Source organism: uncultured Methanobrevibacter sp. (assembly GCF_900314615.1).
Lineage (GTDB): Archaea > Methanobacteriota > Methanobacteria > Methanobacteriales > Methanobacteriaceae > Methanocatella.
This window is the reverse complement of the sequence record NZ_OMWA01000011.1, coordinates 1-57671: the sequence shown is the minus strand read 5'-3', so window position 1 is coordinate 57671 and position 57671 is coordinate 1. Positions and strand designations below refer to the sequence as shown.

General features: G+C 30.0%; 49 protein-coding genes and 2 pseudogenes (1 of these 51 running past the window's edge). 7 read left to right on the top strand and 44 right to left on the bottom strand.

Annotated features, from left to right (window positions below; all coding sequences use genetic code 11):
• The 8 genes and pseudogenes from QZN33_RS04815 to QZN33_RS04780 all read right to left on the bottom strand — a co-directional run.
• Window positions 1-495: the 5' portion of a restriction endonuclease subunit S gene (locus QZN33_RS04815; RefSeq protein WP_296789820.1), read on the bottom strand. The gene continues 72 nt to the left of window position 1, outside the view; 495 of the gene's 567 nt are visible here — the first part of the coding sequence; its start codon is at window positions 493-495; the stop codon falls past the left edge of the window.
• A gap of 75 nt (window positions 496-570) precedes the next feature.
• Window positions 571-918 carry a hypothetical protein gene (locus QZN33_RS04810; RefSeq protein WP_296789819.1) on the bottom strand — a complete coding sequence of 116 codons (348 nt, stop codon included), beginning with the start codon at window positions 916-918 and terminating at the stop codon, window positions 571-573.
• 412 nt (window positions 919-1330) lie between these two features.
• Window positions 1331-1846, bottom strand: a pseudogene (mtrA, locus tag QZN33_RS04805) (tetrahydromethanopterin S-methyltransferase subunit A); the annotation flags it as partial.
• A 108-nt stretch (window positions 1847-1954) separates the two neighbouring features.
• Complete coding sequence (locus QZN33_RS04800) at window positions 1955-2245, bottom strand: hypothetical protein (RefSeq protein ID WP_296789817.1); 291 nt, start codon at window positions 2243-2245, stop codon at window positions 1955-1957.
• Window positions 2246-2329: 84 nt separating this feature from the next.
• Entirely contained in the window at window positions 2330-2848 is a 519-nt protein-coding gene (locus QZN33_RS04795) for a nitroreductase family protein (protein ID WP_296789816.1), read from the bottom strand.
• Window positions 2849-2873: 25 nt separating this feature from the next.
• Window positions 2874-5519: a CDP-glycerol glycerophosphotransferase family protein gene (locus QZN33_RS04790; RefSeq protein WP_296789815.1), complete on the bottom strand. Its 2646-nt coding sequence runs from the start codon at window positions 5517-5519 to the stop codon at window positions 2874-2876.
• Between the two features lie 53 nt (window positions 5520-5572).
• Window positions 5573-6277, bottom strand: coding sequence for an IspD/TarI family cytidylyltransferase (locus QZN33_RS04785; protein ID WP_296789814.1), 705 nt, complete (start codon window positions 6275-6277; stop codon window positions 5573-5575).
• On the bottom strand, window positions 6274-7872 hold the full coding sequence (locus QZN33_RS04780) for a phosphotransferase (RefSeq protein ID WP_296789813.1): 1599 nt from the start codon (window positions 7870-7872) through the stop codon (window positions 6274-6276). The genes QZN33_RS04785 and QZN33_RS04780 overlap by 4 nt, the downstream gene beginning before the upstream one ends.
• A gap of 165 nt (window positions 7873-8037) precedes the next feature.
• Between QZN33_RS04780 and QZN33_RS04775 the strand changes: the two genes are divergently transcribed.
• Together QZN33_RS04775 and QZN33_RS04770 are read left to right on the top strand one after the other, a co-directional pair.
• Window positions 8038-9222: a coenzyme F420-0:L-glutamate ligase gene (locus QZN33_RS04775; protein WP_296789812.1), complete on the top strand. Its 1185-nt coding sequence runs from the start codon at window positions 8038-8040 to the stop codon at window positions 9220-9222.
• 207 nt (window positions 9223-9429) lie between these two features.
• Window positions 9430-10845, top strand: a complete 1416-nt coding sequence (locus QZN33_RS04770) for a sodium:alanine symporter family protein (protein ID WP_296789811.1) — start codon at window positions 9430-9432, stop codon at window positions 10843-10845.
• A 231-nt stretch (window positions 10846-11076) separates the two neighbouring features.
• Here the strand turns inward: QZN33_RS04770 and metK are convergent, their stop codons facing one another.
• Window positions 11077-12249, bottom strand: a complete 1173-nt coding sequence (gene metK / locus QZN33_RS04765) for a methionine adenosyltransferase (protein ID WP_296789810.1) — start codon at window positions 12247-12249, stop codon at window positions 11077-11079.
• Window positions 12250-12572: 323 nt separating this feature from the next.
• On the opposite strand from metK, the gene QZN33_RS04760 reads away from it, so the two are divergent.
• The 3 genes from QZN33_RS04760 (at window position 12573) to QZN33_RS04750 (ending at window position 14023) form a co-directional block, all read left to right on the top strand.
• Complete coding sequence (locus QZN33_RS04760; RefSeq protein WP_296789809.1) at window positions 12573-13397, top strand: hypothetical protein; 825 nt, start codon at window positions 12573-12575, stop codon at window positions 13395-13397.
• Window positions 13398-13550: 153 nt separating this feature from the next.
• Window positions 13551-13805, top strand: coding sequence for a hypothetical protein (locus QZN33_RS04755; protein WP_296789808.1), 255 nt, complete (start codon window positions 13551-13553; stop codon window positions 13803-13805).
• Between the two features lie 53 nt (window positions 13806-13858).
• On the top strand, window positions 13859-14023 hold the full coding sequence (locus tag QZN33_RS04750; protein WP_296789807.1) for a hypothetical protein: 165 nt from the start codon (window positions 13859-13861) through the stop codon (window positions 14021-14023).
• Between the two features lie 62 nt (window positions 14024-14085).
• Here QZN33_RS04750 and QZN33_RS04745 read toward each other — a convergent pair whose 3' ends face one another.
• Entirely contained in the window at window positions 14086-14796 is a 711-nt protein-coding gene (locus QZN33_RS04745; protein ID WP_296789806.1) for a hypothetical protein, read from the bottom strand.
• A 303-nt stretch (window positions 14797-15099) separates the two neighbouring features.
• On the opposite strand from QZN33_RS04745, the gene QZN33_RS04740 reads away from it, so the two are divergent.
• Window positions 15100-16119 (top strand): Fic family protein, encoded by a 1020-nt coding sequence (locus QZN33_RS04740; protein WP_296789805.1) that lies wholly within the window; start codon window positions 15100-15102, stop codon window positions 16117-16119.
• Between the two features lie 359 nt (window positions 16120-16478).
• Here QZN33_RS04740 and QZN33_RS04735 read toward each other — a convergent pair whose 3' ends face one another.
• The 5 genes from QZN33_RS04735 to QZN33_RS04715 all read right to left on the bottom strand — a co-directional run bounded on the left by QZN33_RS04735 (window position 16479) and on the right by QZN33_RS04715 (window position 23506).
• Window positions 16479-16757: a hypothetical protein gene (locus QZN33_RS04735; protein ID WP_296789804.1), complete on the bottom strand. Its 279-nt coding sequence runs from the start codon at window positions 16755-16757 to the stop codon at window positions 16479-16481.
• 974 nt (window positions 16758-17731) lie between these two features.
• The gene (locus QZN33_RS04730) at window positions 17732-18067 is read right to left on the bottom strand and encodes a hypothetical protein (protein ID WP_296789803.1); all 336 of its coding nucleotides are present in this window, start codon (window positions 18065-18067) and stop codon (window positions 17732-17734) included.
• A gap of 402 nt (window positions 18068-18469) precedes the next feature.
• Window positions 18470-19327, bottom strand: coding sequence for a hypothetical protein (locus QZN33_RS04725; RefSeq protein ID WP_296789802.1), 858 nt, complete (start codon window positions 19325-19327; stop codon window positions 18470-18472).
• A gap of 15 nt (window positions 19328-19342) precedes the next feature.
• Entirely contained in the window at window positions 19343-21217 is a 1875-nt protein-coding gene (locus QZN33_RS04720; RefSeq protein ID WP_296789801.1) for an AAA family ATPase, read from the bottom strand.
• A 120-nt stretch (window positions 21218-21337) separates the two neighbouring features.
• Entirely contained in the window at window positions 21338-23506 is a 2169-nt protein-coding gene (locus QZN33_RS04715; protein WP_296789800.1) for a P-loop NTPase fold protein, read from the bottom strand.
• 285 nt (window positions 23507-23791) lie between these two features.
• Between QZN33_RS04715 and QZN33_RS04710 the strand changes: the two genes are divergently transcribed.
• Entirely contained in the window at window positions 23792-24751 is a 960-nt protein-coding gene (locus QZN33_RS04710; protein ID WP_296789799.1) for a transposase, read from the top strand.
• 155 nt (window positions 24752-24906) lie between these two features.
• Here the strand turns inward: QZN33_RS04710 and QZN33_RS04705 are convergent, their stop codons facing one another.
• The 29 genes and pseudogenes from QZN33_RS04705 to QZN33_RS04570 all read right to left on the bottom strand — a co-directional run bounded on the left by QZN33_RS04705 (window position 24907) and on the right by QZN33_RS04570 (window position 57481).
• Window positions 24907-26286 (bottom strand): DUF6056 family protein, encoded by a 1380-nt coding sequence (locus QZN33_RS04705; RefSeq protein ID WP_296789798.1) that lies wholly within the window; start codon window positions 26284-26286, stop codon window positions 24907-24909.
• Window positions 26287-26472: 186 nt separating this feature from the next.
• Window positions 26473-26631 carry a methionine adenosyltransferase domain-containing protein gene (locus tag QZN33_RS11745; protein WP_369333251.1) on the bottom strand — a complete coding sequence of 53 codons (159 nt, stop codon included), beginning with the start codon at window positions 26629-26631 and terminating at the stop codon, window positions 26473-26475.
• Between the two features lie 203 nt (window positions 26632-26834).
• Window positions 26835-27677 (bottom strand): UTP--glucose-1-phosphate uridylyltransferase GalU, encoded by an 843-nt coding sequence (gene galU / locus QZN33_RS04700; RefSeq protein WP_296789797.1) that lies wholly within the window; start codon window positions 27675-27677, stop codon window positions 26835-26837.
• Window positions 27678-27698: 21 nt separating this feature from the next.
• Entirely contained in the window at window positions 27699-28496 is a 798-nt protein-coding gene (locus QZN33_RS04695; RefSeq protein ID WP_296789796.1) for a hypothetical protein, read from the bottom strand.
• Between the two features lie 232 nt (window positions 28497-28728).
• Window positions 28729-30219: a hypothetical protein gene (locus QZN33_RS04690; RefSeq protein WP_296789795.1), complete on the bottom strand. Its 1491-nt coding sequence runs from the start codon at window positions 30217-30219 to the stop codon at window positions 28729-28731.
• 53 nt (window positions 30220-30272) lie between these two features.
• The gene (locus QZN33_RS04685) at window positions 30273-31739 is read right to left on the bottom strand and encodes an LA2681 family HEPN domain-containing protein (protein ID WP_296789794.1); all 1467 of its coding nucleotides are present in this window, start codon (window positions 31737-31739) and stop codon (window positions 30273-30275) included.
• Window positions 31740-31791: 52 nt separating this feature from the next.
• A complete protein-coding gene (locus QZN33_RS04680; protein ID WP_296789793.1) occupies window positions 31792-33798 on the bottom strand; it encodes a P-loop NTPase fold protein in 2007 nt (668 codons plus the stop codon).
• 393 nt (window positions 33799-34191) lie between these two features.
• Window positions 34192-34344: a hypothetical protein gene (locus QZN33_RS04675; protein WP_296789792.1), complete on the bottom strand. Its 153-nt coding sequence runs from the start codon at window positions 34342-34344 to the stop codon at window positions 34192-34194.
• Between the two features lie 5 nt (window positions 34345-34349).
• Window positions 34350-34562: a hypothetical protein gene (locus QZN33_RS04670; RefSeq protein ID WP_296789791.1), complete on the bottom strand. Its 213-nt coding sequence runs from the start codon at window positions 34560-34562 to the stop codon at window positions 34350-34352.
• Between the two features lie 888 nt (window positions 34563-35450).
• Entirely contained in the window at window positions 35451-37463 is a 2013-nt protein-coding gene (locus QZN33_RS04665) for a hypothetical protein (protein ID WP_296789790.1), read from the bottom strand.
• Between the two features lie 19 nt (window positions 37464-37482).
• Window positions 37483-38091 carry a hypothetical protein gene (locus tag QZN33_RS04660; protein ID WP_296789789.1) on the bottom strand — a complete coding sequence of 203 codons (609 nt, stop codon included), beginning with the start codon at window positions 38089-38091 and terminating at the stop codon, window positions 37483-37485.
• A gap of 220 nt (window positions 38092-38311) precedes the next feature.
• On the bottom strand, window positions 38312-39166 hold the full coding sequence (locus QZN33_RS04655) for a DUF4238 domain-containing protein (RefSeq protein ID WP_296789788.1): 855 nt from the start codon (window positions 39164-39166) through the stop codon (window positions 38312-38314).
• The gene (locus QZN33_RS04650) at window positions 39163-40434 is read right to left on the bottom strand and encodes a HEPN domain-containing protein (RefSeq protein WP_296789787.1); all 1272 of its coding nucleotides are present in this window, start codon (window positions 40432-40434) and stop codon (window positions 39163-39165) included. Before QZN33_RS04650 ends, QZN33_RS04655 begins: the two co-directional genes overlap by 4 nt.
• Window positions 40435-40607: 173 nt before the next feature.
• Entirely contained in the window at window positions 40608-41318 is a 711-nt protein-coding gene (locus QZN33_RS04645; RefSeq protein ID WP_296789786.1) for a hypothetical protein, read from the bottom strand.
• A 1-nt stretch (window position 41319) separates the two neighbouring features.
• Entirely contained in the window at window positions 41320-42207 is an 888-nt protein-coding gene (locus QZN33_RS04640; protein WP_296789785.1) for a hypothetical protein, read from the bottom strand.
• A 283-nt stretch (window positions 42208-42490) separates the two neighbouring features.
• A complete protein-coding gene (locus QZN33_RS04635; protein ID WP_296789784.1) occupies window positions 42491-42763 on the bottom strand; it encodes a hypothetical protein in 273 nt (90 codons plus the stop codon).
• Window positions 42744-42908 carry a hypothetical protein gene (locus QZN33_RS04630; RefSeq protein ID WP_296789783.1) on the bottom strand — a complete coding sequence of 55 codons (165 nt, stop codon included), beginning with the start codon at window positions 42906-42908 and terminating at the stop codon, window positions 42744-42746. The genes QZN33_RS04635 and QZN33_RS04630 overlap by 20 nt, the downstream gene beginning before the upstream one ends.
• Window positions 42909-43099: 191 nt before the next feature.
• Entirely contained in the window at window positions 43100-44707 is a 1608-nt protein-coding gene (locus tag QZN33_RS04625; RefSeq protein ID WP_296789782.1) for a DUF6119 family protein, read from the bottom strand.
• A gap of 64 nt (window positions 44708-44771) precedes the next feature.
• Window positions 44772-44978, bottom strand: a complete 207-nt coding sequence (locus tag QZN33_RS04620; RefSeq protein WP_296789781.1) for a KTSC domain-containing protein — start codon at window positions 44976-44978, stop codon at window positions 44772-44774.
• A gap of 1280 nt (window positions 44979-46258) precedes the next feature.
• Window positions 46259-46447, bottom strand: coding sequence for a hypothetical protein (locus tag QZN33_RS04615; protein ID WP_296789780.1), 189 nt, complete (start codon window positions 46445-46447; stop codon window positions 46259-46261).
• Between the two features lie 469 nt (window positions 46448-46916).
• Window positions 46917-47843 (bottom strand): glycosyltransferase family 2 protein, encoded by a 927-nt coding sequence (locus QZN33_RS04610; protein WP_296789779.1) that lies wholly within the window; start codon window positions 47841-47843, stop codon window positions 46917-46919.
• Window positions 47844-48147: 304 nt separating this feature from the next.
• A pseudogene (locus QZN33_RS04605) lies at window positions 48148-48560 on the bottom strand (methionine adenosyltransferase domain-containing protein).
• Window positions 48560-48727 carry a hypothetical protein gene (locus tag QZN33_RS04600; protein ID WP_296789777.1) on the bottom strand — a complete coding sequence of 56 codons (168 nt, stop codon included), beginning with the start codon at window positions 48725-48727 and terminating at the stop codon, window positions 48560-48562. The pseudogene QZN33_RS04605 and the gene QZN33_RS04600 overlap by 1 nt, the downstream one beginning before the upstream one ends.
• 135 nt (window positions 48728-48862) lie before the next feature.
• Window positions 48863-48943, bottom strand: a complete 81-nt coding sequence (locus QZN33_RS11740) for a hypothetical protein (protein WP_369333250.1) — start codon at window positions 48941-48943, stop codon at window positions 48863-48865.
• A gap of 76 nt (window positions 48944-49019) precedes the next feature.
• Window positions 49020-49184, bottom strand: coding sequence for a hypothetical protein (locus QZN33_RS04590; RefSeq protein WP_296789775.1), 165 nt, complete (start codon window positions 49182-49184; stop codon window positions 49020-49022).
• 810 nt (window positions 49185-49994) lie between these two features.
• Complete coding sequence (locus QZN33_RS04585; RefSeq protein ID WP_296789774.1) at window positions 49995-50243, bottom strand: hypothetical protein; 249 nt, start codon at window positions 50241-50243, stop codon at window positions 49995-49997.
• 25 nt (window positions 50244-50268) lie between these two features.
• Window positions 50269-54969 carry a glycosyltransferase gene (locus tag QZN33_RS04580; protein WP_296789869.1) on the bottom strand — a complete coding sequence of 1567 codons (4701 nt, stop codon included), beginning with the start codon at window positions 54967-54969 and terminating at the stop codon, window positions 50269-50271.
• Between the two features lie 672 nt (window positions 54970-55641).
• Window positions 55642-56517 (bottom strand): glucose-1-phosphate thymidylyltransferase RfbA, encoded by an 876-nt coding sequence (rfbA, locus tag QZN33_RS04575; RefSeq protein ID WP_296789773.1) that lies wholly within the window; start codon window positions 56515-56517, stop codon window positions 55642-55644.
• Window positions 56518-57031: 514 nt separating this feature from the next.
• Entirely contained in the window at window positions 57032-57481 is a 450-nt protein-coding gene (locus QZN33_RS04570) for a hypothetical protein (protein WP_296789772.1), read from the bottom strand.
• Between the last annotated feature and the right edge of the window lie 190 nt (window positions 57482-57671).

The window sequence follows — 57671 nt, the reverse complement described above, 5'->3', positions numbered from 1 at the left end:
ATCCTCGATGATCTTTTCGTTTATAGTATCAAGGAGTTCTGCATACTTTTTCTGTGTTATTAGGTCTGGAAGGACAAGCTCAAGCTCTTTGATTTGTGTGAGAGATGCATGAGCAATCCTTTCGGCACTTGCAAGCTCATAAAGCTGCTTTTGAACATGGGCGTTGGTGAGCAGGTGAGCTATGAATGGTGGATGGTTAAACTTGTCGAGGCGTATGATAGCTATCCTGTCACTTACAACCAGTCCTTTTTCCTTTACGCAGACTACATCATAGGGATATGGCATTTTCATCAGAATGTCTCCAGGTCTGGTGATATGGTGTGGTTTAATGTATTTGGGATTCATTCTGACTTTTTCGAAATCTTCAATTATTCCGTCTTTTTTTATTGATCTCTGAAGTATTACATCAAATTCCTTACCTTCATCATCCAGATATCTTCTGTATGAAAGGCCTGTTGAGATTTCAGCAATTTGTGCTAATTTGACTTTTTTCATGATTTTTCGCCTCAGTTGGTTTAGTGTGGGAAGTGGTGAGCTTCCCTAAACAATGCGGTGGCTGAAATAAGCATTCTATTGGTATAATCCATCAACATCATCGAGAAGGCTGCTTTCAGGTATTTCAGCAGGGTCAACCTTTTCTGCTGACACCCCTCCTATGACTCCGACACTTTGAATGTTGTCCTTGAGCACTGCAGTTGAAGTTATTCCGTGTCCCTGGGCGGACAGTACAAAGAGGTCGAGAAATGTTTCATCCTCTCCAACAATGAATGCAGGTTCAATCGCCTCGGCGGATTTTGTCTGCACTCTAATCAGGATGTGCTTGGCTTCGTTTTCACCTTCGATGCCTATTTCATCTCTGATATTTTTATCAAGGCTTTTTACCTTGTCACTCCAGTTAATTGAATGGTTATGGTTCATATTATCACCCCTATTTTTTTATAAAAATCCACATTATGTGGTGTTGTTCAACAATCTTTTTTAGAAAAAAACTTTCTAAAAGTTCTTGCATTTTTCTACAAAATACAAGGTGCAATATTACATTATTCATAATAGTATATAAACTTAACTATTTTAACATGATTTTCCTAAAAAATTCAAAGTATCATCATGTTGGTTAAATTTATGCATAAACTAGTATATAAAGTTTTGTGTTATTTCTGCATTTTGTAGGAAAAAACACAAAAGTGATTATGTGCACAGGCACAAATACTGCGAAGTGAGAAAATATTTTAGTGAAAAATATATTACATCATCCTGTAAAAAAATAGTAAAAAGCCAAAGCCTAAGCTTCAGCCTTCTTTTCTTTTTTCTTTTTATCGACAATTACCATTTTCTCGTTTTCTTCATCAACTTCCATGACAATCGGTTCGGCTTCAAGTGCGCCGGGATCCTTTTCAACGCATTCGTTGATTTTGGACTGGATTGCACCGATGTCTTCAGTATCAATCAAATCAACAATTTCGAGCTGCTGCTGGAATCTTTCAACACCTTCGAGAGGAACGTTTTCAACAAAAGGAATTGCTCCGGTTGCTCCGATGATTTTCTTTTTATCAGGATCTGCACCGTTTTCATGAAGCGCCTTGAAACTCTGACCGGTAATGTGTCCCTGCACTTCCGCACCCGCCAGAATCAGAAAGCGGATGTTCGGATTTGAAATGATGTTTGCAACTACTTTTTCGATACCTAAGTTTTCTGTTTTACATGGTCCTGCAATAGCTGCTCCGGAAAGTTCTGCTTCGATGTGTGAAGCAAGAGTTGTTACTGCAACTGGACTTTCTGGGTCCCCAACAATGTAATCGCCACTGATTACAGGCCAGCCATCTGCAGGAGCTTTTTTATCAGCCATAGTATTATCCTCCTAATTGTATTGTTTTTAAGTATATTTTATAAATATTTAAATATTATGTAATTTAATTTCGCCAGCCACACAAATTATAAATTTAATTTTAAAAAATCAGTAATAAAGCTCAGATGGCTTTCCGATGTATTCAAAATCATCCTTGTTGTTCAAGTATTTAACGCCAATGACTTTACCGTCGGGAAATACTGTTACAACGCTCATTCCATCATTAACGTCAATGACAATAACTTTTCTGTTGTCTTTTCCATGAGCTTCGATTTTGATTATTTCATCGTTCTGGACAAGTTCCCCTTCTTCAAAATCGTTGCTTATGTCTGTTGAAAACCAGTGCTGAGGCAATTTTAATCTTAATCCTAAATCATCAAGTAAATCTTTTACGTGCATATTAAAAACTCCTTTAATAGTTAAATTAAAGTTTATCAAAATCCATATTTAAAGATTATGTCACTTTTCACGGGGTAAAAGTGACTAAACTAAAAAATGAATCTTGTTTTTATCAATGTCATCCGGACTGTGAGGTTGCGGAATATCATCTGAATGGCCAAGAGCCATAATTCCTGCAATCCTGTAATGATCATCAATTTTTAAAATATCCCTTACAACTTCCTCCGCATATACACCATCTTTCTTTCTCATGTGTATCTGCACCCAGCAGCTTGCCAGATTCAAATCGGTTGCCATTAAATGCAGGTATGTCAGAACAATTGATGAATCCTCACACCAGGTATCGCTTATCATTGTATCTGCAAGAACCACAATTGCCTTATCGGCATCTGCAAGAAGTTCAGCCCCATGGTCTTTTGCCTGGGAAAGTTCTTTTAAAGTTTCTTTCCTTTCAACAACCATAAGATTAATCGGTTTTCTGTTCATGCTTGACGGCGCCAGCAGTCCTGCGCGCAAAACTGAATCAAGTTCTTCTTTGGTGATTTTTTCATCATTGAATTTTCTGGTTGACCTTCTTTTTAGTAATACATCCATAAATTCCATGATTAAAATTAGTATTTTGAAATATTTAATAATAGTTGTCAAGTCTGAGAATCTCTTCATAAACCCTTCTGGAATTGTTTTTGTCAATGTATTTAAAGAATTCATCTACCCGTTTAAGATAAACCCCATCCATCTCACATCCCCTGTCAATTATCTCAAAGATATGACGTTTAAGCTCATCGTGGCTTTTGGCGACAGGTCCGAATCCGTCATCTTCATAGCTGAAATATGCTTTTTCAACATCAAAGTGGTAGTTGTTGTCGAACTGGTAGTATATGAGAGGCTTTTTGAGATATGCAAAGTCAAAAGCGATTGAGGAGTAGTCCGTTACGATAAGTGAAGAATTGCTGAAGGTATCGCTGTAGTTTGAAAGGTCCAAATCGAATTTGACGTCAGGATGATTTGTAAATGCAGTTATGAATTTATGAAGATTCCTGTGAGGCTTGAAAACCAGTTTATATCCGTGCTCTTCAACATAATTTATAAGCTCTTCATCAGTGATAAGCTGATTGAAAAGCTTGTAGAAGTTTGTTTTAACAAAATCGGATGCTGAAAGCTGGTCAAGCTGGCGCCTCCATGAAGGCATTATTACTATTTCCCTTTTGTTATTGTCCTCGAGCCTGTCAAATCTTGGAAAACCCAGTGTCTTTACGATATCCTGCGAATACCCGTAGGTCGGATCTTTGAAAGATTCTTTTTCCCTGTCTGAAACAGTTACAAGCATTGCAAGAGGCTTGTCAAATTGATTGAGCCATTCTGAAACTGTATCCTTTGTAACCCCGTGCTGTAGAAATACAGTCTTTGATTTCATAAGCCCTGAAAGGTGAGGATAGTTTCCCCAGAACGGATAGATAATGGTATTGTCAGGGTGAGATGTGATTATAAACTCGCTGAAAAGTGCAAAGAGCCTGTGCTTTATTGACCTGTAGGCTAGGACATTGCCTATTTTTTCAATTTCAAGAAACTGCTCTGATTTTTTATTGAAACCGAAAAGCCTTCTGATTTTATGCATTCTAGATCCTACATAATAATCATAGTCCTCTTCGGGAGCGCTGTCCAGGACGAAATATGATTTGACTTTGGAGTCTGTGGAGTTTACGTATCTGAAAAGCTCCAGTCCGTTATCCCCTGCGGCATTCGGCAAATCCATAAAAAGCCATATGCGCCTGTTTCTTAAAAACGGATATGCGGCTATATTGAGAAATCTTAAAAATACTCCTGTAACCCAACCCTGAGAACGTGTTGAAAACATTCTCCTGATTGTCTTAAGCTCCAGTACAAATGCGGATGCAAGTGATTTGGCCTTAACAATGATTTTATCTTCTGAAGCGATTGCAATACTGTTTTTTGAAAGCTTATATCCTGACACATCATTAAGCCTTGATGTCTGATTATAGCTTATGCTTAAGTCAGTATTCTGTGATTTGAATGATATTTCAGTACCCTCCTTATATGGAACAGTGACTTTAAAGCAGTGATTGAATCCGTAATTGAAGTTCAGGGAATAATTGTCACGCTGAGGATACAATATCTCAGTTACTGGAATTTCCTCTCCGTCAACAACTGCTGTAATTTCAGTGCCTTGAGTAAAATCTGTTAAAATCCCCTGTATTTCGATTTCATTTTCATTTAAAAAGAAAAAGTTGTCTATAAATACTGAATTCAGCTTGAAATTGTCAACTGCATTTCTCTTATCATTTAAATAGTCCCATCCGTGACGTTTCATTGAAATTACATGAGCCTTTAAAGCTGCCGGAATTGAACGCTGATTGAATATAACGTCCTCATCGATATATGAGAGAATCTCCAAAATCTTTTCAAAAAGCGTTTTCATCTCCTCATCTGAAAGCAGTGTGTCGATTTTTCTTATCTCCACAATCCACTGCAGGTCATACATGAGCACATACTGGATGAACTTCGGAACATTTCCGAGCTTCTCTTTGGCGCAATCTATAAGATTGAGAAAATATTCATCAATACGTGTTGTAAAATAGGACCTGGTACTTGCTGATGAGGTTATAAGAGAATTCTGGGTTCCGTCCTTTCTGTAGTAATATGTAGGCTTTGAGAGAAATCCTAAAAGTGGATTTTCCATAAGCATCTGATTTATCATTAGGGCGTCTTCTGAAACTCTTAAATTCTCGTTGAAATGGTAATTCTTAAGTTTGTCAAAGCGGAAAAAGGCTGAAGCTCCTGAAAGCTGTATATAGGCAGGGTCAGTTATTACGTTTACAATCTGGTCCTTTTGGTATTTGAAGTTAAGGTTATGGTCTCCTCTTTTGACTCCAACATAGACAATCGGAATGGATGCGATGTTTACTTCATGATATTTGTCCAGAAACTCACATGCAGTCTTGAATGCGTCCTTTGACATGTAATCGTCACTGTCAAGGAAGTTGACATATTTTCCTTCAACGTATTTAAGGCCACGGTTTCTGGAATAGGCCGAACCCATGTTCTTTTCATTGTTTATGAGAATGATGTTTTGAGGATACTTCGCCTGGTATTTTTCTAAAACATCCCTGGTGTTGTCGCTGCTTTTATCGTTTACTAAAATCAGCTGGATGTTTTTTTCAAAATCCAAAGTTTGGCTGATGATTGATTCTATTGCCTGAGCTACATACTTCTCTTTGTTGTAAACAGCCATGACAACAGAAATTTTAAAATCCAAGTTTCAGTCCTCCAAAGTAACTATATATCCACTATCCTATATACAATTTGTGACTACTGCGACTTTTTCGCCATCACATAACCTCTGAATAAATCAATGTCTTCAGCAGTTGTAATCTTGATATTGGTCTGATTGGTTTTTGAAGGATAGATTTCCCTTCCCATCTCATACATCAGAGTTGTTGTGTGAGGCTCCACCTTATCAATTAAATCTTTCTCTATTGCCTCTTCATAAAGCTGGCAGACATATGCAAAGTTAAAGCACTGCGGTGAGGTAAGCATAAGCACCTTATCCCTGTCAACCCATTTTGTGGATTTATCACCGTCATTGGTTCCCATCAAAATCGGTGAAGGCATTGCAGGAACAGAATTTCCCTTCTCTTTGCATACCCTGATTGCATCTGAGATAATTTCATCTGAAATGAACGGAGATGCACCGTAGTGGACCAGCACGATATCATCATCATTGATTTTTCCTTTGAGGTTGTTGACTCCGTTGATTACAGAGTGCTGGAAGTCCTCTCCTCCCTCGCAAATCCACTTTACCTTAGTAAGTGAGTACTCATCTATCAGTTCCTTCAAATAATCAATATGGCTTTTTATGCAGACCACTTCAATTGCATCAATTTCAGGATGATTCTGAAACGCTTCAATTGTATATACAAGTATCGGTTTTTCAAAAACCTCGATAAACTGTTTTGGCCTGTCTGCTCCGACTCTTGAGCCCACCCCTCCTGCAAGTATTATTGGAATGTTCATTTTATCACCTCATAGCTTTCAAGGGCTTCGTCAATGTGTGTTGAGAGATATCTGTAGGACGGCATGAAGAAAAATCCGTCATCGTCCCCTACGCTTCCCTTGTAAAGTCCCCAGCAGAACCAGTAGAATGCACACAGAACTGCCTGGGCTCTTGCATGGCGATGTTCGGCTTCAGTGAGTTCACGGCCGAAATATGCCTCTAAAAACATCTCCCTTATCTCTTCCGAGTAGTCATATCTTGCGATAATGCATGCAATGTCATTTAACGGATCGTTTATGCCAGCATATTCCCAGTCGATTAGGTATAATTGCTTATCTTCATTTGCAATGTAGTTAGGCTCATAAACGTCATTATGTGAAATTACAGGTTCAATTCCGTATTTTTCCTGTTCTGCCTTGACGAGTCCGTCAAGGACATTGACTTTTTCGATGATATCTTCAAATTCCCTGAAGAGATTTCCTTTTGTTGCTGATGCTATTTTCATGAGCTTTTTACCTTCAGCCACATCGTCAAAAACTTTAACATCATCAGTTATCGGAATTTCATGGGTTTTGTGAATGTATTCCATTGCTTTTTCAAGCTGATCTGAGTTTTTTATAAAATCGCACTCGACAATGCCCTGAACGTAGTATGAAAGCTTCCAGCCTGACTCATCCATATATATTACTGACTCATCAATTCCAATTTCTTTTGCCATTCTCTGAACATAAAGCTCCGAGGTCCTGTCAATGAGATTGTCAGCGGTTCCTCCAGGGTGTCTGTAGATGTATGGAGTGTCCTTTATTGAGAACTTGAAAGATACGTTTGTAAGGCCCGCCTGTACGATTTCAATATCTTTTATTTCATTCGGATGGGCATCTAAAGTATCGCAGATGTTAGTGATGATTTCAGAGTCCACATTCAAAAGAAAATCGGAGTCAAACTGCCTTAAATCGTCAATATCATCAAACTCCAGAAGCTTTGAGGGATCAACCTGCTTTAAAGTCAGTGTCAGATCCCTGATGTGTGAGGCATAGAACTCCTCCCAGTACATGTTTGCAACGCCGAAGTTGTTTATCTCATCCTCCATCAGCTTTCTAAATTCTTCAGAAAAGCTTTTGTTAAAGTATGCCGGTCCGATCATCGCCATCTTGTCCCGGCCTCCGATGTAGCATCCGGTGATAATGTCTGAATTTGAATAGTCTACTGAAAACTCCCTGAAATTTCCTTCAAGATATGCGCAGGTACGGTATGATATGTTGTCATCGTTGCCGTCAAGAAAGGGGTTTTCCAAAAAGTAGTGATCAGCACAGCATATGAAAGTGTCTGAAAGGTACTGGCGTGCGGAGAAAAGTGAGTAGAGATTTCCGTATCTTCCGAATGTGTTGTTTACAATAAGGCTGACCTGAGGATATTTCTGCTCAAGGTAGAAGAACTTTTCCTTCATGTATCCTACAATGATATAGATATCTTTAATTCCCGCTTCAATGAGCTGTTCGATTTGTCTTTCGATTAAAACCTCGTTTCTGACTATAAAAAGTCCTTTGGGCTTTTCATAGGTAAATGGGGCAAACTTGTTTGATTTGCCTGCCGCAAGTATAATAGCATTTTTCATCAAATATCACCAAAAAATAAGATAAAGATTAATTTGTCTTAAAAAATATTTAAAATTTTAGATGAATCAAATCATTAAATCATACTTTAACTATAAATATATGGAATGATATAAAGTTATTGGGTTACTTATTTTAATCCGACCTATGAGTTAGGAGCAAGAAAAATGAGATGTGTTGGTACTGTAGTACGTGGAATAAGAACACCAATTATTAAAAAAGACGATGATTTAGCAACCATAGTTGTAGATTCACTTATGGCTGCAAAGGAAAGCGAAGGATTTGAATTCAGAGACAAGGACGTTGTTGCAATAACCGAAGCTGTTGTTGGAATTTCAGAAGGAAATTACGTAACTGTAGACGATGTCGCTGCAGATTTAGTGAAAAAATTCCCATCCAAAAAAATCGGTGTAGTCAATCCGATTTTAAGCAGGAACAGATTTTCTATTGTACTTAAAGGTATTGCAAGAGGAATGGACAAGATTACTCTTTTAACCTCATTTCCATCAGATGAAGTTGGAAACGGTATTTTAGATGAAGAGATTTTAGAAGAAAGTAAATACAATCTTGCAAGCGTTATTTCCGAAAGCGAATACGAAGAAACTTTCGGTTCATGGATACATCCGTTTACCGGAATCAACATGATTGATTTTTACCGTGAACTTATTGAAAGCGAAGACTGTGAAGTTGAATTCGTATTTTCAAACGATGTCAAAACAATTCTCGATTACACCAATGATGTTTTAAGCTGTGACATTCACACAAGAGAAAAAACCACAAAACTGCTCAAAAGCCTTGGAGCAAACGTATACGGAATGCACCAGGTCTTAACTGAACCTGTTGGAGATTCAGGATTCAACCCTGAATACGGACTTCTCGGTTCAAACAAGGCAACCGAAGAAAAACTCAAACTCTTCCCGAAAACAGGCGATGAGCTCGTAAACGAAGTTCAAAAAAGACTGATTGAGCTTACCGGCAAACAGATTGAAGTTATGGTTTACGGTGACGGAGCATTCAAGGACCCTGTCGGAAAAATCTGGGAACTGGCAGATCCGGTAGTATCCCCTGCACACACATCAGGACTAATCGGAACACCTAATGAAATCAAACTCAAATATGTTTCAGACAACAAATTTGCTGATTTGAAAGGCGATGAGCTTAAAGAAGCAATCAAAGAGGAAATCAGAACCAAAGACAAGGACCTTACCGGCCAGATGATTACAGAAGGAACTACACCTAGAAGACTGACTGATTTAATCGGTTCACTTTGTGATCTTACAAGCGGTTCCGGTGATAAGGGAACACCTGTCGTATTCATTCAGGGATACTTTGATAATTTAGCAAATGACTAAATTATCTCTTTTTTTTACTTTTTTTAAAAAATCACTACATTAATGAAAGTCAATCAGATTTATTGCTTAAATTTTTTATCCGTGTTTAATTTTAAAAGCTTTTTTTGCTTTACTCATGTTTTGAAGGATAATGTATAGTTTATTATACTATCAACTCCAATATAAACAATATATAGAGAGAGAAAATTCAAGACAAAGTGATAAATTATGCTGGATATTGTTTTTATTTTAAATACGATTGATGACTTTATGTACTTTCCGCTACTGATTATTGTAATGGCTGCAGCAGGCCTTTATTTTACCGCACGTACAAGAGGCGTGCAGATTCGAATGCTTTTTGAGTCAATAAGACTTCTTTTAGAACCTTCAGGCGACAGCGATTCCGTATCTTCCCTGCAGGCAATGCTTGTATCAACCGCTTCACGGGTAGGTACCGGAAATATCATCGGTGTTTCAACAGCAATATGTCTCGGAGGACCAGGGGCGTGCTTCTGGATGTGGCTTATGTGTATCATAGGAGCGTCCTCAGCGTTCATTGAAAGTACTTTAGCACAAATTTACAAAAGAAAAGATGAAAACGGACAGTTCTACGGAGGTCCGGCATACTATATCGAACATGGTTTGAACAAACCTAAAATTGCTGCTCTTTTTTGTATTTTCCTGATTGCAACCTACGCAGTCGGATTCAACCTGTTATGTTCATACAATCTTCAGTCAACATTTATGGACTATGCATTTTACAATGCCAACACCACCCCAATCATTATCGGCGCAATACTTGCAATACTGACCGGATACTGCCTTTTAGGCGGCGGCAAAAGAATCGTTAAGGTTACAGGTACAATCGTTCCTGTAATGGGAATAATCTATGTTGCAATCGCTGCTATAATCATTCTAATCAATTATGCAAACATTCCTTCAATGATTATGATCATATTCCAGGATGCCTTTGATTTCCAGTCAATCGCCGGAGGATTTGTAGGGTCATGTCTCGTATACGGAATTAAAAGAGGACTCTTTTCAAATGAAGCTGGCGTAGGTTCAGCTCCAAACGCATCAGCATCAGCAAGCGTTTCACACCCTGCAAAACAGGGACTTGTACAGACTTTATCAGTTTATATTGATACACTTCTCATATGTTCAGCTACCGCACTAATGTGTCTTTCAACAGGAGTTGCAAGAGATGCCGCAGTTTCAGGTGCACCGTATGTGCAGAATGCGCTTTCAACAGTTATGGGAACTGCAGGACCGGTTTACATTACCGTTGCAATGGTTCTTTTTGCATTCACAACACTTCTTGGAAACCTTTTCTATGTGGACAACGCCCTGGCATTTCTCAACAAAAAACAAAAACCATCAAAAAGATTCATGAGAATATTTTACCTGGCGGCTACCGTAATCATATTTGTGGGAGCGATAATCCCAATGGATGCTGCATGGGCGATGGCAGACATTACAATGGGCCTTATGACACTTATCAACCTTCCAACATGTGCGATTATGGGTAAAACCGCAATTGACTGTCTGAAGGATTATGAAATTCAAAAGAAATCTGGAAAAAATCCCGTGTTTAAGGCAAGCTCAATAGGGCTTGACGAGGAAAAACTTGACTGGTGGAAATGACATTTCCCCCAATTTTTTATTTTTGTCACATGATTTTTAGTGTGCAAATAGTTAAAGAAACGATTAATAATTATACTATTTTTTTGACCAACTGTTAATATAATAAAAGTAAATGTAAATTTAAGTTGACTATAATTTAAAAATGAGATTTTTTAACTGTAATATGTAGATTAAAATTTAGCAATTCATTAGAATTTTAAAAAAAAAGAAATAAGAAATTAGCTCAAAGAGCTATTCTTTAATATATTTTTTCAAATCGTCAACCTTGTCGGTTTTCTCCCATGGAAGACCTTCAATACCGAAGTGACCGTATTTTGCAGTCTGTTTGTATCCTGTATGTCTGAGGTCAAGGGTTTCAATAATTCCGTCAGGAGTCAATTTGAAGTTTTCACGTACGATTTCTTCCATTTTCTTGGTGGTTTCAACACCTGTTCCAAAGGTATCTACCATTACAGAAGTAGGTTCTGCTACACCGATTGCATATGAAAGCTGGATTTCACATTTCTCAGCAAGCCCTGAAGCTACAATGTTTTTAGCAATATATCTTGCCATGTAACATGCGCTTCTGTCCACTTTGGTACAGTCTTTTCCTGAAAATGCTCCTCCACCGTGTCTTGCATAACCTCCGTAGGTATCTACAATAATCTTACGTCCGGTAAGACCTGCGTCACCATGAGGTCCTCCGATTTCGAATTTACCTGTCGGATTGATGTGCTCTTTGGTGTTTTCAGTCATGAGTCCTTCAGGAATAACTGCCTTGAAGAGTTTTTCTCTGATGTCCTCTTTGAGTTTTTCCTGGTCGTCTGAAACGCTTTCGTCATGCTGGGTTGAAAGAACTACTGCATCAAGTGATAAAACGTTTCCGTTCTCATCATAGTTGACTGATACCTGTGCTTTACCGTCAGGTCTGAGGTATGGGATTTCACCGGATTCCCTTAACTCGGTAAGTTTGTTTGTAAGTTTTCTTGCAAGATCAATCGGGAACGGCATGAGAGATTCTGTTTCGTTTGTTGCAAAACCGAACATCATACCCTGGTCTCCTGCACCGGTTTCTTCATCTCCCCTGTCAACACCCTGGTTGATGTCCTGAGACTGTGCGTGGAGCCTGTTTACAACTTCACATTTGTGGCCGTCGAATTCCAAATCAGGATTATCGTAACCTATTTCAATAATAGTGTCTCTTATGATTTTTTCAATATCATCCTTATCAAGGTCTGCATCTGATGTTATCTCACCGAATACCATACAGAAATCGGTAGTTACACAGGTTTCACATGCTACGTGTGAATTAGGGTCCTGTGCCATGTATGCATCCAAAATTGCATCTGAAACGATGTCTGCTACTTTATCCGGGTGTCCTTGTGTTACGGATTCAGATGTAAAAGTTCTATATACTTCACTCATTTTTTCACCGAAATTGTTTTAACTGGAAATATTTATGTAAATCATTTAATAAAAGAATTTCGGAAATGACTAATTTAACCTCAAATTTTCTCACACATTTGTGAAACACTTACTTGAAAATGCAATTCAATCCCCCGACAGACCAACACCTCTGAAAAATCAATATTGATTCTGATGAATATTATTTATAATTACATATAAATATTTATTTGTTCTTGTTTTATTATATTAACCTAATAATATTGATTTATACTTAAATCAAAAGGTTTATAACCTTTAAAAATCAAATTAAAGAATAATAAATTTAAAAGAGGTGAAAACATATGAAATTTCACGAGGACACCATTTTTAAGATTGAAGGCCAGAAATATGGGCAGGAACTGATAGAAATCATGAATATCAAAGGAAAAATAGTGGAAGTGCATCAGACAGAATACGGAATTGTAGATCCCAAAATGTACAAGCCGGACCTTGTTTTTGAGCTGGAAGAAAAAATAATAATTCTAGAATTTCAAAGCAGCTATGTGGATGTTAACGACAAACGAAGATTTCGCTTCTACAGCGCAATAATCGACCAGGTCAAAATCAAATCCAAAAAGCCGATTGAAGTGCATGTTTTAAGTACTGTTGAACTTGAAAAGACAAAATGGTACAATATCAATCCGGATTCATGCTTTCCGATATATATCCATTCCTTAAAAAGTATTGACAAAGACAAGCTTATAAATAAGATGACCACCAAAATAAAACATGATGAACACTTCACTGAAAAGGAATTACTCATGATAAGCTTATTTTGCTTCATGAAAAGTGAAAAAGATATAGAAACCAGCATTCTTGATTCAGCGGAACTTATTACCAATATATCAGGATTGAAAAATGACATTGCACAATTTGCCAAAGGAATCGTCCTGATGCTATGCGACAAATTCGTCAAAGACAAAAAGCTGAGAAAAAGAATAACCAACATAGTAGGTGGAAACATGAAAAATGTAGAAGAATACGCACAAGACTATGCAAAAGACAAAGTTAATGAAAACAATGAAAAAATAATAATCAACCTTAAAAACCACGGCCACACAATAGAAGAAATATTAAAAATAACCGGAAGAAGCAGAGATTTCGTCGAAAAAACACTTGCGAAATAAGATCACAAAAAAACCCCTTGCCCTTGACTCCCAAAAAAAACCAACATCAAAATCCACAAAGAACAATACACAATTCACCAAAAACAAATACTACCAATAATATCAACAAAATTCATGCTGAGAAAAAGAATAACCAACATAGTAGGTGGAAACATGAAAAATGTAGAAGAATACGCACAAGACTATGCACAAGACTATGCAGAAGACAAACTAAATAAATACACTGAAAAAATAATAATCAACCTTAAAAACAAAGGATTCACAATAAACGAAATAATTGAAACACTAAATGTCAGCAAGGATTTCGTCGAAAAAACACTTGCGAAATCCCTTGACTCCCAAAAAAAACCAACATCAAAATCCACAAAGAACAATACACAATTCACCAAAAACAAATACTACCAATAATATCAACAAAATTCATGCTAAGAAAAAGAATAACCAACATAGTAGGTGGAAACATGAAAAATGTAGAAGAATACGCACAAGAATACGCACAAGACAAAATAAATGAAAACAATGAAAAAATAATAATCAACCTTAAAAACCACGGATGCACAATTAACGAAATAATTGAAACACTAAATGTCAGCAAGGATTTCGTCGAAAAAACCCTTGCAAAATAACCTCATTTGACATTAACGACCAATAGTTCTGCTTTTAACACTGAATTTCATCACATTACGGTTCAATAGACTGTCAGACGGTCAATGGCCCTGACCAATTCGATAGCAGTGAGAGTCTTGTTGTACTGTGTGTCGCTTTGTGCGGTTTCAAAGAGAATTGTATTGTGATGCTTTTGGGAAACCGGTATTGTAACCCATTCAGGTGAAGTTCCACCTCTGATTGGATACACAGGATAGTTTATGTTACTTCCGATTTCTTTTGCATACTCCCTTTCCACATCGGACTTGTTGTCAAGGACTCCCACATATCTCTGGAGGTCCCAGTAGCTTTCCATCTCATGAACGTCAACTACAACGTAAGGATTATAGTTTTCAATGTCCGGAACGATATAGTCATGTGCCAGAAGCTCACCCATATGTCTGTTGGTATCATAGTCGCTTGTGTTCATTCCGCTGTCCTTGAAGTTTAGCTGGATAAAGTAAACAATGTATTTTCTATTTAGGGAATTGTCATGGGTGAAATTCAATAATGCCTCATAGGTAGCGTTGTGAATTCCGCTTTCAAGGCTGTGAACTCCCAGTATCACGATAGCAGTATCTGAAGACGAATTGTTTCCGCACACCATCTTGTAGACTGTACCGTTGGAGTTGCTTCCAAGAATTGTTGTATTTTCATTTAAAAACGGGTCCTTATCTTGTGTTAAAGTTATTATTGCTGCAAAAGCAACAAGCAAAATAAGCATTACAAGTAAAATTTTAACAGATCGATTCATTGTATGTAATGTTTATCAAACCTAGCATATAAAAGTTTAAGCTTATTTCATATCGGGCAGTGAAATTTTAGGTGTTTTGCAATCCTGAAAATTGCATATGCAATTGCCGAGTTTAACTGTGAATTCAAAACACTAATCATCAACCTTAATCATCAACCAACACCAATTTTTTATTTTGAATTAAAATGCTTAAAATTAAAAAACAAGCAGTTTAAAGAATTTAAAAAAATTAATCATCAACCAAAAAATAACTTAATCATCAACCATATACATAGTAACAATTAAGAAAAATAAGCTGATATTATGTATGAACCAAAATTTACCTTTACAAACAAAATCGTTAATTATATTGCAAAAATCGCTTCAGCTAAAGAAGTCATTAGCCATACAAAAATAATCCCATCATACGATACTCAATTAAAACAGGACGCCCTCATTAAGTCTTCACACTATTCAACATCAATTGAAGGAAATCCATTAAATTTAGATGAAGTAAAAACATTAATTAATAACAATCAAAAACCAACTACAAAAGCAGAACAGGAAGTATTGAATTATTTCAATGTATTGAATCATTTAAATGACTATTCCGATGAAATCATTACAAAAGACACAATTTTGTCTGTGCATAAGGATTTGACAAAAGACTTGTTAAGAGATTGCAAATATGAAGGCAAATTCAGAGATACTCCAGTAGTCATTGGCAATCCCCATACCGGAGAGGTAAATTATGTGCCCCCGGACTCATACAAAGTACCCTACCTAATTGACGAATTATTGGACTGGCTGAACAATTCAACAGCTGAACTGTATCCCGTCATCATCGCAGGAATTCTCCATTATGAATTAGTGCGCATCCACCCGTTCATTGATGGGAACGGCCGTACCAGCAGACTAATGGCAACATTAATCTTATCCATCCACAGATTTAACATCAATAACTATTTCACTTTAGATGAATATTACAATCAGGACAGACAGGCATACACTGCTGCGCTGAACAGTGCAGACAAAAACAACGATTTAACAAACTGGTTAGAATATTTTTGTCAGGGAGTATTATATTCAATTGATCAAGTCAAATCAGAAGTATTAAATCTGTCCAAAATCACATCAAGATATGACAGAACCATCGAATTGACTCCAAATGAAATTTCAGTATTAAACCTTCTTGAAGAAAAAGAAATTATTCAGAACAAAGATATCCAAAAGATGTTGAATATCTCTCCGCAGGCCAGTTATAAGATTATTCAAAAATTAAAAAATAAAAAGTTAATAAAAAGTACTGGAAGAGGCAGAACTACAAAATATACATTAGCATGAATTTTTCAAAACACTAATCATCAACCTTAATCATCAACCAACACCAATTTTTTATTTTGAATTAAAATGCTTATAATTAAAAAACAAGCAGTTTAAGGAATTTAAAAAAATTAATCATCAACCAAAAAATAGCTTAATCATCAACCACATTCACTTCATTAATGCAGATGGAGATAATTTCCTCTTTTAGATTATGTATGAAAAAAATTAACCTGAGGGTTGGAAATGTTACAACCTTAAATCAAATAATCGTATTTTTTAAACAACATTGGTTCAAAGATTGTTTTATCTTCTGATTTTAATTTTTGAAGTGACCGGACAACATTATTTGATTTGATCTTTTCAATCATGATGCAATATTAAGAGATATCTGCAAATCTCAAGTTATCCCATTTCAATCCTTTTGATCCCCTCTTTTTAATTTCAACACAGTTGTATGGCAATTCACTTTTTATTAATCCAATTATGTCATCTTCAGTGACTTTCTTTTCAATTTTCAATAGTATCCCCCCCCATTCTGTGTTTGTCCATGAAATTTCATCACCTGCAACAATACCATAATGTTTACTAAAATATAGGGGAACTTCAATCTGGTTTGAAGAACTTACTTTGGTTATTGTATATATTATATACCTCATTACCACATAAGATTTTCCACAAGTATTTTCATTATTCCCCTTTTTTTAGATTATAATATTGAAATAACTATCAAGCAGATGCCAATGAATATGCTGAGCCCATCTCGGTTCTTGTATCCCATATATATTATAGCTAGACTCAATATAATTTGGATAATTATTAACAGTATTTTGAACATGACCCTACCTTTTTAAAAGAGATTATAGGAAGTATTATATACTATTGGATTAGAAAAATATGAGTAAGTATTATGGGGAATTAACCCCATAATAGGCATTTCAGCAGTTGAATTAATGCTGTCACAAACATTAGGACTGCTGCAATGCATCTCAATTTTTCATCACCCATAGCATTATCACCTCCTATGAACCATACTCAGTTTTCAAACCATTCATACTTTTTAAACATTTTTAAGTTTTCATAACTTTTGTTTATTAGTATTATGATTGATTAAGCCATTATTTTTAAAATAAATAATCCCAGCACATTTATAGTACATATCCCCATCACAGGTTCATCAACAACAGTTATAAGGTTTATTCGCTTAATCGATACACCCCATTGAACATAGCGAGTTTATAACTATTAAAACTCAATATTATGAATAACACATTAGAAAAACTTATTCTTTGATTTAAGAACAATATTACTTAGTGAAAACAATTTTACGAACTCAGAACAATTTTCATGAAATTTTATATATAAAAGAAACGTATATTACAGACAATAATATGCAAAAGATACGCTTTTGATGATGATTTTTCATGAAAAATTGCAGAAAAAAACACTGGTGATGGTGTTGAAGATTTTTTGGCTAATTTCGCCTAACCAAAATATAGATTCCGTTGATTAAAACAATCAGCCCTACAACTGCAGTGAAAAAATTTAAAGGGCTTTGCTGAAAGCTTGCAACAACAAAAAAACATATGCCGAAAAAGATCTCCAAAATTGCTCTGATATTCATAGGACATCATTAATTATTTGATTCGAGATCTGCTGTGAGTTGTTCAAGGATTGCTTTTACATTCTTTTTGTTTCTGTTCCACAAATCTATAATCTGGCCGGGAGATGCAGATTTTAAAAAGAATTTTACGGTTGATTTATCATCAGACAGCGGAACTACAGTTATCTTGGTTTTATAGCCTGGAGTCATACAGTCAATCACCATATCAGCATCATTGATTTCAACTATTCTGGGATAAGCCCTTACGATTTTAGTTTTGGGCAGAGATTCTTTTAAACATTCAAAGACAGTCTTTGAAGAGTAATTTAATTGATATTCTTCATTTAATTTAGATTTACAAACCACTTTAATCACCTTTTATTGGGTGGTTAAAGGTATGGATGTCAGTTTATATAAATCGGCTAAAGCCATTGCTTTAGTAGAGATGATTTTTAACATTGAAATTATTGAGATGTGAAGTATTCTGATTGTAGTCTACGAGATTCATACAAAAATTCCTTGTTTGAAGAAAGTCGGCCAATGTATTAAAATTTTAATATTTTTTATTCATGTTAATATTGGGCTTTGTTAGTCTGGTTATATAGTCATTAAAGCAGAAACAATAAGATTCATTAAAATTAATGATAAAACGAAGTTTATTTTCTGTAAATGAACAAAACATTAACTTTGTTTGATGGTGGAAGTATCGTAGATTACAATCAGTAACCTACCACTTTTTTAAAATTGCAACCATTATTTTATACTTTGTTAAAACTTAAAATCCCTTAGAATTAATTCTTCAGTAGTATGAAATTTTAAGTCATTATAAATATCTACATAAAAATTATAAAAATCTTCAACAGTAATTTTCTTAAAACCATAGTAATATCTAAAAACAGATTCTTGCAGTTCATAATCTTTTTCAGCGTTAAATTCATTGATACAACTTTGATAAGAAATATAATTTTGAATTACCTTAGTAGGCGGGTTTTTAGAAGTGATAATAGAAAAATATTTATGATAATCATCGACAAACCCGTATTTTTTCAATAATTCATTGAAATTTGAGTAATCATAGATTCTAGTTAATATAGATTCATCATTAAAATTTATAAATCCGGATTCAATATTTGTTTTCAAAGAATCCGGCAATTCGAATAACAGTTCCTCATTAGAAATTATATTTACATATTGCAATACTAAAAAAGCTCTAGGCGATAAATATTTATCCTTTTCAGGATTATCTGAATTATATAAATTAACTAACTGATTATAAACACCAAATGTAGATTCTAAATACTTAATTAATTTATCAACACCCCTTTTTGTCCCATCAAACCTTAATTGTATGAATAAATCCTTTTTATTCTCTTCGATTAATTCATTGGTTTGATTTAAAGAATCCCTTGCATATTTGGTGGTTATAGATATGCTAATGATAGAAACTAAAACTACAATCAAACTTGAATAGATACTTACCGTGTCTAGTTTTGATTGAATAGTCAATGTTTCATTATGATAAATTTCGATGAACAAAAAACCAGCATTCATCGAAAAATAAATTATCAGAATAACACATAAAACTATTACAATATAAATTAAATTGAAATATTCTTTAAATTCCATTTAATCACCTCTGAATCAATAGTTTTTTGGATTATTCTTTTTAATAAATTTGTAAATTTCTATTGCAACATTTTTAGCTTCTCCAGTCAAATCATCAAAACTTTTCGTATAATTCGATTCATATCTGCTAAGTTTATCTTTTAGTTTAGATCTATTTTCGGGAAACTTATCTGGTTTATTGCCTTTTAAAACCGTCTTGACAATGAAATCATAGAAATCATTGGTAGCATAATACTCATTTTCATCGAAATTCTTATTCATATTTCTATCTGGAATATTATAAACCCTCTGAAGAATATTAATCACAGCATCCTTATTGATTAAATTTTCAACTTCTTTGACATTCAAAATATAATAATTTTGATAACCAATATCTGAAAATAAATTTTCTTTCTTAATTGTTTCATCTTTTGAATCATTATCTAAAATTAAAAATATTCTTTCCTTTTCTATATCTTTAAATTCTTTTACATTTTCAATTGCTTCTGACCCTCCACCTCTAAAAAATGAAAAATGTATGCCCTCCACAAAACGTTCAAAGTTAGGTTTTTTATTTTCAAGGTGTTGCTGAAATAACTCAAAATATAAACTATAATGTTCCTTATCTGTTGAGCCCTCAACTAAAATAGTGGAATTATGGGATAAAATAGATGATGGAAGCGCACCTAATCGTTTTAAAGTAGGTAAATGGTCAAAACCCACTTTTTCAATAGTAAACTCGACAGAAGAACCTTCGGCATAATTTATTTTTTTATCAAATGAATAAATAGAGATATTCTGGTCTTCAAATAACCTGTCAATAAAATGGTTTGAGTGTGTCGTGATGAAAAACTGATAATCTTCAAATAATGGCCCCAATAAAGTATTTAACAGGATCCTCTGCAACATTGGATGAAGATTAACTTCCGGCTCTTCAATGAATACTAAAACAGTAGTATTTTCTTCTTTAGATTTTTCCAAATATAAAAATAACGGCAAAGTTATTAAAATTATCGATTGAATGCCCTCCCCCAAATCATAAATTCTATGTTCTTCCTCACCAATTTTAACTGTTAAAACATCATCATTTACTTTTGGAATTAACACTACATTTTCATTTTCAAAAAACGTTTCGGACAAATAGGATTCATATTTGCGAATCATTTCCCTTTGCTCAAAATCTCCCAGTAAATAATTTTTCACATATTCATAAAACTGCAAACCACTTATAATTGCGTTTCTAGTTTTAACATCTCCACTTAATAAGAAATCATTTACATTAACTAAAATATCTGATTTTTCGCCAAAATAATCTCGTTTAATCCTTTCAGCATAAAAATCATTATAGAAATCATCATTTTGAATGAAATCTTTGGGAATTAATGGAATTAAACCTCTTAAGGAAGGAATATAAATTTTATAAAAATTATAGTTAAATAAATTATCATCAAAGTTAATTTTTCCAAAGTATTCTTTGAGAATTTCCTTACAATAATACAATTGAGAGCCATGCCCCACTCCATGCCTATTCGCATTTTTGCTAATTTGAATTAACGATGAACAAGGAGTTTCTGATTCAGTAAAATATCCTATTTCGCCCAAGTTAGTATTGACAATTGAATACGCTTGATGTTCAGTATTATAAAAACGCTTTTCACCAGGATTTTTGATAAAATCCTTGAAAATCTTAGATTGATTCATAAAATAATCATAGCATTTATCATTAGGTAAAAAATTCAATTTGGCATTTTTATCAATATAAAATAAAGATCTCATGAACCTGCTTTTTCCAGAATTATTTGCACCTACAAATACGTTTACTCTTGATAAGTCATTCAATCTGTCTTCAAATTCAGACTCTATTATTGTATACAACTCATTTTGTATTTTCAAATGCTTAATATTAAACATTGTAATCCTCTTTAAAAATTTATATAATCAGATTAACTAATAAAAGTTCTTCTTTGATAAAATCTTAAATCTTGCTCTGTCACATAGTTAAAAATATTATTTTAGCCAATCGATTCACAGTTATTGCTTACCAATTCTTTTAAGACGGTCATTTAACTCATATAAATCAAAATAATTTTCCAAAGATTTGAAATTGAGTTTGAACTCCACATCACTTGGAGAATTTCTATGCATAGTAGTTGTTGCAACACTTTTAAAACCATTTAAAAATTTTAATAAATTCTCATCATCAGCAGTATATTCCCCAACACGTTTAATCACATAACCTTCTTTATCCCATGATTTCCAACTGTATAAAATTCCTTCTAGATTAGGATTTTCCCATAATCTGCCATCTTCATCCCATTCCCTAATTTTATTTTTCATGATTTCTTCAAGAACCTCCAAATGTTCTTCTGAAATAAGAACATCTGGACTTGGTTTATCATTTTTATAGTCGAACTTATTATAATCAAAATCAAAACCGGCTAATAAATCCACTGCAACATATAAACTCATCTTAGAATTTGAAATTGCATTTTTCAACACTTCAAATCTTTCATCTTTAGTATCATATTTTTTCAATAAATCATGAAGAATTCTGGATAAATAAATTCTTTTATCAAAAAACATATTATATGGTATTTCAAGTAAATCCCCAATATCAATCAATGATGAAATGAAATACTGGGCATTTTCTTTGGGAATGTCTTCCATACGATTAATCATCAAATCAAATAAATCTTTTGTTTTATGATTATTATTAAATTCCAAAATAGTATCCGAAATACTATTGGAATCTGACGCACTTAATAAATTTTGTATTGAAACAATACTTATTTCATCTGTTTCCAATGTCAAAGTGAAATATTTCTCAAAAAATTTTTTTGAACAAATTCTGCGTTCATATTTCCATGAATCATCCCATTCAGAACCATACTCAATATTCCTATAATAACTTTCAATTTTAGGAAATAATTTAAATAAAATATCTCTAACAATATTTTTAGATAAATTATTACTCTTAAGTTTAATAATATCCTCAATGTAACCTTTATTCTCTTCTTTTTCCAATTTAGTTAAATTTACATAATTTACAATGAATAAATCCTTATTATTTTTTATTTCATGATAAATATTTGGTTCGAATAATTGGATTGCAAGAATTAGTATAAAATCTTTCCTATTAACTTCATCTTTAAAAACTGAAAAATTAAAATTTAAAATATTAATAAATCTGTATAAATCTCTTGGACTTTTAAAAAACATTTTAAGATAAGAATAAATATCTAAAAATTCTTTTTGAATTGATTGTGGCAATTCCCTATTATTTTCCACATTTTCATCATTACTTTCATCAATGACAAAATTTTTATAAAAATCCTCTAATCTATCAGAAATCAATCCATTTAAATGAGATTCACTGAATTTAGGAACAGTGAGATAAACTTGAATAATTTTTTCCAAAAAAAGTTTTTGAAATTTTTCAGGAACATTCGACAAGGATTCCGATACTATTTCATCATCAAAAGCTAACAAATAAATAAAATCATCAAAATCTGCTAAAGATTTAACTAAAATTAATGTTTGTTCAATTTCGAATTTAGTCATCCTATCAAGATCATCGATGATAATTAGAAATTTATAATCTAAACTTTTAAAATATTCATTACATTTAGTTTTAAGATAAGAAATAGAATTATACTCTTTTTTAGAATCAGTGAAATTATATGTATAACCAAGGCCAGGAGCATTTAAATTGATTGCCGAATTAGATTTTACTTGATTGTAATATTTATTTATAATATCTGAATGTTGTAACTCCCGTAACGTTAAAACAATTTCTTTACCATATTGCATTATTGACTTATTTCCTTTTTCAATTCGTGACGCATAATCCCATTGTGTTTTTAGTTGAAACCATTTCTTTTGAACCCAAAATTTATCTCCAAATTCTCTTTTTTCAATTTCAGTTACAATTAAATTAAAAAATTGCTGATATAAATTATCCTGTGTTGAAAAATACCATGGATTAAAATTTATAATAATTAAATTTTCTGATTGAATACTATCTACTGCCATATTAATTATTGAACTTTTTCCAGACCCCCATTTCCCAATTAACCCAATTATTAAACAGTCTTCCCCATCATAATGTAAAATAGATTCTGCGAGAATTTCCGCAAATAAAGATCTGTTTAATTTATCATCATCCTTATTGAGAATAGGCCGTTCACTATAAAAATTCATTTTATCAACATAGATTTTACAGAATTTCCGAATTAAAAATTTTCACTAGTTTTTAGATATAAAAATAATTTGTTTTATGCATTTAAATAAATTTGGGCTTTGTAGAAATCCTATTTGATTTTTTCAATAAATTTTTTAAAATCTATTTTTATTCTTATTTTTGATTTAAATTTGATAAAATAATCGTATTATTGAGTAATAAGGTTTACACTTGAAATTTCACATCGATTAGAAAAAATAAGCAATATATAATTATATATACTAAAATGGAGAATAAATATTAATATGAAACCCGAAAATACTCATTCTCCAGTTAATAGTTTGTTTTCAAAGCAATTAAATCTTTCGGATTTTGGTTTTGAAAAACCAGCACTCAAAAAAATTAAAGAAATAAACAATGACATTAGACCAAATAAACTGTTAAAATTCATTAAATATGCATTTAAATACTCAAAAATCGTGTTAAATAAATATTCAAGCAATTTTTCAAAGCATGACTTCACACAACCTGCATTATTCACACTTTTGGCAGTTAAAATCTACACCAGGAGCACATACAGACAAATAATTGATTTATTGGAGTTATCTGATAAAATACAACAATATTTGCACTTAAAAAAGGTCCCACATTACACAACACTCCAGAAATTCTTCCAAAGACTACCAACAGCAATATTGAAAGAATTAAACAAACAAATATTAATGAATCACCAAATAAATGGCGATATAATTGCTTTAGATGGAAGCGGATTCACCAATGACTACGCAGACAAATATTACGCAATAATAAGACGAAAAGAAAGAAAAAGCTACGTAAAAAACCATATTTCAATCGACGTAGACTCAAGATTAATTCTTCATTTTGCAGCCCAAAGAGGCCCAAGATTCGACACACGATTCGCAATAGCAGCAATAAGAAACATAAAAAAATATAATCCAAAATACATCCTAGCAGACAGAGCATACGACACAGAACCCATCAGAAAATGCATAAACGAAGAAGCAAAAGCACAAGATCAAATACTACTAAAAACACGAGCAAAAACAGGACATTATCGACTAGAAAGTAAAAATACATTCAACAAAGACATATATTCAAGAAGAAATAATGTAGAATCAATATTTAGTGTAATAAAAAGAATATTCAACGGAACAAACAGAAGCAGAAGCCTACAATTATCAAACAAAGAAACAAAACTCAAAAACACAATTTACAACATCTATAGATCCGCTCAAATTCAATAAAAATGAAGATTTCTACAAAGCCTAAAAATTAAAAAAATTCTATAGACCAATCATGGTTTCATGAGAGTTTGGTCTAATGAATAAAATATAACCAAAAAAAAACAGAATTATTGACAACCCTAAAAAAATAAAAAAATAGAGAATAAATCTCTATCTTACACATTTTTCGACGTCTCGTTTATTTTTGTGAAATACAAAAAGACATCCTGGTTAATAACTTCATATGATGAGTTTATTTTAGGTTCCTTCCAGCTGATAAGATAAATGTTTTTATCCGGATGATCCGTTATAAAATCATCGATTTTACTTGCATTCACATTTTTAAAATCAAAGGTTTGATGAATCCGCTCCATATCAAGACCAAAGACATCCGAAACGTTTAAAATATATAAATCTACACTATCTGAATATGATAAAAAGTACGTTGAGTCATTGGTTGTGGAAATGATTAAAACAGAATTATTGTCACTGGTAATATTGTTGAAATAGTTTTCCTGAATTATTGCTTTTTGATAATTTTCATCATACGTGTTTACCGTATTTGCAACACCTGAAATTAAAAGTATTGCCACCAATGCAAGTGAAAGATAAAACATTTTTTTATTTTCAAGTTTGCTTAAAATTATGGCAATTGTTAACCACAATACCGATGAAGCGGCCATAAGATATCTTCCGTCCAAAATAGGCTTAAATAAAAATGATATTGCAACACCCAGAGTGATTGTTCCAAGATAAACGGCAATACCGCTTAAAATCAGATTCTGATCTGATTTTTCAAAAGATGACTTTTCTTTTATATACATGAATATTATTGCCGCTAAAATCACCAGTGAAAGTATTGCAATGAGTACATTTTCGTTATATCCGTAATATCCGTAAAACAAAAGTGCACTTTCCCAGGTAATTTCCGGAATCCAGTAACCGTTGTGAACATGGGCCATCTGACTTAAAAGATGAGGCACCCACGGCAGATATGATACAACAATCACGGCAACTGAAATCAGCCAGTATTTAATATGCTCCTTATTGTTTTTTATAAGATAAACCAGCAATACCAGATAAATGCATGCCGCAGTCATTGCTGCAAAATAATGAGTATATGCCGCCACAATTGTAAAGACTGCCATTATAATCCATGATTTTATATCCGATTTGTCATTTATAGTATTTCTGAAAGCCAAAAATATAATCAGAACAAATAAAACTACCCAGCAGTACATTCTTCCAATCAGAACGTATTTGGAAAATTCATTCATTATCGCAATTGCAAAAGGAAACAATCCTGCAGTGAACAATCCGTAATCTTTTCTTATTTTAGTTACAGAAATTCCTAAAATCAGCACGTAAGCTGCAATTGACAATAATTTTAAGCTGTATAATAAATCAACGCCCAGAACTGCGCTGAGTTCAGCCACCGCTTTTCCCATCAGATAATATAAAGGCGGGTGAACATCACCAGCAGTTACAGTAATGATATCTGAAACGGGAAGAAGCAGAATAGTTCTTGTAAAATATTCATCAATTTGACAAACCAAATGATTAAGAGGAGTTACTAATAAATAAACTAAAAATAGAACAGACAATACAAGAAAAAATATTCCCAATAAATCTTTATTATTTTTGTAAAGCATGTTTAGATTTTTTATTTTTAAGATTAATATTTATTTCTAAATTGAACTTTTATGTATTTGAAACGGAGGGATTTGGAAACGTCGATGTTTTTAGGACATTTTAGTGAACAAACATCCGAGTTTTCGTTGAAAAGCTATGTTGGCACAGCTACATTCATAAGATAACTGTATTTCACATTTCACGGCAAGTCCACTAGCGGTGATTGTTTTGGCAATGCATTTAACCCAATAACATGGGCTTTTGTGCAGCCTTTAATCCGAACGTTCAAAAGGACATTAGAAATTCCCGCTCAAAAATAAATCCCACATACTTCAAAAACCAGTTAATAATTTAACAACTTTTTAACTCACTTGTAAAAATTATTAAGTACAAAATTAATTTAATATAAGTACAAAATTAAAATAATGAAATGTGAAGAGTACATGTAGATTAACTAAAAACAAAATTGAAATTATATGAAAGTTTTCATATAATCAATCAAATCATCTTTAAACTCATCATCATACATTGCAAAATCAATTGATGATTTAAGCCATTCAAGACGGGTTTCAATGTTGAAGACTTTACCGTCAAATTTGACACCGTAAACTTCATCAAGTTTTGATAAAGCATCAGTCAGCTGAATTTCACCATTAAATCCAGATTCAGTTTGTGAAATCTTATCAAAAATATCTGGTGTTAGAACATATCTTCCGACAATTGCAAGATTTGACGGAGCTTTGCTGATTTCAGGCTTTTCAACCAGATTGTTAATTTTATAAACGTTATCACTGATTTTAGGCCCATCCACAATTCCGTGCCTGTTTAGTCTGTCCTGTGAAACTTCTCGGATTGCAATTGCAGATTTTTCGTATTTGTTGAAAACATCAATCAGCTGTTTTGTTAAAGGAGTTTTAGACCGTGTAATGGAATCTCCCAAAAGAACTGCGAACGGTTCACCTCCAATGTGTCGCTCAGCGCATGAAACTGCATCACCCAGACCTTTAAGGTTTTTCTGTCTGACATAACATATATCTGCCAGATCTGTGATTTTTCTAACCTTTTTAAGGTCACGGTCTTTTCCTGCCTTTTGCAGAGTATATTCAAGTTCGTATGATTTGTCAAAATAATCTTCAATTGACCGTTTATTTCTACCAGTTATGATTAAAATATCATCAATTCCAGAATTTACTGCCTCTTCAACAGCATAATGGATTGTGGGTTTGTAATAAACCGGCAACATTTCCTTTGGTTGTGCTTTGGTGGCAGGCAGTAATCTTGTACCTAAACCTGCCGCTGGGATAACTGCTTTCATAATTAAAACTTCCTATAAATATTATTTTAGACAAAAACGATTTTTGCCCGCAAATAAAAACATTGACACATATTCAACTGCGTCGTCTTGATTAGAACTATTTAAGATACTTTCAATTTCATCAAAATCCAATGTGTTTTCATCAGGAGAATAGCTGAACAAATCTGAATCGGACTCAGACATTTTTTCGATTTCCTCATTATTCCACCCATGAACAGAATGCGGAGTCCAGAAGGTATTTTCATGAATTAATCTTAAAGGCGCACCGGCGTAAGTTGTATTTGAAGGAATCCTTTTGTTTGAAACAACTGAATTGGCACCTATTATAGAACCTGAGCCTATTTTGGATCCTTTAAAAATCATTGCGTTTTGACCAAACCAGACATGATCTCCAACATAAATGCTTTTAGGCCAGTTCATCCTCTTTTTTGACATGTCATTGTAAATCGGATGTCCGTCAGAGGTTCTAAAAACAACATTATATGAAATGAAACATTCATCACCTAAAATGATGTTTTTGGATTCAGATAAAACAAAGCTGGTTCTGCCGTTGAAGAAATTGTTCTTTCCGATAAAACAGACATTGTTGTTGTGAAGTGAAATATTAACTGAATAATCATGGATATTGCTTGAAAGGTATAAAACGGAATTGTCAAGGTTGAAATCAATTCTGGAGTTCCACAGATGAACATCATCTTCACAAACTAAAATGTTATTTTTACCATTGAAATTAATTTGGGAGTTTGTCATTATTGGAACTTCACCTATGAATTCATTTTCATTTAATTCCAGAAGTTGATTTGCATCAGTTATTTGCACGATTATTCACCTAAAAATAAGTATTATAATTATTATTTTGTTTTTGGGATTATATAATTATTATCGTGACCCTTTTTAAACAAAAATTAATCATGTATAACCTATTTTTTATTTTTAATTAAACTACTTTAAATTGAAAAATTAGAAATTTAAGAGTATCCACTATTAACCATCAAGATAAATGTATGTTTGTATCAGAAAAATTCAGACCTCCTAAAATAATTTATAGATTTTACTCACCATTCTTTTTAAGATCATCATAAAACTTTTTAATCTCCGTATAATTCTTTTTAAAAATATTGTTAGGTAAATGGTCTCCAATTTGAATATTCATATAATTAGTCAAATCAAAATAAACTTCAAAACCTAATATTTTTAAAATAATCCTATTTAAAAAAGTTCTATAAACATCAGTTAAATAAATCATTTTCAATCTAGTTTCATCAGACATCTCATGACCATGAGCAGAAATATTTCTATATCCCCTTGCCTTTTTTTCAGCGTTACCTTGAGATATTCCTACTTCATCCAAAAATTTTTTAACCTTTTGATAACCAGTAATTTTATAACCCTCATGAATATTTTTAAAAACATCAGGATGATTTACTAATTTTTCATTAATAATAGGAAGACACTCTTTTAATAAAATATCAAATTCATCTTTTTTAATTAATTCCCCAACAGAATCCGATTTAGATGAATTAAACCAAATATCTGCTAATTCATCTAAACAACCCCCAATAACAATTATTTCGTGTTCAGTTGGAATTGTAGTGGAAAATGTCATGTATTCTAAAACATATGACAAATCTATTTCATTTTCTGATAAATATGCGTCAATTAATCTGCTTAAATCTTTTTCTAAAGGATTAAACATTGGGAAATTATTAGGTGAAATAGCTGGAACTTCAATTCGTTTACATGCCTCTTTTAAATTAATTCTTGGAGAAAAAGAAGGCAACATTGCGATTTCTTTAATAATTCTGTTTTGATTATCGAAATAAGTTTCACCAACCTTTATCAAATGTTTTCCCAATAAAAAAGAAAGAATTTCCCTATTTTTTTGACGAATTTCTTCTGAAGGGATGTTAAATTGTCTTTGATATTCAATACATAGTTTATTTGACCATTTTGGACCAAATTCACGAATATCCTGTAAAATAAAACTAAATTCATCCAAATCCAATAAAAGATGATCCCCCGCAGACATTTTTGGAGAGATACCTTTTAATTCATTTAACTTATCTTCTTCCCACTCCCTTACTTTAAGAAATTTTTCATCTTTATAATAATTTGTAACTCTAGAAAATATATCCTTATATCTCACACTATTCAAATAGAACTCTTTAATACAATCAACCGTATTTAAATTGTTTTTATATGTTCTTTCAACATGTTTAACTTTAAATTCAGTTACTTCTTTATAACCAGTATCTTTATTAAATGAAATTAACCTATTATGCAATATACAAAAATTAAGTATAATACATTCCTCATCATTTTCAAATAAAAAATGAACCACATTTGCATTTTCTTGTAATTTATCATAGGATTCCCTATTTATATTACCAATAATCTCAAAAATTAAATTATAATCCCCATCCCTTTTTAAATAACAAGATTCGAAAGACGATATCTCAAGATTGCTTTTTAACACATAATTTGTTGATAAATCCAAATCTTCTTGAAGAAATTCCCATTCAAATTTTGAAAAATATTCCATATAATCACCACATTTATTCAATTTAAGCATTTCATCAGATGCACAAATTTCACTTATATAAAATCCATGTCCAAGTCTTGTTCTTTTTGATTTTCATTAATTTTAACTAATCTCAACAAATAGATTATAGCATTTTTAACAAGGATTGCAACTTCAATAGTTTCATTATGTAATTCTTCAACTGTTTTACTGTTTTCAAAGGGATTTTCAGTAATTCTTAAGTATTTATGAGTTAATAAATTCCTTGTGTCCCTTAAATAAAATTTTTCATTACCTTTCTTTAATTCTAAATAAATATCATATAATGCAGTTAATCCATAGTTATCCATTTTAAGTAATTTTTCATTAATTCCTTGATTATACTTTCCTTTTTTAAACCATACATTTTGAAACCCAATATAATTCTGGTCAACTCCTAAATCCAAATAATCATTCATAAAATAAGCAATTTTATCAAGAATATTGAAAAAATTCTTAAATGCATCTTTCAATAATTGTATTCTAATATTATTTTCTTCACTAAATTGAGTATCAACAATAAAAACATGTTTTGTTATAACATCTAAATCAAAACCATCATATTGAGATAATATTAACAAAAATCTTGCAGAAACATAATCCATTTTAAGCTGGTTTAAATATGACGATAAAACTAAGAATGAATCATTTTCAACACTTTCTGAAATTTCATTAATCATCTTTTCTATAACAATAGCATCCCCAATAGAATTACTACATTTTTGGCAGAAATTACATAAATTTAAATATAAACGATTTTCCCAACAATAATTTACCATAAACCATTCAAAATCATCTTCTACTTCTATTTTAATTTCCTCCTCGGAGTCACTTTCAAGAAATTCTTTTTCAAATAATATTAATATTTCATCAACATACTCTTTTGATTTCACTTTCATTTCTTGTGAAAAATTATCATCTTCCAAAACAATCTTGAAACAATTATATGCATCACGAATAATCAAAGAATGATTGATTGAAAAGAAAGAATATGTATATAATGCATAAGCTTTATTATAAAGTGCATAGGTACTATTATGATATTTTAATACATTATCAAAACAGTCCAAAGACTCGATTGTTCTCCCCAAACCATTATAAACAATACCTAAATGAACACTAGCCTCACGAAATGTTTCAGGACAATTAATTAACAATTCTTGTTTTAGATATAGTTTAGAATTAAAAAGAAGGTCATCTGGATCAGACAAATAGTTAGGTTTAAGCTTATAATATTTCACTAAATTCAATGTTCCCAGATAATAGTTAACAAAATCAAAATCTTGTTCTTTGATTTCTTCAAAAATTTTAATAGCCTCGTTAATTTGATCCAAATCCTCATTTCTAATACCTAAATCAAAAAGTAAACTTGCAGTTAAATATTTTAATTTTGGAGTTTCTTGTTGAGATTTTAATGAATTTAAGATATCTTCTTCAGAGTCAAATTTTTCTAAATCAATGAATTTATTAATTTGATTAAGTAACTCTTTATTAATTTTCATGAGTTTCACATTTATTTTATTTAATTCTAATCAATAAGTACTGAATACCTAATCAATCATCCGGAAAATTATTAACGAATAAATTTACTGTATTCATTTGTTCTGTATTAAATTCCCCTTCAAGATTCTTTAATTCATCAAAACGCCTTTTAACAGAATCCAATTCAACAACAGTTCCAATATACTCGTACCTCATCACGTCCTCATCTTTAAAGAAATCATGTTCCACATATTCAGAAATAAGCATTATTAAATTTTCATCATTTAAATCATTAATATACTTGTTGGTAACTTCAAATCCTGAAAAATTCTTCCAAAATGCAATATTTGACCTAATTTGCTCAATTTCAGAAAAATCTGTTTTCTCAAAATAATCTGATAAATAACTAGAAATAATTTTTTTAAGTTTAGACGATATCTCTTCTGATAACAAAACAACATTAGTTATTTCCCAAATCAAGTAAGTTTTAAAATAGTTATTTTCAGATTCGTCAATCGATTCAAAAATAGCGTTATCATCTAATTCTTTGTCTTTTATTAAATAATATATTAAATTAATGGCATTAGAAATCTTTGTATTTTGGGAATTAAATGATTCATCTACAAATAATTCATTATAATTATCATTAAATGATTTTATTAGATTTTTCACCCCAACATTCTCAAAACTATCAACATGATAACCTAATTGATCAATTAATGAATTTAACAAATTCATCTCCTTAATTATCAATAAACTTGTTTTTAGCTCTTTAATATTATCATTATTAGCAGCACAAATTAAAGAATCAATTCGTGATTTAGATAAACTGTTAGTATTGTCAAATGTGAAATATAAATCAAAATATTCTTTTTGCATTATTCCGCAATGCTTCTTTTTTAAATCAATTATAGATTTAGGGGTTTGAGAAGATTCATTAATTATATAATTAACTTTAGGGAAAAGGTCAGATAAAATTTGTTCAACTGCATTTTTATATTTCAAATCATTATCAAACAATACATTTAAATAATTTTTTAAATTACCTCCCAAAATATCAATTAAATCAATTTTTTCATCAAAAATTTCTAAATCACCAGTTAGTAAATTTTTATTGTTTTTAATGCTATCATAAATGTCCTTTTCAAAAATCTGTAATGCAGTAACTAATGCAAAATCGTGAATCCATATTTCAGTATCTACTGAATATAAATAAAAATCCAGTGCATTGCAAAATCTATTAATGTCACGAATATTTTTAAGAAAAGGAGATAAGTCTAGATATAATTTATCAATATTAAGATCTTCAATATCCGGATTATGATTATTTAAAACTTTCTTAAACTTGTATTTGAATATGTTAATAAAATCTTCAGCACCAAATTTAGGAATCGTTAATGGAACTTGAATAATTTTATCGATGAAATCTTCAGTATGAGAATATTTCTCATCTTCAATATTCCAATCTTTTAAAGCATAATTTACATAATTTTTATCAAAAGCCAAAATATAGATTATATTTGGAAAATCCGCTAAAGATTTAACTAATTGAAATATTTGTTTTACTTCATCCGGATTTAATCTATCAATATCATCAATAATAACAACAGTTTTAAGTTGATTTTTAAAAATATCATTTAATTTATCTTTTATATCATTTAATGTTTTATATTCTGAATCTGGGACAAAATTATTAAGTAAACCTACACCCGGTTGAATAGTATTAACTAGCTCAACACCAGTACCAATAATTTTATATTTATACTTTTGAAATAAAGCAGAAAATTTACTATCAAAATCCAAACAACCAATTAATTCATCAAAAAATGAAGAAAATAACATTTGCTGAGAATAATAATTCCAGGGATTGAATCTTAAAACTTTAGCATAACCTTTAACTTTAGTTTCAACTAAATTTAACAAAGAGGATTTACCAGTGCCCCAACCACCCATCAATCCAATAACAATACTATCTGACCGTTCAGGCAAATTAATTATAGATTCGGCTACCGAATTTGCAAATTTTACCCGATTTAATTTATCCTGATTTCGATACTTAATTGGTGAATCATTATACATAATAATCACTATCAAATTAGTTGATTTCTCTAATATAAAAATATGTTTTATTAATATAACTAAAATATTTTTTGAACCAATAATGCTCCTAATAAACAATACTGACAATATCAAACATAAATACAATTATTATAAACTGAAAAAAAATACTTATAATATATCCACAGCTGTTATTCCTACCCATTTATCCATTTATTATATCATTATTAGTTAAGCAGTTATTCTTAACAAAGTGATAGCTTCCCATTTTGAAATAGTTATTCACCAATATTTATAAACCCCTATAATTTGTACGAATTTATATTATTACTGTACATCGAGGATTCCATTGATGTTCCTTATGAAAGTCTCATGAGCTTTAGAAAATCATTTTAGTTTCCTTAAAATCCCATTTCATAAAAACATTCCAATAATATTATTGATAGTCAGAATTTTAACTTCACGAATAGCCTCATATTTCAATAATTCAAAGAAATCCCAGATACATGATAATCCAGTATTAACATCTAAAAAGTTACCATACTCACAATTTTCATCGATATACATATATTTTATGAAAACAATGATTTCCACAAGTCATAATCATTTTCAGGGACTGCCAAATATAAAAGTTTTTTAGGACGTGACAGAGCAACATAAACAATCCTTAACTCTTCATTATTAATTAAAGTTAAATCATCATGAAGTACAGTCCGATATAGTGTTTCATCTTGGGTTTGATTTTTTAAAATAAGTAATGTTGCTTCTAAAGAACAATCTTTCACACGGTGTACTGTTCCAATGTGATAATCTAATTTTTTATCATTATTAAATAATAATTCAAAAGTAATTTGTTTAGTATGATTATACACACCTCACATTATTCACTCTTTTAGCAGTGAAAATCTACATTCGAAGCACATACAGATAGATAATAGATTTATTGAAGTTATCTGATAAAATACAAATATATTTGCACTTAAAAAAGTTTTACACTACACAACACTCCAGAAATTCTTTCAAAGACTTCAAACAGCAGCATTACAAGAATTAAATAACAAATATTAATAAATCATCAAAATGGTGAAATTATTGCTTGGATAGAAGTTAATTAACTAATGACTACGCTGACAAATATTACACAATAATAATGCAAAAAGAAAGAAAAAAGGTACGTAAAAAACCATATCCAATCGACGTAGACTCAAGATTATTCTTCATTTTGCAGCCCAAAGAGGTCTAAGATTTGACACACGCTTTGTAATAGTAGCCATAAGAAACATGAAGAAATATAATCAAAAATACATCCCAGTAGATATAGCATACGTCACAGAACCCCCCCCCTCCCAAAAAATGTATAAACGAAGAAGCAAAAGCATAAGATCAAAATACTATTAAAAACACGAGCAAAAAAAATGAGTATTATCGATTGAAAGCAAAAATACAATCAATCAAGAAATATATTCAAGAAGAAAGAATGGGGAATCAATATTTAGTGTAATAAAAAAATATTTAACATGACAAATAGAAGTAGAAGCCTAAAATTATAAAATAAAGAAACAAACTCAAAAACACGATTAATAACATTTACAGATTAACACAAATTCAATGAAAAAAGAAGATTAAATAAATTATAAAACTTGATTCAGTTTTTAGAAACAAACAGATCTAATTTAAAATATGAATTTTTGTCGTGTGGAATTATCATTAATTAAATTTCTAAATTCTTCATTAATACATTCAAAATAACAATAGAATGAGTCTAAAGTATTATAGTGAATATTCTCATTATTTAACAAATTATCAAAAGAATTGTTATCGTAAGATTCATTTAAAATAATGAATAATTTTGATAAACTAATAAAATATGAATTAGATAAAAATATTTCAGAATCATTATAAAGTTCATTTAACTTATTATAATAGATATGCCAATTTTCTAAATTCTTTTTAAACTCATCAATAGTCTTTTCATAGTAATCACCAATATTATAAAAATCATATTCCCCACATACTAATGAATTAATAAAATTTTTAAAAACAAATTTATTATTAAAACTACCATATTCAAATCTAGTTAGTGATACACGTTTAATTACTCTATTATTCCACTCAATATAACCAGAGTCTAGGAATTTAATATCATTATACTTTTTCAATAAATACTCTACTTTACAAGCTTGAATTTGAGAAATCAATAAACCCTGAGATAAATCTATTATTATTGAATAATTATCCCCGGATTGTGCATTTCTTGTAAAACCTTTCTTTTTTAATTCTATAAGAATTATTGAATCATCACATTCTATTATAAAATCACATTCTCCTGCAATTCCCCCATACTTGTATTCACAATTTCTTTTATAATCAATATTATTTTTTTTAAATAAATATTCTACAAAATCTTCTAATTTATCACCAATTTCATCATAATTATTTAAAAATGAGACAAAAGATTCATAGTAATTTTTAGAATAAATAGAAGGAGGCAATAAAATATAGTGAGAACCATTTTTAATAAATGGCTTTTTAAAATAATCATGTTTAAAATAATCATCTGGTAGCAGATAGTCACTATTAACTTGTGACCAATGAGACATGAAATTTAATACATTTATACATTGAACATTATTAATTTCAGAATGATTCTCAATAGAAAGAATATTGATTGAATTCTGATTAAAATTTTCTTTTAAATATTTTGATAAATATAAAAAATCATCAAAAGAAAAATTTAACTCCACTTTAAATTTTTCATCATAACCCCTAAATAAAGAATCACATAACTTTATTTCCAAATCCAAATTGCTTTGAGGAATATATAAAATAGAATCTTGTAATATTATTTTTTTTAAATAATCAATAATATGCTTATTTTCTACAAACCAATGCTTAAATAAATTTTCAAATATAATATCATAATGTAAATCTACTACAATAACCGATAATATTATTATCTCTTCAATTAATGAAGAACATTTATTAAAATTATTAGAATTAGGATATTTTAATGACAAATTAAATAAAAAATCAAATGGAACATGCAAACTATTTTTTTCTAAATCTTGAATAAATAAAAACCTAGATAATTTAGGGCTAAAAATTAAAATAGAAAATAAATGATTTAGTAAAGTTAAACCTCCAACTCTCTGAATCAAATTTTCTAAATCTAAACAAACTTTTTCCAAAGAATCCTTGAATTTAATATTATTTCTCTCAATTTCAATTGAATAACCTTTATCTAATAAAAATTTTATACAATTTGATCTAATAAATTCCTTAGGATAATTCCTTTTTAATACATCATTTAAATTAATATCATTTGATAAATAAAAATAATTTTTCGATAAAATTACAATTTTTTTCCAACTAGGTGAACTAAATACTGGCAAATATTTATTATTACTTAACTTATTAATTAGAAAAATAATCTTTATATATTCTTCATTTTTTTCATCAAAAATCAGATACTTATATACTAGTTCCATTAATAAATTATTTAAATCATTAATTGTAATCTGACCATCATAATTAGAATTTAATAAATTAATTAATCTATTTCTAATTAAAACTAAAATATAATCAAAAAAATCATCATAGATTTCATTTGAATAATTTAATAAATCTTTTTTAATAGAAATAGTTTTATAAAGTTTATCAACAGATATCTTAAATTCATTTATCATTTACATCCCACATAGCATATTAAGTATTATCTAACTCATGTTTAATTTTTTCATTTATTCTGCTTTCAATTTCAGGAACCATATTTTTTATAACCAAAAATTGATTATCAGTTAAAAGAGTGGAATATTTATTCATTTGAATTTTAAATAAATCACTTTGATTTGTATCATATTTTTTATGCAGTTCCTGAAATAGTGGATCGATTTTTGATATTATATCATCATCTAAATAATAATATAAGGGAGAATTAATAAAATTTTGGGATTTGACATAGACCTGTTTTATTTTACCATATCCAAATACTGGAGATGATCTATATAATGGAATATCATAAACTGAAATTAATTCATTTAGTATATCTTTTAATTTTATTAACGCATGTATCTTATGAGGATAATTAGACATATATATAATCATATCATTGAAAAAATCTTCCTGAACTTTCATCTGATTATCTTTTTGATTCAATTCACTTTGATATCTTTTTTCTGTCTTTTGCTGAGTATAAATAATACCTCCTAAACTAAAACAACCAACAATTACTGCATTTATGATTGTATTAATTATATCTGGATTTACACATGATAAACTAAGGGCAATTATGTTTGAAAATATAGCAATAACCAAGTAATAATAAAACATATATACTTGTATTAAATCAATACTATTAATTATTTATGAATTAATACGATTAAGACCTGAACATTGCTCACCAGATAACCCTGATTTACCAATAACTATTCTAACAGTAACTTCAATTTAAATAAACTGCATCACACAATATCTTAATTGAAGAGATACTCTTCTTAAACGGTAAAGTATTTTAATTACAGTCAAATCATATTATTTAATGACACCTATTAAATAATACTTCAAAATCACAATCTTTTGAAAAAATATTCATATTACAAGAATCAACTTCCAGAAAATTATTATTAATAACATCAACTTCTTCCTTAAATTTAAAGGATGTTGCCTTTAAAATATTAGTTCCAACACTTGAAGTTCTACTCTGGTCCAAATTAGAAAAATAAAAAGGATCCGCCAGACATAGGCATAATTTTGAACTCAGTGGAAAGAAAATAAAACTGCATTTCCTGCATAAACCTTGAGGATTTATAGGATTCCAAATTGCAATAGGATTATCTGATGTCCAAAAATTCAAATTAGTCTTGTTTTTAATTAAAATCCATTTTTTATAATAAAAATATTTGAAAAATTTCAAAGAAAATTTTTCAATATATTCCAAATGCCAATTTTTCACATGTTCATCTGAAGGAAATTCATCAAATAACTTTTGAAATTTTAGAGGAATTTTTATTTCTTGTGAAATTTCCTCTTTTAATTCATAAGAATGATTCTTTATCCATTCTCGTTTATCATTTGTTCTAATAAACTGCAGTGACATGAAATATGATAAATTTGCCCTAATATTTAAATTATTTAAATATTTATATTTCTTATTTTCAACCAAATTGTTAATATATTTACTAGATTCCTTTTCAATTAAAGATAATTGATATTCTAAATTGTTTTTAGAAGATTGATAGAAATATTTCTTTTGTGCGACTTTATCAATAGATGCTTTGTAATATTTTTTAGTTTTAATATTAAAACAATTAATTATATTATCAGAAGACCCATCTTTAAAGTTTCTTAAATAAAACTGAGGAACATAATGCTGTTTTTTAGGATTAGTCATATTACACCATATATTTTATTAAAATATGAAATTTTATCCCTATTTAAATGGTTAATAACTGCAATCTTAAATATTGCTGCTCTTGTATAATTAACCAAAGTATTTAAGTCATCTTTGGAAATATATACAATTCCTGAATGTACTATTTTAGATCTATTAATATATATTTCTTTAAGAAACTCTGAAATAAATTCTTCATATCCTGGATTTGCAATTAATGCAGAAACTTTTGAAGAAATACTTTTAGATTTATCTTCATTACCATAAATAAAAACAGTTTCTAAAGAAATAATAAGATTTAACAATTTTGGATAAGCATTAAAATATTCAAAATTATCTAATTCCGTTGAATATTTATTATCTGCATCCCTATATTTCATCATGCCTTGAGAAACTGCCTCACCAAACCAATAAATAGCAGACAATAAATTATTTTCAAAAGTAAATCGATTATTATTTTTAAATAATGAAGACAAAATTTCTAAATTAAAAGACATCCCTTTTAATAACTCATCATCAATATCGCAACAAAAGTGAAAATCACCGACTTTTCGTGCCCCCCCTCCAAATAATTCATTTGAATTAAGAAAGATATAGTCTCTAAAAACATTTTTAACTGTTTCCCCATCTAAATTAAAATTAGTTAAATGACCAGGTAGTAAAAATTTTAAAATATTTAAAGCCATTTTAATTTTTACTTCTGACTTTTTAATAGCATAATCTTTTGAACCATATACACAGGTTCTGGCATAGACTTCATCATCTCTGAAAAAATCATCAGAAACATACTCATTATCATTTATATATGCTAAATCTGAAATTGATGAATCATAAGGAAATAAAATTACATCAGCAATTTTAATTTCCCTAGATAATTTTAAATTATCTATATGCGAAATGAATTCAAATTCTTTAAATTCATTTTCAATTGTATTGTTAATCTCATTTTCGAAATCTCGAATTAAATTTAAATATAAATTTTTGAAATCATTATTATTTAAGTTAAATCCATTTTTATCGTGAATTTCCTCTAAAATAGATATGACATTAGTGATTATATATTTTTTTGAAAAATTGTTCACAATAACTTCTTCACTCATCATTTCAGAAATAATTTGCTTAATATGCATATCAACATTTTTATCTATATTTAATTTTGATTTATACCTAAAATAAGTTTTTGAATCACATTTGCAATGATGAAGAGCTTTTATAGTATTTTTAAAATTTTTTATTAAAGAATTTGTTTTGAAATTGATTGAATTCAAAATTCAACCCCCCCCCCCCTAAATATTATCTATTAAAATATTGAATTAGTTTAAGATTATATTGCTTAAGTTTTAGACATTCTACATTGATAAAAACAGATATTGATTAAATTAATATAACATCCGTTATTTTATAAAAATAACGATAATTAAATAATCGTTAATGAACGTTTCTAAATATCAATAGGATTTAAAACATGTATTTTAGATGAAAAAAGATTAATGATCTCATTATTATACTTTAAAATTCCATTATCAAAAGTTATAAACCCAATTATCTGATCAAGAAACAATGATAAAACAAAAGCTTCATTAATTAATACATTATCCGGTTTGTGAATACCAATTTTAATAAGTTCTTTTAATTTTGTATTTTCTTCAACAAAAGTTATGCAAATCAAGTTATCTAAAAAACTTATGAGGTCATTGTGAAGTTGTTTAAAAGCATCTCTAATATCCTTTGAAATTACATTCAACTCACTTAAGTTATCATCGATTAATATTTGTTTAATTTTACTATCATACTCATTAAAAAAGATAGTAATTACATTTTCAAAATTCTCCTTTTTCATATTCTCAGGAAAATCATCATCTTGATATCTTTTCAAAAATAATTCTTTAATTTTTCTAAAATGAGCATTTACATTTTGAGAATTAATTAAATTTTGTGTTAAGTAATTTTTAATACAAGTTATGATTTTTAACGAAACACGCCTCCAATTATTTATAACATTTTTAGCTTCCTTAAATGCAGTGTTTGAAAAATATTTTTCATGGCTTGATTTTGTAAAATATTTTCCACTTTCAGACTTGCTCCCATCATTAGGTAAAATTAAAGCTAAAACAATATTAGTATCTAAAAAATGATAATCACATTCAACCAAATTAACCCCTCAAATAACTTCCAATAGTTGTATTTAAAATCTTTTTTTGAGAAGATGTGTAATTATTATTAGATGAACTATTGTAATTAGTGAGAATTTCAGTCTTATCAACAAATTGAGACAATATTCTTAAATTATCCTCAAATTTTTGATTCCAAACATCTATTTCATAATTATAATAGTTATCTTTAGATTTTACTCGAAGACCTTTTGCAAATGTTGTCCATAGTTCTTTAATAAGATTCCTTAAAAATCTCCAATTTTCATCAAAAGTGCCATTATCATTAATTAAATCTAAATTTATGCAAAGTTGAGAATAAATCTCTGAAAAGTTAACAAAATATTTATCATCAGGTAATTGTGATTCACATTTATAAAATGTATCCACATATTCATCAACATCAAAATTCTGTGAAAACCTATTATTATTAGCAATCTGATAGATTTCAAATTTAAATGGAAGCATAACTCTATATGGCGCATACATATTATAAACATGTTTTACAATATTATCAAATAGGTTTTGATTATTTATAATCTTCTTGGATATTTTTATAATTTCAGAAAAATTATCAACTAATTCACTATCTTTAAAATCATCATGCTGTTTTTTGAGTATGACCTTATTATATGCTTGTAATTTACAAAAATTATTTTTAATGTCGTTAAATGAATCTCTTACAACTTCTGAAAACGGACCATGTATATACCAATAATATGGCAATTCTTCATATAACTCATGACTTCCACCCAATTCCATTTTAATTTTAAAAATTAATTTTTGCATTTGAGTTTCACTTATAGGTTCATTATTCTCTTTAAGTTCAAAAAACAAAAACTTTACTAAATCATCCATGGTTTTTGAGGTGGTATCAACAAGTTTTAACATCTACTAACACATCTCCAACATAAATGTTTTTAATAAAATACAAATAGTATATAAATAAATTATAGTTAATACTATTAAATTTATTTTTTCCAAGAGCATTTGAAAAGTAATAATGCAATTAATATATATGTATTTGTATATTTATATATTATGCACCTCTAATAATCTTCCCAAGAAATTATAAGTTTAGCCAAATTGGTTTAAATCCCCACACCTAGATAACTATATGAATGTTTTCATATATTGTATCAGTTCATCCCAGTTGAATCCTCAAGACTGAATTCTATGGATGACTTAACCAATCGAAACGGGTTGCCACATTATATATCCTGCCTTCAAAGAGCACTCCATAGACTTCATCAAGTTTTGTGAGTGTATCGGTCAGCGGTATTCCGCCACCAACACCCTCTTGCATTTCACGAATCTTGTCAAAGACGTCCGACGTCAGGATATATCTGCCAGCCATTGCACGGTTTGACGGAGCCTCATCAATCTTCTGTTTTTCTATCAATTGATTGGTTTTGTAGATGTTTTCTTCAATTTGACTTGCCGACAATGCCGTACTTGTTAAGCTTGTCATTTGAAATCACCTTCAGAGAACATGTGGGTTTTTCGAATCTGTTGAAAACATCAATCAGCCCTTTTGTGCATGGAGTTTGGGATTTTGTTATTGTGCATCCAAAAGAGCTACAAAGGCTCATCACCCATGCCTCTCTGATTTTTTGCCTGATTAGCACACCCCAACTAAATCCGTGATTTTTCGAACTTCCTTTAAGACACTGTCTTTACCTACCTTCTGCAGAGTTTGTTCAAATTCGTAAGACTTGTCGAAATAATCTTCGATTGACCTTTTATTTCCATACACAATAACAAGGACACCATCATTGCATAATTATCTTTTTTTATAATTTATTTGAATAACGGGCTTATATCCCCATAATCTCATTTGTTGAGCCCATATCACCAGTTTGGTTTTTAACATTAGCATATCTAGTTCGTTAATGTCTGCAACATTATTTTCATCATGAATATCCTTTTTACGGTCTAAAATTAGCCAAATGCAAACCGTTTCGATTTTATTGGCAAAATTAGTGTCTTCCTTTATGAGGAATCTCATTCCCTCGATACTTTGGTCAACTACAACAGATAGTTTTTGTGAACCACTGCCTTTCTTGACTGAATAAGCAACACCATCTTTATACAAATCCATTATTTCAACTGCATAACCTTTTTTCCGCCTCAGTTCTTTATCATAATTTACAAAATCATGACATTTGACAAGATAGTCATTGAATGTTGTTTCATTATACTCCTTATTATTACTGCCATTTCTGTCAGTTATGAACCTATCATATTCATCACTTTCAAAGCGGTATTCCGGACAGAATTTTGCAGGGATTGTTGCAATCTCCTTTTCAACCATATCAATATAATGCTGGTTGTACCTGCTCCATTTTCCATACTCATATACACAGTTTTCATCAATGCAATCATAGATTATTATCTTATCCAAAGTCCGTTGGATTTTCTCGTTTTCATTTGAAAAAATTATGTTGATGTCTAAAACATCATCAGATGCAATATTATTTGAAGAGATGAATTTTAGTATTGTAGCCATACTTAAATCATCATAGTTTTCCACTATTGCCTTTTCTTTGGAATTCTTCTTTTTGTACTTTAGTTGAAATTCTGCGAAATCATCAATATTTTTAAAATCATTGCTGTAGACCACATAGTTATTGACGTCTAGAAGATTGCTTTTTTGTCTTTCAACGGACCACTTGCATATCTCTTCTTTTAACTTTGCATTAAGTTTTTCAAGTTCTTTTTCATCCTTAATTTCAACTATCTGCGGAATTTCCCACAGGACATCAGCCTTTGAGATTACCTCTTCAATATAAGATATTGTTTTTGCAACAGTTTCAAGGTCATCCTTCTCAAGTTTCAGTTTTAGAGAATTGCCTACCTGAAGTTTCTCTCCAACATCAATGAGTTCATCGTCCGGTTCCATATATGCAGTTATCTTACTTAATGCCTCACCAACATTGATATCCGTTTCATTATAGTTTCTATAGGAACTAATCTGTTTGGTCAATTTAGATTGTGGAATCGTTGTTGCCATCAGATTTATCTTGTCATAATTTAGTCTTTTTGCAAAATTGAATGCCCACTGCTTATCAGACAACGGCTCCACATAATGGTAAGCCGTTCCAAATGATATGGCATAATACGATTCATCTCTTTCAATCAATATCACTGCACGTGGATTTGACTGGACTTCAGAAGGAGTGACATCAAAATTTTCAGCAAAATTATGCCAAGACACCACATTTAAGTCCATGCCGTGTTCATAGTAGAATTCCATCAAATATTCTTTTTTATCTTTTCCTTCGCCGATTTCGACTTTCTTTGTATTGTTCTTTTTCTCAAAACCCTCTTTTATTAATTTTGATTTCAATTTGGAAATATTATTAATTTTATATAAGCTAATATCACTCATATTATCACCAATCCATGTTAATAATTTAACATCTGGCTTTTAAGTTAAAGCCAGACATCATCATTTATCTAATCCTACAGTATCGATAGGAATTCTTTATGTATCTGTGGTGGTATCTGCCTTTTGACTGGGCTAAAAGCAATCCATCATAGATGTTTTGGGAAACACCATAATACTCATAGACACTACCGTTTCGAAACCAGATGGTCAATGTATGAGTTGACGGATTATATTCCACAGCTCTTAAGTTAGATGATCTAACTTCAATCATAATAAGACCCCCATTTAGTCAAGTTCTCACGTCAGATGCCTTCACCAATGAATAGAGTTAAATCAGCCCATCCAAGATTATTGGCACTGCAATAATCTTATACTTTGGCATCCCCTTTGACAGAACGTGTTTTGTTTTGATACTCATGTAAATCACCTCCCGGAGCATAACTGATTCATCACTCCTTTGTAAATGGGAATCGGCAATGCAAACATCAATAAGCGGACAAAAGCCTTCAAGCTAAAAATAGATAAAGTATAATAGGCAGGAGTACCATAATATAACTTAACTTATTATAATTCATAATATGTTGTTTGTCTTTCGCTCATGGATCATTACCTCGACCCTAACAGTAATGGTCTATGCAAAGACTTCTTTCGCTTATTTTATCTTGATTACTTCATCCCATACTCATTATTATATTCCATGCACTATTTAAATTTATTGTTTTAATTTATAAACCTATATTTATAGGTTTATTTGAAAATAAAAGATTTTAAAAGAAGTTAATTCAGCATTTTTGCGTATCTTACCTATTGTAAGATACACAGATACCAAAATTCAAAACCTCAAAAAAAACTCATGATACAACCCCAAATTATTTAATAAATGCCAAAATTACACTTATTGATTAAAATATGAATTTTATTTAATTAAAATTTAAATTATAAATATTTGACACTATCAAATTTGATTACAAAATATATAAGGCAGATTTTCACCATAGCTCCGTCGTGCCAATTTTAGCAAAAAATTGTATCTTATCAATGAAAACATACGAAAGTACAACATGTCAAAAATAATATCCAAACCTCAAACTACCATTTACTCCAAAAAACAAGTTATAATTTAACTACTTTTTAAATCATCTATAAAAATAATTTAATCACAAATTAATTTAAATATAGTGCTGATATAAACAATCATTTTTTCATAACTACATGTATGCATTGTAGCCATTTTAAAACAGATGTGAGAAATATCCTGAATTTCACAGAAAAAACAGCAGAATGATTATAAAGAAAAATTTAAATTAAACTTTGTAAGACATATAGATAATCAATGAAAATTTTTATGCAATTGATTAAATCGCCCAGAAACCCCTTGTCCAAGATTGAAAAGCCAATAGTAATGTGCCACCCAATCCTATTTTCAATATTGAAAACTTTACTCCGAATTTTACACCGTAGACATCATCAAATTTCAATAGTGCATCGGTAAACTAGATTTCACCGTTAAATCCTGTTCCATTTCTCTAATCTTGTCAAAGATATCATCAATTAAAATGTATCTTCCAGGTATTGCAAGTTGGAACTAATCTGATTACTTTTAGGTTTTTCAATCATTTGAGTAATCTTGTAGACATCATCATCGATTTTATTACCATCAACAATTCCGTAACTACATACATTGTCACATGAAACTTCTCTAATTGAAATAGCAGGTTTTTTTATACTTTCTAAAAACATCAATGAGCTGCTTTGTGCATGGTTTTGTACTTTTAGTGATGGAATCTCCTAAAAGAACTGCGAACGGTTCATCGCCAATGTGCTTTCAGCACATGAAATTGCATCGACCCAATCCTTTAATATTTTTTGTCTCACATATAATAGACATCATCAAGATATGTAATTTTTCTGACTTGTTTTAAAACCCTGTCTTTGCCTGATTTTTGAAGAGTGTATTCAAGTTCATATGACTTGTCGAAGGATCTTCAATAGACATTTTATTCTGCCGTAACTATTAGAATGCCATCTATTCCTGAGAAATTGCTTCCCACATAACATTCTGGATAGCAGGATTGTTATAAACCGACAACATTTCCTTTGGTTGTGCTTTGGTTGGCAAATCAGTCTTGTTCCCAATCCTGCTGCGAGGATAACTGATTTCATTTTAAAATCAGACAATATAATCCCAAAACATCAGTCATCTATCAATTTAATCCCCATTTAATTCATTGAGTAAAATCAGGTGATGTTCAAGGTTGTCTCTGTGCTGTTTTTTAAGAACATGCAAAATAACGCCTGCAAAAAAGATAATGAAAGCAATGATTACAACTGTTGAAATTATTATCAGTGTTGGGATTTTTAGCACATAACCTGTTGAGAAGTATCTGAATAATATTGGGAAGAAGTGAATACCCGCAATAATAAGAAGTATTAAAGAGATTGCTGAGAAAAAAAGCAGCGGCCTTTCATCCCTGATTAAAGCAGCAATCATCATGAGGACTTTATACCCATCCCTGTAAGTGTTCAGTTTTGATTCACTTCCTTCAATCCGGTCTCTGTATTCGACTGGAATTTCCTTGATTTTGAAGTTGTTTATAAGTGCAAATACGCTCATTTCAGTTTCAATTTCAAACTCCTTTGACTGAATCGGAAAAGATTTGACGAAATTGTAGCTAAAACCTCTCATTCCAGTCATGATGTCCTGCAAATCACTTTTAAAAAATAGGTTTATGAATTTTCTAACCATCTTGTTTCCATTATTGTGAAATGGCCTGTCGTTTTCCTCAAAATATGTTGATGAGAGTCTGTCTCCGATTACCATATCGGCACGTTTTGATAAAATGAGTTTTTCAATTTCACAAGCGGATTCCGCAGGATATGTGTCATCACCGTCAACCATGATATAGCAGTCAGCCTTAATGTCGCGAAACATTGATCTAACAACATTACCCTTGCCTTGCTTGTATTCATATCTAACGATAGCTCCAGCATCTTTTGCAATTTTATCGGTGTTGTCTGTGGAGTTGTTGTCATAGACATAAATGTCTGCATGCGGCAACACTCTTTTAAAATCAGTAACCACTTTTTCAATGGTTTTTGCTTCATTATAACATGGGATTAGAACGGCTGTTTTCATAATAAACACTTAACTTAAAACATTGATAAAATGTATTTAAATAATCTTATTTATAACTTATTAACAGACATATTTAAAAGAATATATGAAAAATGCACATTCAAGAAATTATCCGAAATAATTTTATGCTATATTCACAACTGCCATTTAGTTAAAAAATCAAGATATAATTTAACTACTTTTTAAATTAACTATGAAAATAATTTACCAATAAATTAATTTAAAAATTACACCAATATAAACAATCATTTCATCCCAACCACATATGTTAAAAAAATAAAAAAAGTTTAGAAACTAATAGTTTCTAGGATTTAATGTATTTTTTCAAATCTTCCGCTTTATCAGTTTTCTCCCATGGAAGGTCTTGAATTCCGAAGTGTCCGTATTTAGCGGTTTTTTTATAAATCGGATGTCTTAAATCAAGAGTTTCGATGATTCCATCAGGAGTTAACTTGAAGTTTTCACGTACAATCTGAGCCATTGACTTATCACCTGTATCCACTCTGGTTCCAAAGGTATCAACCATGACGGATGTTAGCTCAGCAACACCGATAGCATATGACAGCTGAATTTCACATTTCTCAGCAAGTCCACTTGCAACGATGTTTTTGCAATGTATATTGCCATGTAACATGCACTCCTGTCTACTTTGGTGCAGTCCTTTCCTGAAAATGCTCCTCCACCGTGTTTTGCATGACCACCATACGTATCAACAATTATTTTACGACCTGTGAGGCCACATCTCCATGATGTCTCCCGATTTCAAATACACCTGTCAGAGTGATGTGCTCTTTGGTATTTTCGCTCATCAACTCCTGCAGAATTACCGCTTTAAATAACTTTTCATGGACATCTGCCTTTAGCTGCTCCTGATTAGCTGACATTGTATCGCCAAGAGAGGTTGATAAAACAACTGCATCCAGTAATAAGACTAACCCTCTTTATCGTAGTTAACCGAAACAAAGACCATGCTGTCAAACCTTAAAGTATGAAATTTTAGCGGACTGCCAAAGTTCAGTTTACTTGTTTGTGATTTTACATGCAAGGTCAATTGGAAATGGCATCAATGAGTCAGTTTCATTGGTTTCATAACCAAACATCATACTCTAATCACCTGCTCAGTCTCTTTGCCGTCAACACACTTCTTGACGTCTGGAGAATTTTCATAGCATCCGTTCAATTTGACATTTGACCGTCAAATTCAGAATCATAATTATCGTAGTCAATTTCATCAGTGCCTTGGTAACTCCAACGAGTAAGTCGTTTTCGAGGATGTGTTTTGCAGATAGTACCCGGACAACAAAGCCCATGTCCATGATTTCTGCAAGATGTCCTGACCATGTGCTGGTAAAAAAGTTATCTAATGAGGATATCAAAGCAATAACAATAAATTAATTACAATTAAATCAACTGTAACATAATAATCTAAATTAAATCATAAAATAAATTAAATACTATAAAAACATAAATTTATTGAAGATTGCTTATTTTCATACATTTTTTAGCAATCTTCATTTTTTTCTATATATGAACATGAGTAGTTTACTTAAAAATAGCATTGAAAGATTGTTATAAAAAATTACATTCCCCAATTAAATTTATCTCATTGACTTAAACATTAAAATGATCCATACATCGCAAATAATTGATGAATACAACTACCCAATATTTTTGATTAAACATACGATTTCAATAAGTCATTATTATTTATAGATGAAAATTAAAAAATAGGGCAAATATATTATACATCATTCAATAAAAATTGTATTAATCAAAAATAGAACCTCGAAAAATTGAGGCGAAAATTAAAACTCCAACTGGAGAAAAAATGTCATACAATTTAGGGCAATACAAAACTTTTATTTAAAGTGTGTATAATAACAGGCATGTGAAAATCTTGCCCACAACACTTAAATTATGACCGAATGTAATAGGTTATTTTTCCACAAGGATTTTACCCATAAATGTTCTTTTTTCCCATTACTAAAATACCATTTTATAAATTACTAGAGATGTTTAACTATAGTTTAAATGCAATTCCTGTTTTTTCCCGTTTTTTCTAGTATCCCAATCATAGCAAGTAGATGAGCCGTACTTTTCAATATTCAGATGTACTGTCATCAAACATTCCTTAGCCTCAATATATTTAGGTTACATGATTACCTCCATCAAGCCAACTTCAAAGACATTAACATCAAAGGTTGCGTATCTTCTAGTGATATATTCCTTCCAAGAATCATCTCCTTCGCCATTTTGAAATCCACATCCTGCACACTTAAGCTGACAGATTGTAGATGCCTCAATACGTACTCTGTGAGGTACAAACTGATATAAATAATAGTTTTTGAGCTCTTCAGATGTAAGTTTAGACAGTTCTTCATCAGAAAAGTTTTCAACCATTATTTAGCATCATTTAGTGATTTACCTACTCATTTTTTACATTTGGTATTTCATTTGGAGAAACTTTTAATAAACGTGAATCATCCATTTTTGAAGGAATTAATTTAGGAATATATTTAAAATTGACCTCATCCAAAATTGTTTTAAAATCTTTAGACTCTACAACATAATCAAAATCAGAGTACAATTCAGCTAAGTTCTTATTCAAACATATAGATGTAATTTTATGTTGTTTACAATATATTAAGATGTTTCTTAAATTTATATCACCAAATATTATTTCCTTAAATCCATCACATATAAAGAAATCCGGTTTGATGCTTTCAAATTGATTAACCCAATCAGAAGATAAATTATAATCAAAAGAAACATCCCCCATTGATATAACTCTAATTTCCTCTTGTCTTGGAACATCTCCATAAATAAATTCAAAGATTTTTCCATAATTACCTTCAGAAATATCTTTGAATATTTCTAAGTTTTGAGGGATAAATCCCCCATAATGTATAAATAAATCATATAATGGTCTTGCATATTCCAATAAATCTAAAATATCACCAACAGGCAAATTAGATAATTTAATCTGTTCAAGTAAAAAATGCTGCAATTTAGTGACCAATAGATAATGAGTAAATGCCATTACTTTATTTTTATCATGTGCTAACTCATACATATGATAATATGCATCCAACCTTTTTTGGAGTTTTGATTTTGAAAATTTATTTTGAATAGAACCCTCCCTTTTATAAAAATGTTTTAAGATGATTTTATCAATAAATTTAATGCCATTTGCATTTAAAAATGCATTAAAGAGAAATACTGAATCTTCAGCTGGAATACCTTCTGGAAAAACAATATTATTTTCATTAATGAATGATTTTTTAAAAATTTTATCCCAAATGTTTGCATTTGATATGATTGATGGATATTCATCAATGGATGTGACTTTAAGTGAAAAATCATCATTTTCAAAAAGTTTTTCCTTTTGCCGACGCCTATACTCAATACTGTCTTTAGGGTCAGTCAATACATTGAGCCATAAATACTCGGGAACTTCATTTTCATCGCAGTGAACCCCACTAACCAAATCCAAAGTATTTTGAGAAATCTCATCATATAATATTTCACAAGCATCCTTCATGAAAATATCATCCGAGTCTAAAAACATTAAATATTCACAGGTAGTGTTGTTAATTCCAATGTTTCTTGGTTTGCCTGCATACCCACTGTTTTCCTCCATATGAATTGAAACCACATTTTCATATTTGCTAGCATAATCATCAATAATTTGAGGTGTTCTGTCAGAAGAAGCATCATCTACAAAAATTATTTCCAGCTTTTCAAAACCAATTGTCTGGTTTAATAGAGAATTAAAAGCATTACACAGATATTCTTCTGAATTATATGTTGGAATAATCACTGAAACCAAATAATTATAAATATTCATTGATTTTGGATTATCCGAAAAGAACTGTTGATAATCATTTTTCAAAGAATAGTACCAGAGTCCATAGTTTTTCAATTTATCATCTATAGATTTATTGTTTGTAAACTCTTTAGAGAATTCCTTCAACTGATTGAAATCATTATAGTTTTCAGCAATTAAAACACAATCAAAAATAAATTTATAATGTTCATAAAGATTGTTTCTAAAATCAGTGTATTTTAAAGATTTAAAATCCTTTTTCAATTCTGTGAAATATAATTCTTTGAATTCATCCTGAATTTCACCATATCTTCTAATATTGTGATAAACCTTATTATTATATAAGTTTACTTTAAATCTATCAAATTGACCATGTTTAATGAATAAATCAATAATATCATTGGCAACATAAATTGAATCAATATGTCGCTCACTGCCAGATTCGATTAAAGATTTAGAGTGAATATTTTGAGTATAGTAAAATTCATCTAAAAACATAATTCTTTCAGCCTGAAATATTATATCCCAGAAGAAGTTGTTGTCATGGAATTTTGAATTTTCTCTAAATTTTGCACCACTGTTTATGATAAACCCAGTATTGTAAAATTTACACCATGGAGTAACGTTGATACTAAATATTAACTCGCCAAGATCTTTAAAATTAAAAATTTTATCCCCAACAAAGTTTGAAAGTTTTGTCATATTGTAATAATCAGTTTCAGAATATTCATCAGTTTCAACATTATGAGTCTTTGCCTTGAACATTAAAAAATCGAGATTTTTAGACTTTGAAATTGAATAAAAATCTTCAAAAGCATTTAAATCTAAGATATCATCAGCATCCATAAAATACAAATATTCTCCTTGAACATGTTTTAGGGCAAAATTACGAGCGTTACCTCCCCCTTCATGACTTAATGAAAATACTTTCATTCTTGAATCTTTTTTTTCAAAATCCCTTAGAATTTTTAAGGAATTATCACTAGATCCATCATCAACACAGATAAATTCAAAATCACCTAAAGATTGATTTAAAATAGAATTTAGAGAATCAACCAAAAAGTCTTCACAATTATAAATCGGCATGACACATGAAACTTTGACTTGAGACTTTGAAAAATTACCATATTTATGTTCAATACCCATAAACTCAAATTCATCCTCAGATTGTAAAATTTTATCAAAAGTTGCTTTTACAGGTTCTTTTAACCTATTAAAATCAAATTCTGAAGAGTCATTCATTAAAACAAATTCTTTCTTAACTGCATTGAAATAATCTGAATCTCCCCAAAAACGAATATATTGAGATAACTGATTAATTTTAAAAGTATAAAACTCAACTTCAAATTCCTCAAAAATACCCTCATCATTTAAAAAGGATTCAACAGAATTTACAACATCAATAATGTCAAAAATTTTGCTTTTATCACTCATTATGGAATTTTGATTTGAAAATCTATAATTATATGCATAATCAGGACAAAATGAAATAGAATCTGCCAACACTAATGATTTTACATGAAATATTACATCTTCATAACAAATATTTTCTGGAAAAACCATATTGAATCTATCTAAAAAAGACTTCCTATAAAGTTTAAACCAACAATTAAAAAAAGAATTCAATACATGATTTTTAATACCCATATAAGAAAAAGTGAAACTATTCAAATCTTTATCCACAAATATATTATTTAAATGACAGCCTAACCTATCACATTTGTCATTTAACTCATCAAATTGATAAAAATCAAACATTACAATATCAGATTGATTGGACTCAGCATTATTATAAATTTGACTTAATGAATTTTTTGATAAAAAATCATCAGAATCGACAAATAAGACATATTTTCCTTTAGCATGTTTTAAGCCAACATTTCTAGCATTACCTGGACCCATATTTGTTTGAGAAATGACTTTTACACGAAGATCCCTCTGAACATAATTTTTCAAAATATCTAATGAATTATCAGTTGAACCATCATCAACACAGATAACCTCAAAATCAACAAAGTCCTGACTCAAAACACTATCCAAACATTGATGCAAATAATCTTCAACATTAAAAACTGGAATAATAATAGAAATCTTAATAGTCTCATGTCGTGAAGGAGCAATTTTTCTGTTTTCTTTCATACCATGATTAATATAATGAACAAATGGATTCACACCAGCATTTTTAACATCAACATGTGTTTTAAGATAAAATTCTGATGAAAAAAACCTTGCAGGATCATTCATATCTTCTTTCCATGAAATTAAATAATGAAAAATAGGATTAACATCATTTTCAAGACCATATTGTTCTAGATACCATTCTTCATCAAATAAACCTGAATTTTTTATGATTAAATAATCATTATTCAAATATGAAAACATATTACCCTTAATTAATCTTTTAAATGACACTAATTGTTTGGAAGACCGTTCATAATTCTCCAAGATATTTCTTAAATAAATATAATCAAAATGATATTTTATTTCAATATCTTTACAAAAATCAGTGCTAATTGGCTGATTAATAATATTAATTTCATCTTCAAAATCTTCAAGAGCATAATATTTAGCAAAATTTTCTAAATCCTCAATAGTAATGTATTTATGGAGTTTAAATTTTTCAAAAATGTTTTTCCAATGCCAACCCCAAGGTTTATTATCAACATTTATTGAAATCAGATTTGGCCAACCCACACTGACTTTAGAGATTAATTGTTCAATTGACCTAACAGGAAAATGAGCAATTTTTAAAGTTAACTCTGAACCTTTAGGATGATTTTCATTATTCGGAAATGATAAACTATGATTTCCCATTCTCAACTTAGGAGAATACATATTGAATATTCCTTTTGTAACAATGACTTTGAAAAAACTTTCCACATTTTCATCCCTAACATTAGTTATTCTTTTAGGAATAAACAAGTCATCTAAATCATCTTTAGTAGGAACATAAGTAATCCATTTTGCAAGATAATACTCATTCAAATCAAGATTATTTAAAATTTCACGAGGATTTATATTATCAGCAGATATTAAAAACTCATCGGCATCCAAAACACAAACAATATCCGCACTATATTCTTTGAATGCTTTATCTAATAATATATTCATTTTAAAAGATTGAACAAAATTATTATTTGAATCATCAAGAAGTCTAATTGGAAGACCTTCATCGATTAATTTAGAGATTATTAACGGAGTTTCATCACTGCTACAGTTATCTAAAATAATCATTTCATCAACAATATTTAGATGATATCTGATAAAAGATTCAATGATATCAACTTCATTCTTAACCATAGTAATAGAAACAATCTTCATTTAAACACCAAAATAACATCCAAGTAAAATGAATTAAAAATTCAAAAAAAAAACAAATATTTGTACTATTGTTACACAAATAAAATAAATACTTATCTTCAATAATCCATGTAAATATATTATACTAAATTAAATATAAATTTTTTCTTAATTTAAGTCATATTTTAACATGAAAAGTTTTTAAAATAAATATACATTTCACACAATCATATGAAGTTAGATGATTAACCTAAACTATTAAACATTTCAAATATCCAAAATAGAAAGAATAAATTTTCTAAGAAATATTTTATAATTATTTTTCAACCAGGATTCAAATTTAAATAAATAAAATAAAAATTATTTTTTCAACAAAATTAAGACATGAATAAATTCAGTGAAATAAATAACATACAAAATAATTAATAAAACTTATTAAACACAAAAAGTAAATTTTAAAATAGCAAAGAGATTTGCTTACAACCTACAAAAATGCCATTAGTTTTAAAAACTTATGGCATTAAATTTAATATACTACTTTTATCAAAGATTAGATTAATTAAAAAATGATTGCCCATAAAAATTTAGATTTTTATTCATAAAAATAAAAATCATAACAATCACTATAAATAAAAGGTTATTTTTCTTATCGTATGATTCTTTTTTACCCTTTTATTTATCTGAATTATGAGCCAATCTAATTAAATATTTACCATAATCTGTTTTTTTAAGAGGTTCAGCTAATTCTAAAAGTTTTTCTTTGGAGATGTAACCAAAATTAAATGCGATTTCCTCAAGACAAGCAACATATAGAGATTGTCTTTTTTGAACTGTTTCAATGAAATTACTCGCTTCTAAAAGTCCATCATGAGTACCTGTATCCAGCCATGCCATTCCACGACCTAACAGTTCAACTTTAAGTTTGCCTCTTTTAAGATATTCATCATTTACAGAAGTGATTTCTTTTTCACCCCTTGCAGATGGTTTTACCTTTTTTGCTATCTCAACCACATCATTATCATAAAAATAAAGGCCGGGAATAATGTAGTTTGATTTTGGATGTTCTGGTTTTTCTTCAACTGACAAGACATTTCCATTATCATCAAACTCAACAACACCAAATGCTTCCGGATTTTTAGTGTAATAACCAAAAATCACTGCACCTTCTTTTAAAGATTTTGCTCTTGTTAAAATTTCACTGAATCTGTGACCATGGAAAACATTATCTCCTAAAATTAAAGCAACATTGTCATTACCTATGAAATCCTCACCAATGAGAAATGCTTCAGCAAGACCTCCGGGATTATATTGGACTTCATATTTGAATGAAATTCCCAAATCAGACCCGTCGCCCAAAAGATCTTTGTACTGAGGCAAATCTCTAGGGGTAGAAATAATTAAAATTTCTTTAATTCCCGCAAGCATTAAAACAGAAATGGGATAATATATCATAGGTTTATCATACAACGGGAGTAATTGTTTTGATACAGCTTTTGTAATTGGATATAATCGAGTTCCTGAACCACCAGCTAAAACTATTCCTTTCATATAATCACCTAATATTGTATATATTTATCAACTTATTTAAACACACCATTATTAACAAAAATAGAACTCCAATAATAAATATTACATTTGAAAGTTGAAACATAATAAGTATTAATTCAAATATAAAAATTCATTTTAAAGAAATAAAATTATCTTCAGTTTATTAAATTAAAAAATACAAAAAGAAATGATTTATAAAATATTAGGATATTGAAAGTTACAAAATAGAATATCACAATATTTTTATTATAGTTACATTGATAATCTAGATTTCCATTACCTGTAAAATTTTTTAATAGAACATGCATTTAAATTGTTTTTATTTAATTTTAAAAAATTGTTTGATAGAAAACATTATGACTATTTATTCAGGATATTCGAATGTAAAACATATATCAAAATTATAAAAAATATTTAAAGGAACATACATAATTTAAATTAATTTTAAAACAGATATTAAATAAATAATCATCATTACTCTTCAAATAAAGTAAACCATTGATTAAACTCTAAACTAAGATTTTATTATATCTAAAATCAAATTGTCTGTGTTTGAATTAGCAGTTCCAGTATAAATTTCATAACATTTACCATTTTTCAAAAACCAATAATGAACAATACTAGCATTATCATTGACAACAGCCTTATATATATCAGAATCACCATACATCAAATGAGATACATTAACAGATTTATTTTCCGTCACATTTTTGTGATTTACATAAAAATCGACAAAATAAGTTATATTACTATTATTATTTTCATTTATAAAATAGATGTTATCTCCAGAAGTGATTTTTACAAGATGATTTGATACATTCTGCTCCTGATATTCTGAAGGAATTACAAATTTTGATTCACCAACAAGAATTTCTTTGGTAGAAGAACTATGAGACATGAAAAACCCAAAAGCAACAAGGATAATAATGACCAATATTGCCAATAATCCCAATTTTTTATTCATATACTCCCCCCATAATCATACATATCATTTATTAGTGTATATTAATAATTTATAATTAATCTTACAAAAACTTTTTTGGTTTGAAATTTAAGACTCTTTCAAAAACTTTGTTGATTTTCAAAATCCTTTTTTCGATTGTCGTTCCAAATTAGATCTCTGCGATATATTCGTTTTAAAACTCCTCGTTTGG

What these genes read in the sequence shown, in the direction of transcription:
- QZN33_RS04720 (WP_296789801.1), bottom strand. Translation starts at nt 21,217, where the DNA reads ATGTTTAATATTAAGCATTTGAAAATACAAAATGAGTTGTATACAATA.
- QZN33_RS04675 (WP_296789792.1), bottom strand. Translation starts at nt 34,344, where the DNA reads ATGTATATCGATGAAAATTGTGAGTATGGTAACTTTTTAGATGTTAAT.
- QZN33_RS04750 (WP_296789807.1), top strand. Translation starts at nt 13,859, where the DNA reads ATGAAAAATGTAGAAGAATACGCACAAGAATACGCACAAGACAAAATA.
- QZN33_RS04735 (WP_296789804.1), bottom strand. Translation starts at nt 16,757, where the DNA reads ATGAGGTATATAATATATACAATAACCAAAGTAAGTTCTTCAAACCAG.
- QZN33_RS04615 (WP_296789780.1), bottom strand. Translation starts at nt 46,447, where the DNA reads ATGTTTTTAGAAAGTATAAAAAAACCTGCTATTTCAATTAGAGAAGTT.
- QZN33_RS04600 (WP_296789777.1), bottom strand. Translation starts at nt 48,727, where the DNA reads ATGTCAGCTAATCAGGAGCAGCTAAAGGCAGATGTCCATGAAAAGTTA.
- rfbA (WP_296789773.1), bottom strand. Translation starts at nt 56,517, where the DNA reads ATGAAAGGAATAGTTTTAGCTGGTGGTTCAGGAACTCGATTATATCCA.
- QZN33_RS04620 (WP_296789781.1), bottom strand. Translation starts at nt 44,978, where the DNA reads ATGATTGAAGTTAGATCATCTAACTTAAGAGCTGTGGAATATAATCCG.
- QZN33_RS04760 (WP_296789809.1), top strand. Translation starts at nt 12,573, where the DNA reads ATGAAATTTCACGAGGACACCATTTTTAAGATTGAAGGCCAGAAATAT.
- QZN33_RS04710 (WP_296789799.1), top strand. Translation starts at nt 23,792, where the DNA reads ATGAAACCCGAAAATACTCATTCTCCAGTTAATAGTTTGTTTTCAAAG.
- QZN33_RS04780 (WP_296789813.1), bottom strand. Translation starts at nt 7,872, where the DNA reads ATGAAAAATGCTATTATACTTGCGGCAGGCAAATCAAACAAGTTTGCC.
- QZN33_RS04570 (WP_296789772.1), bottom strand. Translation starts at nt 57,481, where the DNA reads ATGAATAAAAAATTGGGATTATTGGCAATATTGGTCATTATTATCCTT.
- galU (WP_296789797.1), bottom strand. Translation starts at nt 27,677, where the DNA reads ATGAAAGCAGTTATCCCAGCGGCAGGTTTAGGTACAAGATTACTGCCT.
- QZN33_RS04640 (WP_296789785.1), bottom strand. Translation starts at nt 42,207, where the DNA reads ATGTTAAAACTTGTTGATACCACCTCAAAAACCATGGATGATTTAGTA.
- QZN33_RS04715 (WP_296789800.1), bottom strand. Translation starts at nt 23,506, where the DNA reads ATGAATTTTTATAGTGAACGGCCTATTCTCAATAAGGATGATGATAAA.
- QZN33_RS04610 (WP_296789779.1), bottom strand. Translation starts at nt 47,843, where the DNA reads ATGAAAACAGCCGTTCTAATCCCATGTTATAATGAAGCAAAAACCATT.
- QZN33_RS04580 (WP_296789869.1), bottom strand. Translation starts at nt 54,969, where the DNA reads ATGGTTAAGAATGAAGTTGATATCATTGAATCTTTTATCAGATATCAT.
- QZN33_RS04665 (WP_296789790.1), bottom strand. Translation starts at nt 37,463, where the DNA reads ATGATAAATGAATTTAAGATATCTGTTGATAAACTTTATAAAACTATT.
- QZN33_RS04655 (WP_296789788.1), bottom strand. Translation starts at nt 39,166, where the DNA reads ATGACTAATCCTAAAAAACAGCATTATGTTCCTCAGTTTTATTTAAGA.
- QZN33_RS11740 (WP_369333250.1), bottom strand. Translation starts at nt 48,943, where the DNA reads ATGTTTGGTTATGAAACCAATGAAACTGACTCATTGATGCCATTTCCA.
- QZN33_RS04810 (WP_296789819.1), bottom strand. Translation starts at nt 918, where the DNA reads ATGAACCATAACCATTCAATTAACTGGAGTGACAAGGTAAAAAGCCTT.
- QZN33_RS04685 (WP_296789794.1), bottom strand. Translation starts at nt 31,739, where the DNA reads ATGAAAATTAATAAAGAGTTACTTAATCAAATTAATAAATTCATTGAT.
- QZN33_RS04680 (WP_296789793.1), bottom strand. Translation starts at nt 33,798, where the DNA reads ATGTATAATGATTCACCAATTAAGTATCGAAATCAGGATAAATTAAAT.
- QZN33_RS04775 (WP_296789812.1), top strand. Translation starts at nt 8,038, where the DNA reads ATGAGATGTGTTGGTACTGTAGTACGTGGAATAAGAACACCAATTATT.
- QZN33_RS04755 (WP_296789808.1), top strand. Translation starts at nt 13,551, where the DNA reads ATGAAAAATGTAGAAGAATACGCACAAGACTATGCACAAGACTATGCA.
- QZN33_RS04795 (WP_296789816.1), bottom strand. Translation starts at nt 2,848, where the DNA reads ATGGAATTTATGGATGTATTACTAAAAAGAAGGTCAACCAGAAAATTC.
- QZN33_RS04625 (WP_296789782.1), bottom strand. Translation starts at nt 44,707, where the DNA reads ATGAGTGATATTAGCTTATATAAAATTAATAATATTTCCAAATTGAAA.
- QZN33_RS04590 (WP_296789775.1), bottom strand. Translation starts at nt 49,184, where the DNA reads ATGGTCAGGACATCTTGCAGAAATCATGGACATGGGCTTTGTTGTCCG.
- QZN33_RS04770 (WP_296789811.1), top strand. Translation starts at nt 9,430, where the DNA reads ATGCTGGATATTGTTTTTATTTTAAATACGATTGATGACTTTATGTAC.
- QZN33_RS04725 (WP_296789802.1), bottom strand. Translation starts at nt 19,327, where the DNA reads ATGGAATTTAAAGAATATTTCAATTTAATTTATATTGTAATAGTTTTA.
- QZN33_RS04800 (WP_296789817.1), bottom strand. Translation starts at nt 2,245, where the DNA reads ATGCACGTAAAAGATTTACTTGATGATTTAGGATTAAGATTAAAATTG.
- QZN33_RS04690 (WP_296789795.1), bottom strand. Translation starts at nt 30,219, where the DNA reads ATGGAATATTTTTCAAAATTTGAATGGGAATTTCTTCAAGAAGATTTG.
- QZN33_RS04745 (WP_296789806.1), bottom strand. Translation starts at nt 14,796, where the DNA reads ATGAATCGATCTGTTAAAATTTTACTTGTAATGCTTATTTTGCTTGTT.
- QZN33_RS04630 (WP_296789783.1), bottom strand. Translation starts at nt 42,908, where the DNA reads ATGAGCCTTTGTAGCTCTTTTGGATGCACAATAACAAAATCCCAAACT.
- metK (WP_296789810.1), bottom strand. Translation starts at nt 12,249, where the DNA reads ATGAGTGAAGTATATAGAACTTTTACATCTGAATCCGTAACACAAGGA.
- QZN33_RS04785 (WP_296789814.1), bottom strand. Translation starts at nt 6,277, where the DNA reads ATGAACATTCCAATAATACTTGCAGGAGGGGTGGGCTCAAGAGTCGGA.
- QZN33_RS04585 (WP_296789774.1), bottom strand. Translation starts at nt 50,243, where the DNA reads ATGGTTGAAAACTTTTCTGATGAAGAACTGTCTAAACTTACATCTGAA.
- QZN33_RS04740 (WP_296789805.1), top strand. Translation starts at nt 15,100, where the DNA reads ATGTATGAACCAAAATTTACCTTTACAAACAAAATCGTTAATTATATT.